Origin of the sequence: Exiguobacterium acetylicum (assembly GCF_019890935.1) — a bacterium.
Taxonomy (GTDB): domain Bacteria; phylum Bacillota; class Bacilli; order Exiguobacteriales; family Exiguobacteriaceae; genus Exiguobacterium_A; species Exiguobacterium_A abrahamii.
Window position 1 is genome coordinate 1,303,432 of the sequence record NZ_CP082333.1, and the last position, 56,153, is coordinate 1,359,584.

The following is a 56,153-nucleotide window of genomic DNA, read 5'->3' on the forward strand; positions in this document are numbered from 1 at the left end:
TGGATTGAACGTCGGGGATGAGTACGACGGTAAGAGTAAGAAGTTCGGTTTTTGGCGTGATACGCATTTGCGGCTTGAAGGACGCGCCGTCAAGGAATTACAAGCGACGTTCCTCGACGACTGGATCTATGCCCAAATTGAATCGAGTGACACATGGGAGACGTTTGCAGGGGATGAGTCGATCCACCAGTACTTCCCGAAACATGATGTGACGTCAGACGGGGCGATTCAAATCGTCACGAGCGGACCGACGTCAAAGGATCCCGCGATTCGCAATGCCTTGATTGCCGCAATCATCGCGGCACAACGTTCGATCTGGATTGCGACACCGTACTTGATTCCGGACAATGAGACGATGACGTTGCTCCGGCTCGCAGCACGTGCCGGACTCGACGTCCGTATCTTGACGCCGGGTAAAGGCGACAGCTTTACGTCTTATTACGGGACCCGGTCTTACTTCGGACCACTCTTGAAGGACGGCGTCAAGATTTATACGTATAACCGTCACTTCATCCATGCGAAACTGTTTCTCGTCGACGGGAAGATCGGTGCCGTCGGAACGGCAAACATGGATATTCGCAGTTTTGTCCTCAACTATGAACTGATGGCGTTCTTGTACGACACAGAAAGTACGGAACAGCTCGAGCGTGACTTCATCGCTGATTTCGATGTCTCGATTCAGTTATCATCGAACGATTACGTCAAACGTCCGCTTCGCTTCCGCATTTTTGAGTCGCTCTCGCGCTTGATTTCACCCTTATTATGACGCAACGTCCCGCATCGTTTTTCAGGTGCGGGACGTTTTTTTGATTGATTCTTCCTTGAAGTGGGAACATGAACTCTTATACACTAGATGTGTAATCGGTTGCACACTACTTAGCCTGGAAGGAAGTGAAAGGGGCGTTAGTCCCGAACCCGTATGCGAACAATTGATGAATCCCATTTCTACACGCGCGACATGAAACCACAAGCACGACCAGACGCCATCATCCAAGGAGATGTCTACCGTTTCACGGTCTTGACGAGTCGGATGATCCGACTTGAGTACGCGGCGGATGGACAGTTCGAGGATCGACCGACCCAAACGGTCTTCAATCGTGATTTTCCGGTACCTGCTTACCGCATCGTCGAAAACGAGGAAGAATTGCAAATCATCACCGAGCACGTCCATCTGCATTATACGAAGGGACCGTTCGCTGCGAACACACTTTATATCGATGTCTTAGGGAACTTTAGTACCTACTACAGCCGCTATACGTTCGGCGGACCGCTCCGGACGTTAAAAGGTACGGCGCGGACGCTTGACCATGCGGACGGCGTCATCCCACTTGAAGAAGGGATTCTCTCCCGGCAAGGTTACGCGGCGATCGACGACTCGAACGCCTTCGTCCTGACGGAAGACCACTTCGTCGAACCGCGACGCTCCGGGACGCATGACATCTATTACTTCGGATACGGTCACGACTACAAACAGGCACTGCGTGACTTCTACCACCTGACAGGACCGACGCCGATGTTACCACGTCAGGTACTCGGCAACTGGTGGAGTCGCTACTGGCGTTATAGTGAGAAGGAATACAAGGATTTGATGACACGCTTCAAGACGGAAGACATTCCGTTCTCGGTCAGTGTCATCGACATGGACTGGCACGTCACTGATATTCCGGAACGGTACGGAAGTGGCTGGACGGGCTACACGTGGAACCGTGATCTATTCCCGGATCCACGCGGATTCTTGCAATGGTTGAAGGATGACGACCGGATGGTCACGCTCAACTTGCACCCGGCGGACGGTGTGCGTGGGTTTGAAGAAGCCTACGAGGCGATGGCGGTCGCGATGGGCGTCGATCCCGAATCGGATGTCCGGATCCCGTTTGATTTCTCAGACCGGACGTTCATCGAGAACTACTTTACGAAGCTGCATCATCCGCACGAGGCAGATGGCGTCGACTTCTGGTGGATCGATTGGCAGCAGGGCGCGAACTCGAAGATGAAGGGGCTTGATCCGCTCTGGATGCTCAATCATTATCACGCGCTTGATATTGCCCGCGACGGCAATCGACCGTTGATCTTCTCGCGTTACGCGGGACCCGGAAGTCATCGTTATCCGGTTGGTTTCTCAGGCGATACGATCATCTCTTGGGCATCGCTCCAATTCCAGCCGTATTTCACGGCGACGGCGTCGAACATCGGTTATGGATGGTGGAGCCATGACATCGGGGGGCACCAACGCGGGGAGAAGGATGACGAGTTATCGACACGTTGGCTCCAGTACGGTGTCTTTAGTCCGATCATGCGCCTGCACAGTACGATGAGCATCTTCAACGGGAAAGAACCATGGCGTTATTCGACCGATGCGGCGAACGTCATGAAGAACTATTTACGACTTCGGCACCAGCTCGTGCCGTACATCTACACGATGAATGCCCGCAATCACTTTGACGGCTTGCCACTCGTCTCACCGATGTATTATGAGCATCCGGAAGACGATCAGGCATACAACGTCCCGAACCAGTTCTACTTCGGAACAGAACTGATCGTCGCGCCGATGGTCACACCAATGCACCGGAAACTGCATATGACGGCAACGACCGCTTGGTTGCCGGAAGGCGAATGGTTTGATTTCTTCAATGGTCACCGGTACCGTGGCGGCAAACAGATTCGTCTGTTCCGTTACCTCGAAGATCAAGGCGTACTCGCAAAAGCCGGTGCGATCGTTCCACTCGGTCGTCATCTCGAACAGTCGAATGCCCTGCATAATCCAGAGGATCTCGAAGTCGTCGTCTTCCCGGGAGCATCGAACCGCTTTACGTTGTTTGAAGACGATAGCACGGGTGTCGCGCACCGCGACGGTGTCAATGTCGAGACGACGTTTGCGCTCGACTGGGGCGCACGTGAGTTGACGATCGCGGCACCAACCGGACACCGTGACTTACTACCAGAAAACCGGTCGATTACGTTGATCTTACGTGGAGTCCGTGAAGGATACGTGCAGCGCGACGGAGAGAGTGTCACCGGTGTCTATGATCATGCGACGCAGTCCCTTCGTGTCGAACTCGGTGAAGTGACCGATACGATCACGTTGTCACTCCAAGTCGAGATGTCGACGAACGAGAACAAGATGGACCGGTTGTATGCATTCCTCGATCAAGCGGAAATCAGCTATGACCTGAAAGATCGTTTGTACCGTCTATTGTCACAAAAACTCGATCCGGTTAACATGATGCACCAGTTGCAAGCACTCGAACTCGAGAAGGATCTCGTCGACTGTCTGCTTGAGTTGATGTTGTCTTAAACGATTGGATAGACATGCGAAAAAGCCAGTATTCGTCATCCGTATGGACGAGGAATACTGGCTTTTTGATTGAGGTCAGAACTCTTCGTCTACCTCTTCATCCATCCAAGATAGTAAGTCTTCTGCATCGAGATCGTCACCTTTACTGAGGATCAAGGCTGTGACGTCATCTCGTTTCTGTTCTAATAACTCCGGGTTGTTCGTCAAGACTTCCATGAGGTAATACGCATAGGAGCCAAGGAAATCAGGCTGATCGTTTCGTTCGATCAGTGTCATGAACGCTTCGATCAGTTCTTCCTGTTCTTCATCGAGAATCATCCAGTGGGAGTAGGCGAGGAGTTTTTCATTCTCGTCATCTCCACGGAGAATGTCCTTGATTTCAGGTAACGTCAGAAATACGACATCCGGCATGACGACTTCCGGAACATCGCTACTCAGCTTCGTTAACCATTCGTCATAGGTCGCCGCGACGAAATAGGTGGTCTCATCTGAAATATCGAGGCACCAGACAGTCGGCTCGGCGGCATCTGTGAAGTGGAAGTACCAAAAATAGCTACCTTCTCCTTCCGCGAACATCATAATGTTTCCCTCGACGTCCCATTCCCGGAGGATCGACAATTCGTCTAGATACCGTTCGAATGTCAATGACGACATGGAGCGGAGTGGGAGGTGCAATCCAGTTTCTTCGTCCGACCATGTATTCTCGAATTCGACCATCACGGCCATGGCTTCCGGAGCACCGCCGTTTTGTTCCTGGATTTGTTCGAGGTAACGGACGGGGAGTCGACCGTTGACGGCTTGCTCGATTCGTCGAATGTCTGTTTCTTTGACTGAAATCATCGTTTCTTCTTGTAATTCTTCATCCCAAAATGGCATCGTATGACCTTCCTTGCTATGTAATATGTAGACTTTGATTATACGCGAAGTTGATGGAAAATGTTTCAAAAAAAGGACCCTTGCCGTTATGGAAGGGTCCATTGCGTCATTTACGACGCAATTTTTTCGCTTTTTGTTTCATGTCGTTATACGTGATCATCGGGCTATCGTCCATCGTCAAGCGTAGATGATTCGGTTCGCCTTTGTTCGTGATGCCGGAGCAATAGAGGATGTCGGCATACTGCTCAAACAGTTCCTCATATGCCGGCAGGTGGTGCATCAGGCGACCAGGCGATCCCCAGCCACAGAGGACGACGCCATTTTTCGCTTTGACCTCAGCAAGTGTCTTCGCGACGAACTCATAGTTCGTCTCATCGAAGCTCGCTTGCGCGAACGGCAGATCCTCGCTGACGAGCAGGTCCGGCATCAAACTGATGATGTCATATTGTTTGACGGGGTCACTGACATACTTCTTCATCAAATTGTACGCACGTTGTGTCGTCGTTCCAGAGAGAAAGGCGTCTGTCGTCCGTGGTGTGTAGATTAAAGCGGCGACGTGCGTCCCTTCTGCGATGTCGTCAAAGATGTAGCTGCGTAAATAGCGTTTCGTCTTGTCTCGATCAAACGTCGTCTGGACGCGGATCGACGATTCCTCAATCAAGAGTTCGGAAGAATCGGCTGGTGTCATGGGTGGTGCCTCCTTTTAATTGGTCAAACGTGAGCTGATGCGAAGGAAGAATGCGAGTGTCTTCTTCTTGAGGTCGAGGTCGTTCGCATCGATAGCCTCGACGTGTTGCTGGTAACGATCATATTGGGCGAGCACGTCAGAAACATATTGTTCACTGCGATTGTATTCAAACAGTGCTGTCGCGAGCGTGTCTCGGTCTGATGTCGTTGTGACATCGTGTTGGTTCAGGTATTTCGCTGCCGTGTGGGCGCTGTCGACGAGACTCGTCGGATCGGCTTTCCCGTCGCCGTCCGCGTCCACTCCGAGACCACCATATTTCTCGATGGCTTCCGGATCCGTCACGTCGATGCCGTCATGCTCGATGTCACCGAGCGACGTGCCGCCTTCGTATCCCCAACCGACCCATGTTTTCGGCATGAATTGGAACGGACCGATGGCGCCAACGGACGATTGCATCGCTGACGAGTTTGAGAAGATCGTCTCGACGCGATGGATGGAGGCGAGTAGCTTCCAGTCGATGCCGTAACGTGCCGCGGCTTGTTCGTAGATGTCGATGTTCTCGGCAGGTACGCCATGCTGTCCATAATACGTACGATACATTTCATTTTGAACACGTTCCCGATTTTGCCAATAGATGAAGCTACTGACGATGAGGGCGAACAGTACGAACAAGATGCTGATTCGAAAAACTTTTCGCATATTGTTCTCTCCTCTGTATAGGATTCCACTGAATGGTATCATATTTTAGTAGGGTCTAATAGCACTTTCTGTGACGGGAGTGTGGAATCAAAAAAGGAGTCGAAGTCATGTATCTCTTCGTAAATGGTTTTTTACTCGGATTGCTCGTCGTCCTCTCAATCATCGCAGCCGTCCGACCGGTCGATTTGACGATCGTCCCACGCAAGGAATTCTACCCCTCGATGGTCCAGTCGAGCGGCATCTTATGTCTGTTGCTCGTCGGTGGCACGCTGATTAGCGGTACACGGTTGCCGGAAATCGGCTTGACGTTTTTTGTCCCAAGTGGTCCGGTCTGGTACGCGACGATCGGACTGATCGTCTTGCTTTGTATCGTCTTGCTTTTGACAGCGACCGTTCCAGCGTTTCGCAAACGTTTATTGCCGCTCTATCAAAGTGAGGCGGAACGACTGATTCTGCCGCGAACGAAAGAGGAGCGGACCGGGTTCCAAATGGTCGCGTTGATGGCAGGGGTGACGGAAGAGTTGATCTATCGCGGGTTTCTCTTCCATACGCTCGGATTATTTTTACCGTTCTCTGAAGTCAGCTTCGTCTGGATCGGTGCCATCCTGTTCGGGATTGCCCATCGTTATCAAGGGTGGTTCGCGATCCTCGTGACGGGGCTGATCGGAGCTGGGTTCGGCTACTTATACCTAGCACTTGAGACACTCTGGCCGCTGATTATCATCCATGTTTTGATTGATCTCGTTGCCGTCTACATCTACAAGGACGATGTTAATTCCTGACATCGTCAAAAAGCGTTGAATTTGGTAGACTGAATGTCAAGCGAAGTCATCGTTTAGATTGGTCAAGTTGACGGTTGCAGAACAGGTCAAATGACAGGTAGAATGAGAAGGTAAACGCTTACACATCAAAAGGAGATGGATGAAACCATGCGAACGATCACTTCCACTGGCGAGCGAAAGAAGACGAGTTGGACATTGAATATCGGCAATCAGCCACATTTGATGATGGATGGTGTGACAGAACAAACGCTTGATGCCGAACAACGTGTCATCTACGACGAATTTTTGATTCCGACGACGGACACTTTGATTCATCGGTTCAAAGCCCGATTCCCGAACCATCTCTGCGAGAACGGGTATGATGTGTATGGCGCTGCCGCTTTTGACGAACAGGTCGTCGAACTGATCTCGAATTGGTTCATCGAGCTGGTCACCGTCTTAACAGCGATGCAGCGGACGAAAGGCATTCAGCATGTCCAGATTGAAGGCGGTGTCGCAAAACGGACCGACTTCTTACCGACCGTGCGTCGGACATGCCGGGCACTGGAGTCAACGATTGATATTTATTGAAACACCAGTCACGTGTTCAGAGGGGGCGTCCATTAGGGCGTCCTCTCTTTTTTTGATCAACAAATCGAAAGAATCAGACGTCGTGAAGATAACGTGCACTTTTTTTGTTCATCTTGAATCGTTTTCCTGGGACAAGCATCGCGCCGCTTCACTTCGTTGCAGGGTCGCTCCTGCTTGTTTTTCCCTATGAAGCGATTTCGAGTGAACAAAACGTCTCTCTTCTTTTATAAATTAAAAAGTAAAAACGAAGTCGAAATACTCGTGGAGTCGGACATAATTGTCCGGCTCTTTTTCATTTTCTGGATGATAGCAGGAAAAAACAGGTTGACGCTAGACTGTATGGCATGTACCATACAGTTAACAGATGTACTATTGTCTTAATACAATGGTAGGAATTGAGGAGGGGAATTCTAGTGCTTGAAGTGAAGGGGTTACAAAAGCGATACGGACGAAAAAAACAGGTCTTACGCGACGTGACGTTCTCTGTCGGTTTAAACGAAGTGACATGTCTGATCGGCTTGAACGGGGAAGGAAAGTCGACGATTTTAAAAGCAATTCTCGGTCTGATTCCGGTAGATGCCGGGACGGTGACGGTCGACGGTAAAACGTCGCGCGACCAGATCGCGTTCGTGCCTGATCTCCAGACGATGCCGAGCTACATGACGATCGGACAAGCGCTCGCGTATATGGCGGATCATTATGCGGATTGGAATCAAGAGACAGCGGAACGGTTGCTGCAGACGTTCCAGCTGTTTACGACGGATAAAATGGCGAACTTATCAAAAGGGAACAAGGCGAAGTTCAATCTTGTCTTAGGATTCGCCCTCGATCGACCGTACATATTACTCGACGAACCGCTCGCAGGAATCGATCTCTTCATGAAGGAACAGATTGCCTGGATTTTCTCAAGTGAGTTCATGGAAGGACGGAGCATCCTGATGACGACTCACGAAATTGCCGAGGTCGAACAGGTGATTGACCGAGTGTTGTTCTTACGGGACGGGAAAATCGTCGAAGTCAAAGAGACGGATGAGTTACGTGGCCGTCATCATCAATCGGTCCAAGACCGGATGCGGGAGGTATATCAAGGATGAAACGCTGGTTGTTATTAACGAATGAAGAACTGAAACGAAGTACGAAATTACTGGTGTTGTTGATTTCAGGATTGATTGTCGCGGAAATCGTATCACTGCTTTATCAGATTTACGATTATCAGCACTCAATCGAGGCAACGATGCGGAGTGAGCAAATATCAGAACTGGACGCCATCGAGCAAGGAGGTGGTGCGTTGACCTTCGCACAAGCGATTGATTTTTACGATTCAATCATTGTATTAGCGATGGGGATGATCGTCTTGTTCGCGTTCTGGATTTGGTATCGCGACTGGGTGGGCGAGACGAAGTACATCTACCGGCTACTATTGTTACCGGGATCACGTCGTGCGATTATTGCATCGAAAATGACGGCGCTCTTACTTGTCGTTACGAGTTTGATCGGCATTCAGTGGGTGTTGCTGTTACTTAGTCGCAATCTTTACTTATGGCTGTTACCTGAACCGCAACAAATCGCAGCAAGTATCGACCAATATACGAGATTCCTGAGTGCCTTCTATACGATGTATCCAAGTGATGTTTTGTTCATTTTACTACTTGCTTTCATCGTCATCTCATTCGTCTTTTTAACGGTACTACTGGAGCGGTCGCTCGGAAGAGGAAAAGCGATGCTACAGATTGGACTGTATGCTGTCATATTGATTGGCGGTTGGTTCGTCATCGGATTACTCTCAGCAGTATTTCCATACGATTTTGGGCAACTCCATGTTCAACTATACTTTGGATACGTCGTACTCCTGACGCTTTACATATCCTACAAAAATCTACGATTAGTCCAGACGCGACTGTCAGTATAAGGAGAGAAATTCATGAAACGATATCGACAACTCCTCGTCTTCGGGCTGATCAGTCTCGTAACGGTTGGCAGCTACATCGGTTATACGTGGACGATCAAAGACGCAGCCTTTTCCATCCAGACGGTTAGTGGGCAAACAACAAACAAAGAGTCGTTTACAGTGGGCTTGCATACAGAGGGCAAACGTTCTCAGATTTATGAAATTACGAATAACGGTTCAGTAGATGGGCAGTCGAATAGCTACTTCAATCAGTTTTTTGGAACGAACAATCTTCCAGAAATACCGGACCGTTACTACAAATTCATTACGCAACAAGAAACGAATACGAGTGAAAATCAAACGCTGAATTATGCGATTCAGATCAAAAATAATCATTTGAAGTTCAAGATGTTCAACTATCAAACAAAAGAACTGTTCGAGAAGACGTTCGACTATCCTTCGAAGCTCGAGACGGGGGTCGAGTTGCAAGCGAATGTCGTCGATAAGCAAGCGATGAAAGTCTATGTCCAGTTGGATCATATCGATCAACCGAAAGATACGAAGCTCGTCGTGTTGGATTTAGCGAGTGGTACGGTGCAGGACATCGTTCTTCAAAAACCTGCTCCAGCGGATCAAGTACGTCAGTTTGTAGCTATCCATCAAAATGAAGTCGTTTATTCGGAGAGTACATTCGAAAGTGATGGAAGTGAAGAACCCGAAGCATTCCATTTTCTTGATGACGGAAAAAGCGTTCGACCGATCAAAGCGTTGAATCAGCGGAACGTTAGTTATACGACGCATGAAAATGGACGATATCTCGTCGGGTTCCGTTTTCCAGAAGGAGACACGAAACGACTCGAGTGGTCGACATTCGACATGAAGACAAAACAACGATCCGAGCACAGCGTGGCGAGTCCACTTGTATTGAGAAATGTCGAGTGGATGAACATGACGAATGACATGAAACTTTATCTGACGTCAGAGACCAAAGGTGGGTTTCAAGTATCCATCGTCGATTTGAAACAGGATCGACTTCTCTATCAAGGAAAAATCAAGGACGCGAACCACCAGAAGAAAACGAGTATTTCTAATTTTGTAGTGCAATGAAATGGAGGCGTCATACCGAAACCGGATGACGTCTTTTTGAAAGGACAGAATGATATGAAACTAGAAATCGAACAGTTATCGAAAATCTATCCGAATCGAAAACAAGCGTTGCAGGAGATCACGTTGACACTGGAAGCCGGAGTGTATGCCTTGTTTGGTGAAAATGGAGCAGGGAAGACGACGTTGATGAAGATTCTTGCTGGACTGTTACGTCCATCGCAAGGGGTGATTCGAGTCGATGGTCACGTCGTCTCACCGCTAGAAGAGACGTATCGCGAACGAATCGGGTATTTGCCGCAAGAGACACCGCTTTACGGTGATTTCACGGCAACACAGTTTTTAACGTACTTGGCAACGGTCAAGGGCGTTCCTCAATCCGTCATCACCTCCCGCGTCGAGCAAGCCTTGATCGATGTGAATTTGCTAGAACAAAAAAATCAGAAACTACGTCGCTTCTCAGGTGGAATGAAGCGACGGATCGGGATCGCGCAACTACTGTTGAACGACCCGGACTTTTTGATCATCGATGAACCGACGGCAGGGCTTGATCCAAAAGAACGGATTCATTTTCGGAACGTCATCGCGACGATTGCTCGAAAACGAATCGTCTTACTGTCGACACATATCGTCTCGGACGTTGGGTCGATCGCAAAGGATATCATCCTGATGCAGCAAGGAAAGATCATCCGCCAAGCTAATCCTTATACCTTACTCGATGAAATCGCGACTTCGATCTGGTCCGTCGATGTATCGGACGAGACATTACTCATCTTGCAAGAGACGTACCAAATGGGTGCGATTCACCAAACGCGCTCTGGTAAAAATCGCGTCCGGATCATCTCATCCGATCGACCGCATCCAGATGCGATTCAGGAAGAGCCGCAACTAGAAGATTTATACCTTTATCACTTAGATGAACGGATGCGTGGTGCTTGATGTCGATGTTACGATTCGAATCATATAAATTATATAAATCGTTAATCGTCTGGTTGCTGTTAATTGGAATGGGAATCTTCTTCTTTCCGACATTAGTGGAACCGATTGATCATGTCATCAAGTCTCGCTATTCTTCGTTCGAAGGACCAGCTACGAAAGACGTCTTTCAGATGATTGAGGCGGATAGCAACATCATCAATGATCCAGATACACGAATGGGAGAAGACGACATCTTATACAAGAATGAAATTTATGCTCAAATCTTACATATGAAAGAAGCGCAAATTCAGCGGCAACAACACCTCGACGCTTTAAAAAGCGATGCGTTCGAGCAAAAGCTCGTCAATCGTATCAACGTCGCATCGATTCGCTATCACGATCCGGCGGAAATCGTAGCGACGTTCGTCAATCAATCGGGGCTCCTATTCCCGTTGATCGGACTCCTGCTCGTGACGATCAGTTATATACGGGAACGCATGACCGGAGTCGAACAGTACCAGTTGACGTCGCGGAATGGACGACACGTCTTATTGCGTGCGAAATGGATGGCTGCCGCTACGTACGTGACAATCATCCACGTGTTGACGTATCTTGCGACGATCTTAGTCGTCCGATTTCAACTTGGACCGATCGATTGGTCGGCGCCGATGCAAGCGATGGACGGACTTGCTGCAGCACCGTATCCATTATCGATTGGTGGATATGTACTGTGTACGTTCATTTATCAGGAACTTGCCATTGTGACGCTAGCGACAGCTATTTTATGTGCCTCGTTATTCGCGAAACAGTATAGTCACGCCTTCATTTACGTAATGATTTTGATCGGCTTACCATTGACGTATGGTTACGTCATTCCGGATGTCTTTTTCCCAGAGTTCGTACAGGTGCTGATCTTCTTTTTCCCAAGTCGCGGCGTGCTGACGCGTGAACTGTTCCAGACAGACATACCGTTCGCCTTACCGATTCTTGTGATGCTCGTTTGGATGGTACTGATCGTCACCCTTTACGTATTCATGATGCGATCTGTCAAAAGGAGGGAGCTGACATGAGACGCGAGTTATTGAAGGTCGAATGGCAAAAGGTAAAGCAACAAAAGATGGTGTGGGTTCTCCTGTGCCTCGTGTTCAGCGTCGGGCTGATTTTTTCGTTCGGTCGGATGGGGTTGCCTGGAACGGAACGGACGAATGCACCGTTCGAAGGGAAGCTGACAAGGGATTTCGTAAAGCAGGCAACAGAGGGGAAAAAGCGTTTGATGAAGAACGATATCACGAAAGCAGAACAGGACGAATACGGGATATATTTGCAGGTTCTCGAGGCTGAGCGATCGCATCGATTGCAATCGCAATATATCGACGAATTGCGGCAAGAAGCGCGCTCTACTACATCTGACGTTAAAAAACGAAAACTCGAACAAGAAGCGTCATTGCTTGCGAAGATCGATTATCAACGGGTTGGTAACTTCCAGACACTTGATCAATTCATCGTATTTCTCGGTGTCGGAGGATTTGCGTTGCTGGCGATCGTCTTGACGTTAGTGACCGCGACGAGTTATTCGCGCGAAGCGCAGACCGGGATGTTGCAGTTGCTCTATAGCGCAAAGCATGGTCGCAAAGACGTCCTGACGGCAAAATTAACACTCTCGATCCTGCTCGTCACTGGTGTCATCCTCGTTTACAATATCGTGCAGTGGCTCTTATTTTTCCGTCAGTCGAGCGGCTGGGAGTTACCGATTCAGTTTAACTATCATGATTCTCCATACCCGTTGACATTCGGGCAACTGTATCTGCTCGCTATCTTGATGCAGTGGCTGGTCGGCATCTCGTTAGTCATGACGTTCACGTTTTTCTCGTTACTCGTCCGGCATGTCCTTGCTATTCTGATACTCGCATCGATCTGGTTGATTGGTCCGTTCGTGCTTGAAAAGTTCTTTGGAGGCATCATGGCGAGCGAAACGATCAGCTCACTTCTCCTCCTGACACAAGGGCAGTCATTGATGGTGTTCGTATTGTTTAGGGATTACCTCGCTGTACCGCTATTTGGGCAACCCATTGTCTTACCAGTAGTCGTCATCGCGAGTAGTATCGCGACGATCCTTTTGTTCGGCTGGGGGTGTTACAAGCTGGTCTCGCGTCAGTCTGCCTAAAAAAACGCTTCGATCCGGAAAAAGTTATCCGGTCCGAAGCGTTCTTTTTTTTCGTTTTGACTAGGAATCGATACATCGTGAGGCGAAAGCATCAAGACGTGAAGTTTTTCTCTGCCGCTTTACAGGCACGCAATAAGGCATCCTTGAAGAAACGATCTTCCTGCGAAGCGAGTTGTTGGGTTGCTTCCTCGTCTCCGCGCAGGGAGCGGGCGAGCATCTGGATGACCTTGACCCAGCGCCGGACGTGATCGAGTTGCGGGCGACCCATCGCGACGTATACTGTGAACCAATCGTTTTGATCGCGGCGGATCATCCGTTGGAACAGTGATTTTGCGAGATCGACTTCTTCGGTCGTCGGGAGCTCGTTCGTCTCGAAATAGCGACGTAACGCAGCGACGGCAGTCGCATACGCTGCCTTGACGTCTTCTGACGGCTGATGTTTGCCGTAGTCGGATGTCGACAGATGAAGTAAGGCAGGTTTCTTCTCGACACCCGTGATCCAGGCGGAGATTGTTTTATTGCCCTTATAAGCTTGACGGTTCGCGACCGGGAGCTTCGCCGTGACGTTACCGACTTTTCCGATCAAGGTCACTTTGTTGTTGCGATCCTGGATTTCGGTCACTTTCATCTCGACCGTATCCCCCATTTCATGAGGAATGGCTTTCGGCTGGAGCTTTTCTCCTGCCGAGAGCGGCGAACGCTTGCGGATCATCCGCAGTGCCTCTTGTTCAATCCGGTCGTCAAGCGACCACAGATGTTCCGGTGGGACGTTGCGGAACCGGCGACGTCGGACCTTGATGTACTGGTCAAGCGCGTCAGCAGCTTGCTCCCGCGTCGATTCACCACGTGCGACGGGGCCGATGATGTCTCGGAGCGTAATGGATTCGAGACGTTCCATGATGCCTTCGAACGGGATGAGTTCCATTACGTAGAGACTACAGACGACGAGTTCGCATTCGCGAGGAGTGAGTGGGCGTTTGGCCATAAATTGACTTCCTTTCAGCTGGTTGATGTTTCTAGTATACCAAAAAAAAAGCCATCGTCACGTAATCCCGTGACGATGGACTGAAAAAGCTTACAAGACGAATGCCGATTCCGAACTATTTTGCAATTCGGCGGACGCGAGACGTGTGACGCCGTTCATGAACGGGTCATGAGCGACGAACAAGTCACCGATTGCTTTGATCTCAGCCACGGTCGCATTCTCCTTCGCACCAGCGATGCGTAAGCGATACGGCTTTTTCGTCACCGTATCGAACGTCAGGACGATCGTATGTTCCATCAATGGTCACTCCTTTCATGAAATGTAGAGGATGGGTTATGCCTTCAGTAAAGCGTAGTCACGGCTGATTTCCGTCAGCGCGTAGCGTCCGTCGAGTAAGCTGCCAATCGATTGCCCGATCGAAGCGACGACGTCTGCTGGAAGATTCGAACGTAAGCCGTTGTAGCGGCGGCGTGCGACGACGGCATCACCGTTTGCTGTCACCTTGTCCTTACGCTCAAAGACGATGACGAGACTTGTCTTGATCTCTTCTGCTTGTGTCATGTGTATCACCTCCTTCGCCCTTATTGACAGGGGAAGAGACCGGATTGTTCGAAAGGAATGAAAAAAACATGGTCTGGTTACGTTTTTTACGAAAAGTCTCGTTTCTACGGATGCGGACGCTCGGATATGCATCGTTGATCTTCGTCTTCGGTGTCGCGGGTATCATGTATGCGCTTGAGCCGGAGACGTTCGGGTCCTACTTCCGCGCTGTCTACTGGACGATGACGACCGTTGTCACGGTTGGATACGGTGACTTCTTCCCGAACTCGGATACCGGTCGGATTCTGACGATCTTCGTGTTCATCTTCGGGATTGGGATCGTCGGTGGATTGATCTCAAAACTGGTCGACGGTGTCCAGTTGATTCGTAATCAAAAGGAAAGAGGGTTGTTACAAGTGAAGGAAACAGGACATACGGTCGTCTTCGGTTACAGTCGACGTTCGAAGCACGTCATCGAGTCATTGCTCGAACATACGGATGTCGTCCTCGTCGACGATCTAGAGAGAGAGCCATTCAGTCATCCCCGGTTCCATTACGTCTGTGGTGATCCGGCGCTGACGTCGACGCTCGAGCGAGCGCACATCGAGAAGGCGGTCCGCGCGATCGTCCTCGCGGATCATTCGATTCCGCCGGTCCATGCTGACGGACGAACACTGTTGATCGCTTCAAGCATCGAACGGGCGAACCCGAACATCTATACGATCGTCGAGATGATGCTTGAAGAACACCTTGACAGCTTCGAACAGGTCAAGGTCGATGAAGTGTTGCTTGGTGACGAGACGATTGCCCGGATGGCGATCCTCGCATCCCATCATCCCGGCGTGACGAAGGTCGTGACGAATTTGTTGACGAAGGATGGTGAAGGGATGTTCTCGATTCCGACACGACCGGAATGGGCGACATACCGCGATGCGTTTCATGCCTTGCTAGAAGAAGGCGTCACGATTCTATCCGACGGGAAGCGGCTTGATTTGAACCAACGTCTCGACGAAACGATTCCGAAAAACGGAACGCTGATCGTCTTATGTTCGGAGGAAACCGCCCAACGAATCGGAGCAATTTAAGGTGGGCATGATTCAACTAATCTTTTTTCGGGTATAGTAAACAAATTTACTAAACGGAGGAAAAGGATTATGACACAACCACAACCAGAATGGATCCAAGAATTATTCGAGACGGTCGATCAAGGTGAAATTAAAAATGCACCGAAATTACTCTATATGGCATTGACGCTTGAACCAAGTTATTTTACAAAAGCAGTTAGTCGTTTTAATCAACGATTGGAAGTCGAACCATTAACGGACGTTTCGGAACTACTGACGGTTTATCGTCAATTCTTCCTCTCAGCTAATCCGTCAGAGGAATACTGGTCACTTGCCTGGAACGAACTCATCCAGACCCTACAACATATGATTGATCGACCAGAAACGCAGCAATTACTTAAGGAACATGTCGATTTACTCGACTGGTGGTCAAGCGAATCGTTGCTGTCACTCCCGAGTTGGTTAACGATTCTCGACGTTGCAGAACGCATCGACGCGCTTGATCAATTTAGCAGTTATCTTCCAGATATCTTCGAGAGCTACGCGCTCGAGACAGCAAAGGATGAACCGTTCGCCCGTCTTGCCTGGTACGCACTCGCAAGCAATCAACAAGAGTTGCTTGCCCCGTACAGAGACCGGATCGAAGCCGGTTCGTCGAAGGAAATCCAGTCTCTTCGTCAAGCGGATCTCATCGATCAAATTGAAACGACACGGGTCGTTATGTTAAAGTCGAAAGATAACGAGCCGATTGAATTAACATTTGATCGAAAATGGACATTATAAATTATCGAAGAAAAAATGACACCTAGAAGCCGCACGAATCCAATCCAAGGGGTGTAGGGATGATTCACGTCAATTTACCGAGTGGTGACTATGTCGTGTTAGTAGAAATAAATCGTGAAATGCTGCTGTGTCATTCGATTGAAGAAGCGGAACAAGCACAACGCGACCGATATGAACTGGTCGGACGGATGAGCGAACGCTTGCCGGCAGAAGTGATTGGACCCTCGATTGCGGACTTTGTCCGCTTTTCGACCGGGTTCATCGGCGAAGAAGTAACGTGGCATGAAGAAGAAGAAGCATTCTTTTGCCAACAGTTCGAGACGTTCGACGGTTCCCCGTTAGGTGAAGACCTGACGGGTATCGATGCAACGCGTTGGCGTGCGGTCCTTGCACGCTATTATGCTTACGTGACGATCGGAAAGATCATTCCTTTTGAAGTCAGCGAAGAACCGGACGGTACGGTTCCGCTTTAGTCCAAACGATTCTTCGGTCGGCGCGTAAACAGAGAAGGGCAGGGTTCCCATGAAAAAGCAACTTGCACTACTCACGCTAGCGACAATCGTCGCCATGCCAACGTCTGCTTTCGCGCAGTCTCAATATGTACAATACGACCCAACTTTTACAGAACAACAAAAACAAGAATGGTTGGCGAATCAGGGGTTGACCGAAATTCGTGCCTTGAAACAAAAAGGATTCTCTCTCGTCGAGCCACTTGCACATCTCGAGGAAGAGGATATCGACGCTGATTTGATTCCAATCACGGACGTCAAAAAAGCGACGGATTCTGCCCAGTTCCAGCAAACGTACCTCGATCAGTCACGGATTCCGGCTTACTGGAAGTACAGCCGTGGGAAATCGGATGTTCGTGTTGCGATCATCGATGACGCGATCGATACGAAACACCGTGAGTTCAAGGATGTCATCTATAAAACGACGACGATTTCCGGGATTCGCAAACCAGATGATCACGGGACACATGTCGCGGGGATTGTCGGGGCGCGTGAAGACGGTCAAGGAATCGTCGGTGTCGCTTCGGGTGTCAAACTGATAGGGGCGGACGTCTTTGACGGAGAATATGCCGGGTCGATCGATATCGGCGACGGTATTTTGTATGCCATCGAGCAAGGGGCAGATGTCATCAATCTGTCGCTCGGACAATATGAATACGATCCCTATATGGAGTCCGCGATCAAAAAAGCAGAGGCGAAAAATATCCTCGTTGTCGGCGCAGCCGGGAACGACGGGAAGGGGAAAGTCCTTTTCCCGGGCTCGATGAGTCAAGTCGTTGCCGTCGGATCAGTCGGGACGCTCGGTCGTGCCTCGACGTTCTCGAACTACGGCAAAGGACTCAACATCATGGCGCCGGGTGAAGGGGTTTACTCGACGATCGTCGGGAATAAATACGGCTACTTGGACGGAACGTCGATGGCGACACCAGTCGTCAGCGGTGTACTGGCACTCGCAAAATCGAAGAATCCGTTCGTCTCGAACACGACGATGCGCAGTAAGTTATATGCGGCAGCGACGAAAAAATCAGGCGATACGAAGTCGCATTACGGAACGGGTCGCTTGAACGCCGGAATCTTGGCGACGTTACCAGCACCGATCTCGAAGATCTCGTTGCCGTCAACGGTCAAGCCGAATCAGCTGTTTTCATTCTATTTCGATGAGTACGCGAGTGCGAAGACGACGACACGTCTCTATAAGGACGGGAAGGTCGTCAAGACGTTCACGCAATCGAACTTAACGAACGGAACGCATAAGTTTACGTATAAGTTGAAAGAGAAGGGGGCGTATAAGCTCGTCTTTACGACGACCGGCGGACGCCATACGCGGACCGTTGAACGACTCCTGACAGTGAAATAAAAAAAGCGCCTCTCACCGAGTGAGAAGCGCCGTACGAGACCTGAAGGTTACTTCGGGTCTTTTCCTTTTTTATAGACGGGCGTCGGAGGTGTTAATGCCTCTCCAGTCCACGTAATCATCGCTTCCATCTTGTATCCTGTGTCATCCTCATGGACGAACGACAGGCGACTGGAATCGATCAATTGGTATAAACCATAAGCGACCTGGTCGGCCCAAGAGCGTAACGTCATCGCATTATCATACAACGGGATTTGCTCAGGGAAACGTTCATTCATAAGCAAGATATCGTGTTGATCGAAATGATAGCTACGTTTTGAGAGTGCATCGGGCGCCTTGACGTTGAACGGCTCGAACGCGTGGATGAGCTCTCCTTGACGATAGAAGGCGAAGATGCCGTTTCGCAGATGAAGTGCCTTGATCTCATCGATCTCGATCAGGAATGTCAACTTGCGAACCGTTCGCCGGTTCGTACCAGAGCGTCGTTTTTTCATGCTACATGCCCCCTTCTGAACTCTTGTACTATACCGTGAAATGAGGCAGGGACGCAACTTTTTCGTTTATAAAACGAGAATTGCCTCTTGCAGGAAAGCGGCATCTACGCTACACTCATAAGCAGTGACTATGTTGGTTCGGACAATCGCGGGGCATTTCGGTGCTTTGAGGAAAGTCCATGCTCGCACAGCCTGCGATGGCTGTAGTGATCGTGCTACACAAAAAGATAAGTGTAGGCAGCGTCAAGCTGACGGCAGAAGGAACGCCTAAGTCTTCGGATATGGCCGAAACTTCTTGAAGGTGCCACAGTGACGGAGCTTCATGGGAAACCATGAAGGTGGAACGAGGTAAACCCCACGAGCGAGAAACCCAAATTTGGTAGGGGAATTTCCGGAGCGGAATTGAACGCGAAGGAGAGCGTATGCAAATACGGAGATAGATGATTGTCGCCTGCGTGTGAGGGTCAAACCGTTTGAAACACTAAGGAACAGAACATGGCTTACAGGACCACATAGGCTGTTATTTTTAAGTTGAACGAGAGTCCAGGTCCACCCTGGGCTCTTTTTTTATTGCAATGAAACGATTCAGTGGAAGAAACGATAAAGGAGTGAACGCGATATGGCAAAACGCTTAGTCATCGCGACAGCGGCGATGGGAATCGAAGCGCTCGTCGCAAAAGAAGTCCGTGCGTTAGGATATGAATGTACGGTCGAGGACGGAAAGGTCTACATCGATTGTGAGATGGAGGACATTCCCCGTTTGAACATGTGGCTCCGGACAGCGGACCGGATCAAACTCGTCGTCGCTGAGTTCCGCGCGACGACATTCGAAAAACTGTTCGATCAAGTCAAGGCACTGCCGTGGCACGAATTGATGCCGTGGGATGCGAATTTCATCGTCAACGGTCGTTCGGTCAAGTCGAAGCTGTTCTCGATCCGTGACTGTCAGAAGATCACCGAGAAAGCGATCGTCTCGCACATGCAAGAACAGTACAACAAAGGAACGGAATGGTTGCCGAAGACAGGCGCGAGCTATCCGGTCGAAGTTGCTTTGTTAAAAGACATCGCGACATTAACGATCGATACGTCAGGCGACGCATTGCACAAACGTGGCTACCGTGAGTTCCATTCAGCAGCCCCACTGAAAGAAACGATGGCAGCAGCGATGTTGATGCTGACGAACTGGAAGCCGGATATGCCGCTCTACGACGTCTTCACCGGTTCAGGTACACTGGCGATCGAAGCAGCGATGATCGGGCGTAATATCGCACCAGGGATCAACCGCGAGTTCGTCTCACAGGAATGGAAATGCATTCCGAAGAAGGCATGGTTCGATGCGATCAACGAAGCGAACGAAAAAGCAGAGTGGGACAAACCATTGAAGATTTACGCAAGCGATGTCGATCCAGAGATGGTCAAGCTCGCGAAAACAAACGCAGAACTCGCAGACGTCCGCGATGCAATCAACGTCATGCAACGCGACGCAGCAGACTTCAAACCGAAGGAAGACTTCGGTGTCATCATCGGGAACCCGCCGTATGGGGAACGTTTGGAGGACGCACGTGAAGTCCATCAGCTGTATCGCAAGATTGGAACGGCGTACAAAGAATTCCCATACTACAGCGTCTACATGATCACGTCGTATGTTGAGTTTGAAAAAGCGTACGGTCGCCCAGCGACGAAACGCCGGAAGCTCTATAACGGGAATATTGAAGTTCAATTTTATCAGTACTATGGTTTGCGTCGGAAACGTCCGCAGGCTTAAGCCATTTCTAGTATTCGCGAGACTGTCATTGCACGTTTATTGCACAGTTGGTCTGAAAATACGTTTTTATCAAGAACCGCTCGATTGAGCGGTTCTTTTTCTTTCCAGTAAGTGTTCGAACTGAATTGCTATCCCCGATCATATTTCTTCGATCAATTAAATACAAATATTTAAATTAAGTGAATAATAAAAGGCAACTAAGTATCTTTAATTATTTTTTCAAGATCCTTCTTCGTCTGCATACTTCATCATAAAGGTAGTATAAGCGGAGATATCTTCTTGGGTCAGTTGCTTCATTAAGTTAAAATTTTCTTTAATCTCTTTAGAAAGTTTTGCGGCATTTGAATAATCTTGTTTATCGATACTGTAAAATTGTGTTTGGAGCTGTTCATAAATCCGGTTCATCTCATCTTGATTTCTGGCTAACTGTTGAGTCGTAGTCATCACATCATTAGGTGTAGTCGCCTGTTGAAGTGTGGCAATTTCCTCACTAATTGGGTCAATCATTTCTTTAAGCGAGAACAGTAGTGAAGAGATTGGGGCAGTCACTTTATCATCTTTCGTTCCTACCATTTGATTTAAATCATCAATTTTGAAACCAAGTTGGTCATACATTTGGGATATATTATATATACTAGGTAGAATTATGTCTTTATCGTATATGACTTCCTTTTGGACTTCTGTGCTTCCTTCCTCCGTCACGGGCTCTGCGACGATTGGTTCTTCTTTTTCGACCGACTCCGGTTTTTCTACGACATCATTCGTCATGTCCGGGTGCATGTCGTAACGGGACTCGTCCATGTTTTCGAAGTTGATTGGTGCATTAATCTTGCCACTTAAGCTTTCTTTTAGGCTTCTGAAGATACCGAGGTGAATCCAGTACCCGTCCGCCTTCTGGAAATAACGCTCACGATCGACTAGCACCATGTCCGAGAAGTTATCGAGATTCATTTGATCAAGCGTCTTTCGTGTGTAGTACGACTTCAGGACCGGTTCGAGTTCTTCATTCCCGTTGTCATCCGTCATGACCGTCGACCGTTCGAAAGCAAATAAATCAAAGTTCTTGTTTTTATAGAGGTCCTCTATCAAACGAATCGAATCCAGTGCGTAACTTTCGACCATCGTGTTCTCGCTCCAAAAGGCAGAGTCTTTGTACTGGACGATCAACGTTTTGCCTTTCACCTTCGCACCAGTGATGCCCTCGCTATATTTCTTCAGTTCGCTACTGATCGTCTCCGACGTTGCGTGTTCGAGATCTGCTGTGACTTCCGGTTTCTTCTTCTCTTTCATGTCTTCTGCCTTTACTTCTTTCTTCACTTCCGTCGGTTTGTCATTCTGCGCGCTGTAGATACTGCCGAACATGCCGACGATGAGTACACCGAATATAGCGAACAGCGTACCTTTTCCGCCCATTCCAGATGGTTTCCGGTTCGAACGCCTTCTTTCTTCCAATGTAGACCCTCCTTTATCAGTTCTTTTAATACCTATATTGTCATTTATGTTTTTAATTTCCATATTAATTCTAACTCAAAATGGTTTATTATACGATATGGATTTAGGCGATGGGATAACTATCTTCGCATCGAACAATCATATACCTAACGTATATGAATATTGAAATACAGTTAATGCATTGATTTCCAAGTGTTATAGTTTCTGTCGTGAAAGGACGCAGGTAAAAGTTACATTTAGTATATGCATGATTGATGTTGCACAATCATTACATAGTTTTTAAGAAACTCTCTAGATTAAATTAGGACAATATCAAAAATCCCTTTGAAATGACATACTTAAAAAAGTACAAACTTTGAAAGAGTTTTTGATTAGCACAAAGTATATTTTTAAGCAGGATGATGAGAATAGTAGTCAAAAGGTAAACATAAATGATGTACTTATACATACTGAGGGAGAAAACATGACAAGGATCTGGATAGAAGAGTATGAAGTAATGGGTGATTTAGGGCGTCTATTTGGTCACTTTTTAGATATGGATGATTCAATTAAAACGGCATATTTAATTAGCCCGTCAGAAGGAGACGAATCTGTTTCACCATCGAAGAAAATTTTGTTTGAGTTTTTAGAGCATCGAAACGATTTTCCGTTGTATCTGTATTTTTCAGATGAATATGTATTAAGAGAACGACATCAGCAGTTCTTTCAGCAACAGGATATTGACTATACCATTCAAACGGTGTATCCAAGTCGAAAATATCATTTAAATCCGCTTGTCTATTTTACAGTCGAGTTAAAGGACAAGGAAGCGCTCAGACGCGTCGTTCGCAAAACGTACTGGTTAGCAGAAGAGAATGTCTTCTACGTGATTTCGAATTACGATAATTTAAAATTTACGTTTGAGGAAAGGCAACATTGGGGTTTCCAGCAATATCTACCGATTGCTTCATTTGATCGAACTCCTCCATCGGTGCTTATCAAGCCTGGTCATGACGGATGTGGTTTTTTCATATGTTCAAGCGATCGATCGGTGAATTCGTTAGAAAACGTCATTCGGAGTATGCCGGAAGAAATCATCACATATCAAGTCAATGATGAACTATATGAACTTGAGTAATGAAGAGTAAATTCACTCTTCAGCTATCGGAGGTGCTGCATGAAACCAGCCATCAAACAGATCAATCCATCGTCTAAACGCCCGGGTGTATCACTAATCGATCTAAAGCGTGCAGAAAAAATCCTCGGTGTAAAATTCCCGAAGGATTATATTTCACTCATGCAGGAATCAAATGGTGCAGCCTTTCATGACTGGCAACTCTATTCGATACCTACTGAATCGAGTCATTCTGAAGTCGAAGATATCATCCACTGTTACGCAAATCGTCCAGATGGTTTACCGGAGGATATGATTTGCTTTGGTGAACATTTAGATGGGAGACGGTTGTGCTACCGAATTCGACGTCGTTTTTTACAAGAGCTCGTTTTCACGTGGCATCCTAAAAAGGGACTTGAAAAATACTGTGCCTCTTCACTCAACGAATGGGTAGAATCCGAAATGTTACGTGACCGGGCTAATAAAAAGATTACCCTGGGTACTTTTAGTGTTAGTAGTCATCGACTGCTCGTGACGGATTCGAATGAAAAAGATGTAGCATCGATTGTCTTGGAGCAAGTGAAGTCTGGCGCATGGACGGCTTCCGTCACATATGATTCAGATGGAACGGTTCGTTTACTCACAGTAAACGAAGGTGTCGATCAGCCGACGGGCAGATGGACGCGATCGCATAAGATTGCGATTGATTCGGGATTTGTACTGATTGGTGATGATGTTGCGTTTCGTGAAGAGGAACTAGCCGAGGAACTCTTTTTCGGTCAACAGGACGTCCATTTGTTTCAAGCGGGTATCATGACCGAGTCTGGACATGGAGACGGCATCTATCATCTGAAAGTAAAGAAAAATCGAGATAAACAAATCATCGGAGTACGAATCAATTTCATGGAGTAGCAATTGAAAGACCGGTAAAAGGAATGCTCCTTCGACCGGTCTTTTTGCAATATGTAGTTATTTGATATTGTCGATGGCGTTGCCGTCCTGATCGACTTGAGTAGAAAGTCCTGTCCAGCCACGACCTTTTGTCTCTAGCCAGCTGGTGAATTCGACGAGAAATTCCTCGTGCGGTACATGGCCACCATCTTTTTTGACAATGACGTACCCGTCAAGCTTTACATATGATTCCTTCAGTGATTCCATGCGTAATCTCCTCCTAAGTAGCGGATGCGAAAGTAAGAGTATAGCGCTCGAAACATTCATTTACAAATGATATCCATTTATCTTTCTAGTTCAACAAATGGTCCGCTCGACATAAAACCGTCACCTTCACACCATCAGCGACAGAAAAGCCATTCATTCGCGTGCCATCATTCATGCGAAGTGATGTCGTTTGGACGATGTCCTGGAAGAAAAATAGGTCACTTCGTAAACGACGCAGTAGCTGGCGAACATGATCGTATGTTATTGATTGACCACTCAATTCCGTCAATCGCTCGGCTAGCGCAGGATACGTTGACGTCGTATTCGTCAGGATCACGAAAAGTGCCAAAAACCCGTTCGGATTCAGTAAGATGGTTTGATTTCTCCACTCGACAAAGGTTCCCTCTGAACTGCTCTGTAAGACGATTTCTTGATCGTCAGCTTGATATTCTTGAAACGAACGTTCATTGATTAACGTCTCCGTTCCGTCTTGAATTTTTCGATAATAAAGACGATCAAACAGGTGCTCATCTTCAACGAGTAATTCGTTTCGATATTTGTTGAGTCGTGCCGCTTCGTCCGGGTGCTCCTCGTGTTCTCGGTATTCGAGTTCAGCAAGTGATTCGCGTGCTAGGTAGATGCTGCAGTTGACGACAAACATATGCGTCAGTGTCGTCTGGATGTCGCTCAGAGCAGCGTCGACCGTACCGTCGAGCGATCGGCTGAAGTGACGTATCGCTTCCGCGTACTGGCGTTTGACATAAAGAATATAGCCGAGACGATAATTCGCAAGCGGGTGGTTCGGGCGAAATTTAAGTGCCATAGTCAATGCGCGACGCGCTGCGTCATAATCCGGCGTCTCCGAAAATTTCGAGTACTCCGCTTGGCGGACATACAGATTCGTCAGTTCGTCTTCTAATTGTCTTCTTTTATCTCGATCTGTCGTTTCCCGAATGGTGCGGAGTAGTTCTTGCGAACGCGTATAACTCGTTATCATCCCGTTCATCCTTTCCTGTCTCTTTTCTTTCATCATAGGGCGGACCAACGTGTGTGACAAGCTGTCACAGCGGTGTTGCTACTCTATAGGTACCAACATTAAAGGAGTCGATGTGAGATGAGAAACGAAAGCAAATGGATCCGATATGGCATTTTAAGCGGGGAAGTCATCGAGGAACCGACATGGTCAGCTTGCGTACAAGATGTCATGCAACGAGCGGGTCAACAAGAAGTGACGGATGAAGAGATTCTCGATTGGATCGAAGAAGCAAAACAGCGTCATGCACCACTTGACGATCATGGGATGGAAGCATTGTTTGATCCAAGAAGACAAGCGTTACCCTATCACCTGTTTGACGGGTATGTCCGAGGTATCGTTCGTATGATGAATGAACTTGGGATTTTGACAAGTTCCTGTTGTGACGGTCACGGTAAACGAGCTGCTCGGGTTTATACGCAGGATTTGCTGACGAACCAGCAACGGTATTTGCTTCGTTTAGCGGCAGACGCAGTTCCAGGGTTGACCGTGTCCTTACAAAGTCGGTGGATTCAACTTGAAGTGAGAGAGCAACGTTCGCTGTTGCTGGATTTAGCGGAAGTCTTATACCGCATCAAACAAGACGCATCAACGATACAAGGGCTGGAGTTGCAACGCTTCAGAAAGCGTCTGCTAAGATGGCTCGCTATTCCTGGACAAAGCAGAAGGGAACAGATGGTTCGTAGTCGCGTACAACAGGCAGTTCGCCGGTTTGCTGACGATTCTTTTGTCGATGAAAAAGGGAACCTGCTCGTGACCTACCATCAAGGGGAAGGACCGGTCATTTTATTATCGGCACATCTCGATACCGTCGAACGTATCGATTCGTACCGGACGCTTTTTCAGGAAGGAACAATCTTAACGAGCTCAAACGGGATTCTTGGGGCAGATGATCGAGCGGGCATCGCTGCGATTCTTGAACTCATGGAACGCGTCCCAGCGACTGACTTCCGCGGAACGATCAAGCTCGCTTTTTCAGTCGAAGAAGAAATCGGTTGTCGTGGTGCAGAAGCAATGGATGCGTCGTTTTTAGAGGACGTCCACGCAGCAATCGTCTTTGATCGCCGCGGTACACGCGACATTATAACAGGTTGTTATGGCGAGTTTGATTTTTGTGAGGAGGCTTTTGGCGCATGTTTTGAGCAAGCCGGTCTGTTGAGTAGTATGCCGGATTGGCGAACGACACGGTACGGAGGAAGCAGTGATGCGAAACTATTCGCGCTGCGAGCTATTCCAGCTGTCAACTTGTCCGTCGGCTATCTGCATGAGCATACGGATTTTGAACAGGTTGATTTTGCAGCGACGCTCGAAACCGTCCGTTTGGTCGAAACGTTACTCCATCATCGGCTGCTCGAGCGTTATTTCGCTGAGCGGACAGAAAATCCAACTCTAGGCGGATATACCGATTAATGGATTCCAAATATAGTAAAAAGGAGAGGTGAGAGGAGACGATTTGATGTGGATCATACTGGGTTTACTGGCGATTGGATTTACGGCACTGAATATCATCTTTTATTTGATCGGTAAGGACTATCGTTTTCTGATGGTGCTCGGACTGAGTTTTACGGCACTGACGCTGTGCGCGGAATACCGACTCGTCGCAGAATTCGTGGCGCGGGAGGACTGGGCAGCGTTACAAGACGTCGTACCGGGCATGGAGCGGGCACTGTGGGTATTGACGTTCATCTCGATCGGATTAAATGGATTGCCGCTACTGTTAGACTACCGAAAGAATCGATCTCATTGACGAACCGAAGAGGAGCTGAATCCTGATGAGCTATACATTTTCACCGCTGACGCAACGACAGGCGGAACAGATTGCCTACGAGTGGCAATATGACGGGGCGTTTGCATTTTATGATATGCCGAATGACGAAGAAGATTTAGCAGAATTTCTCGATCCAGCAAAGCGGACGGAACATTATTTTGCTGTGTTGGATCGGGAAGAATTGATTGGTTATTATGTATTTGAACCAAACGCAGACGTCGTTGACGTCGGGCTTGGCATGCGACCAGACTTGACGGGCCGAGGAAATGGAGTGGCATTTTTAGAAGCCGGTCTTGCGTTCATCATGGACCGATATGCACCTAAACAAATTGAATTAGCTGTCGCGACATTCAACGAGCGGGCGATTCGCCTGTATACGAAAAGTGGCTTCCTTCCCGTCGAACGGTTCCAACAGGCGACGAATGGTGGAAGCTATGAATTTTTGAAGATGCGTTTACAACCCATCCACTCGACGGAACCTTTTCCAAACTCTATAAGTAGATAACAGAAAAGGAGATGATGTCATGGCACGCTGTACGAATTGTCAGTATAAGTTCAGCACAAAAGAAGTGCTCGCTGTCAGTGTTGCGATACATGGGAAAGGCAAGACGTGTCCGAACTGTGGCGTGAAACAATACATGTCCCGGAAGTCACGATTCTATCTATCACTCGGGAACATCAGTCTCTTGTTCGTCCTGTTCTTGCCGTTTCTGATTCGGTTGAGCGATCGGGAAGAATCGATGAGGTAAGATGTCGGTTACCTTCGATTTCATGAAACTTTTCCTGAATCCACCAGTAGATAAGGAAGAAGGAGATGGTCAGATGGTACGTTGTACGAATTGTCAGTATAAGTTCAAAATGAAAGAAGTGCTTGCTGTCGGATTTGCGAAACACGGTAAATCCTGTCCGAACTGCGGTGTGAAGCAATACATTTCAAAAGACTCGCAACATTACTTATCGCTCGGATACGTCAGCCTCTTGTTCATCTTGATTCTACCGTTCGTCATCAAACTGAGCGATAAAGAAGAAGCGATTTGGTAAAGCATTACGCGCATGCCTGAAAACGACAGGTTGCGCGTTTTGTCTTATACTCGGGGCAAAGGAGCTGGGAAACATGCAAACCGTATATGATGCAACCGTACAAAACGCAGCGGGAGAAACTGTTTCATTAGGTGACTATGCGGGGCGTGTCCTCGTGATCGTCAACACAGCAAGTAAGTGTGGGCTCGTCAAACAACTTGGCGAACTACAGGCATTGTACGATAAATATGATGAGCAAGGAGTCACGGTGCTTGGCTTTCCGTGCGATCAATTCAATCAGCAGGAATTCGCGAGTCAGGAAGAGACGATGCAGTTCTGTCAGCTGAACTATGGTGTGACGTTTCCGATGTTTCAGAAGATCGACGTCAATGGACCAAATGAGCATCCGCTTTATACATTTCTAAAACGCGAACGCTCCGGTTTACTGTCGTCGAAGATCAAATGGAATTATACGAAGTTTTTAATCGATCGCCAAGGACGTGTCGTGCAGCGGTTCAGTCCGGTCGATTCCGTCCAGTCGGTTGAAAAAACCTTATCTTTGTATCTATAATCCAAGTAACCGTCCGACGCGAGCCGTTGGGCGGGACGAACGAATACCCTACCTTTGGCGAGGTAGGGCTTTTTTTATGTCATTCAACGCTAAACGAATCAAATGAATACGTGACAATCGCATCGCTGCGCTTATGCCCGAGATCGGTCAGAACCGGTGGACGGGGGGACAAGACATGAAAATCCTGCTCGAACGCCCGAAGCCAGTAATGGACCCAGTCTTTTGTAGGATCGAGATTCATCATTTCACGTGCGAACGTCAGCAGCTTTGAATCGGTCAGCGTCAGAAGTGGAATCGAGTTGATCTCGACATCTTCTTTTAGTTCATAGAGGTCCGGTGAACGAAGCAGAATCGCATCCGCCTCGAAGGTCAATCGGAAGTAATTACAGCTGTAGTCGCCGACGATGACCATCGTCTCCTCCGTATGCCCACGAAAATGAAAGATCAATCGGTTACCATTTGCGACATCGATCAAGAACTGATTGAGTCCGATGTGATAATCTTCGCGAAATTGTAGTTTCTCAAGCGTGATTTCTTGCATGATTTAGCCTCCAGTCCGAGTTTGTCGTTCTTCTGTCAAAACGGTTTGCCGCGCTGCTAGGCGAGACGAACCAATCAATAAGGCGATTCCGAGTAATAATAACGAGATTCCGAACCAAGCCGTACCACTTAATTCTTCACCAAGGACGAACACACCAAGCAAGGCGGCAGTCAGCGGCTCACCGAGCGAGAGCGTGACGGCAGTCGACGATGGTACGTTCGACAGTCCTTTCGCGAATAACCAGTAAGCGAGTCCGGTCGCGACGACGCCAAGATGGAGGCTGATTCCGGCACCACGTGACGTGAACAACCAGGAGAGGTCGAATAAAAACAGCAGAGGCGATAACAGCAAAGCGCTTGTCGTGAAAATGACGGCAACGACTGACAGCGGTGCGTGTGTCTTGACGAGGTCTCGACTGACGAACGTGTACCCGGCAAACGACAGTCCGGCACCGAGTGCAAGGATGATTCCGATTGGATCAATCGCAACCGTTCCTTGATTGTTCAAAAGCAACAGACAACCGGTGATCGATAGTCCGGTCGATGCCCACCACAGCAGCGCTGGACGTTTCTTGAGGAACAGCCACTCGATACAGCCGGAAAAGATCGGCGCGCTACCGATCGCGACGACGGTACCTACGGCGACACCGGTCATCAAAACAGCCGAGAAGAACAGCGGCTGGTAAGCCGCCATGCTGACGGCAGCGAGTAAAATCGTCCGCAACGGCCAGTCTCGTAACGTCAGCTTTCCTTTGAAGAGAACGAGACAGAGTAAGAACAGTCCACCGACAGCCAGACGAACGGCACCAATCGCGATCGGATGTGCATCATTCGGCGCAAAGGCTTGTGAGGTCCCCGTCGTGCCCCAAAAGATCGCAGCGAGTAATATGAGTAACATCGATGATGATTTAGACATGGGTCACCTCTTCGAATACAATTTTCCGAACGATATTAGAACGAGAATACCACAGAATGAGTATGGGAGAATACACCAAATAATCGAAAAAATGGTATGGTGTATAGGGTGAAGTCATAACATTCACGAATGCGAAGATGAAAAGGATGGGACGCATGAAAGAAATGAACCAAATCGAAGCGGTACTTGAAGTCTTATCACAAAAAATCAATCACGGGTCGACCTTTATTCAGCGACGATACGACACTGGAGTCGCTCAGTTCAATTTGAATGACCCGGTGACGGAACAGGCGATTCAGTCATTTGAAACACAGTTCAACCTAACGTTACCAAGTGAATACAAAACATTCCTCCGTTTACATGACGGAGCGGAGTTGTTCATGATTCAAGGTCTCGGCATCGAGCTCTATCCGCTTGAAAAAGTCATTGAAATGACGATCCAGGCTAAAGAGGACGACCTGATCGATGAAGACTATGATCACTTCTTGATGATTGGCGAAATGAACGAAGGATATGTCTTGATCCAGACGGAAGATGCGAAGACGGATGAGACACCGTATATGCACTGGATGTTTCATGAGTTATCGACAGAGGAGACTGACCCGATTGGACAGAACTTCGGCACGTTCCTCGAGTATGCGATCATTTCGCAAGGCGATATGTTCTGGGAGTTTAAGGACTTCTCGATTGCAACGAATGATTATTATGTAGAGGACTACAATTCCGAAGAAGAAGTGAGCAAACCTCGACCAATCCGCTTCGTCGACTCGGTTCGCGTTGAAATCGAGTATCCGATGGCGAAAAGGGATGCGTATTTCTCGGTTAAGATTTTCGAAGGGAAACAAGAAAAAGAACGTCTTGGCAGTAGCTACGACTCGGATTCGCGCTTTGAACAAGTGATGCAATCGGTTCGAGAATATCTAATGGCAGAGCGATTCCAGTATTCGTCGATCATGGTCTTTCAAACGGAACATCGTTTTTGGCAGAACGAGGACGAGACAGGTGATCCGTTGATTCGTAACCATAATCCGCAACGTCAAGGACTGAGCTTCGATGGATATCGTGCCTTCGTTGAAGAGCAACCACGACCACTTCCAGGGTGGGAATGATACAATCACTGTTTGAATTCGATGATTTTCACCATCGAAACTCAAAATAAAGTTTTATCTTGTATCCCCTTATCTTTCAAAAAAGAATTGACAATGAACTGGATGAATCTGTATGCTAATCAAAATTACATAATCAAGGCAATGACGAGAAGAGTAGGAAGAAATTGACGGTGCCAAGCGAGTCCGAGATGGTGAGAGCGGATGACCGGGTTTCTCTCTGAAAAAAGCCTCCGAGCTTCGTACGGATTCCGATATGGATGATGCTACGATGGGTTCTCCCATTATCGAGAGCATGTATGATTGTACATGTGAAGGTTCGTCTGGTGACAGGCGGACGAACAAAGGTGGTACCACGGGAAGCTGATTCTCGTCCTTTAGGCAACTAACGGGCGAAAATCAGCTTTTTGTCTACTACTGGAGGAATCATCATGCACTGGGCAGAACACACTGCAAGAACCATCATCGAGCGTCAGCCAGGTAAAGAGACATACGTCTGTGCTGCCGGGATCAGTCCATCAGGTCCCGTTCATATCGGCAATTTTCGAGAAGTCGTCACGACGTACTTCGTTGCGCGTGCGCTGCGAGACCTCGGTAAAGATGTCCGCTTTTTGTTTTCATGGGACGATTACGATCGCTTCCGCAAAGTACCCGCGGATGTCGATCAAGCATTTACTCGATACATCGGGATGCCTTATAACGCCGTTCCGGCACCGGATCGATCCGACATGAGTTACGCGACGTACTTTGAACAGCAATTCGAAACGATGCTGACAGCATTCGAGATCACACCAGACTACCGTTATCAACACGAAGCCTATACGTCTGGCATTTATGCTGAACAAATCATCCACGCGTTTCGCCATCGTCACGCGATTTATAACATCTTGATCGACCATAAGACAGCGGCAGGATCCGATGATGAGCGAGCAGCGTTTTACCCGGCGACCGTCTATTGTGCTGCTTGTGGAACCGACGCCACTACCATCGATGCGTTCGATGAAGCTGAAGCCACGTACCATTACAGCTGTCGATGTGGTCATATGGCAACGGTCGATATGTGGACGGAACATCGGATGAAATTGAACTGGAAAGTCGACTGGGCGATGCGATGGGCACATGAAGGAGTCGATTTCGAGCCGGGTGGAAAGGATCATTCGGCAGCAAACGGAAGTTACACGGTTTCGTCCCGGATTGCGCAAGAAATATTTCAACAGCCGGCACCGCTCTATCTCCCTTATGAATTCATTCGTCTAAAAGGGGAGTCGAAAAAAATGTCGAGTTCAAGCGGTGGTGTCTTGACTCCGCAAGATCTACTCGCCGTCTATCCACCGAGCATTCTTCTGTTCTTATTTGCGAAACATCGTCCGAATCACGCCTTTCATATCGGGATCGATGAAGATGTGTTACGCAATTACAGTGAGTTCGAGCGTTTTGTCGCACACTCATCGCGTCAATCCGAAGACATTCAGCAAAGTCTGCGTTGGAGTCATCGTGGAACTGCTCATCTTGTTTCGTTTACGCAGTTGACGATGATTGGTCCGATGGTTGGTTTTGACCCTGATTTGATTGAAAATGTGTTTTGCGCGAGCGTTCCGCCTCAACAGATTGACCGTGCTCGTACTTTCGTTACGCAATGGTGTCCGGAGCGGGAACTTCATATCAGTTCTGTTCCGAATTATGAACTACATGCGCAACTGACGGGAACGGAACAGGACTGGATCCAACAATTCGTCGTTGCTCTCCGATCGGATGAAGACATCCTCTCTGCCTTTTACCGTTTGACACGGCAAGCTGAAAAAAAGGAGACGCTTCGCCTGCAGAAACACTATGCGACGCTGCTCTATCAACTAACGATCAATCAATCTTACGGACCACGCATCCCATTACTCGTCGCGACGATTGGTCGGGAGCGAATGTCTGCGTTACTGGACTTTGCGAATGAGGAAATTACGACAAGCAGGAAATCAAGAGACCGAGTCTGAAAAAGAAGGACAAAACCTTATTTTTATATATCGAAATTTAATTTCAAAATTGAATAAATAATATTGAATTAAAATTTCTTAATTGTATAATAAAGGGAGGGAAGAGAAAGGGTGAAGCAGATGTTAGATCAATTAGCAACGGAACGTCGAAATGAACAGACGATGCAACTCGATGAGATGACAGTCGAAGATGTCTTACGGGTGATGAACGCTGAGGATCAAACGGTCGCGACGGTCATTCGGGAACAAATTCCTGTCATCGCGGAAGTCGTCAAACATGTCATTGCATCATTCAAAAACGGAGGACGCTTGATTTACATCGGTGCCGGTACGAGCGGACGGCTCGGGATTCTTGATGCGGCAGAATGTGTGCCGACGTTCGGGGTCTCACCAGACATGGTCGTTGGTTTGATTGCTGGCGGCGAACGCGCGTTAATCAAGGCGGTCGAGGGAGCAGAGGATAGTCGGACGCTTGCCGTCGACGATTTGAAAGCGCTCCAGCTAGAAGCACGTGATACAGTCATCGGGATCGCAGCAAGCGGTCGGACGCCGTATGTCATCGGCGGGCTTGATTACGCGAAGGAAGTCGGAGCGGTGACGGCAGCGATTTCTTGCAACACGGATGCGGTCATCAGTGGGCACGCGCGTTATGCGATCGAAGTCGAAACAGGTCCGGAAGTCTTGACGGGGTCAACAAGACTAAAGGCTGGAACGGCACAAAAGCTCGTCTTGAACATGATTTCGACAGCAGCGATGATCGGTGTCGGTAAGGTCTATCAAAACCTGATGGTCGACGTCCAGTCAACGAACGAAAAATTGGAGATTCGGGCGAAGCGGATGATTTGTGAGGCAACAGGAGTCGATGCCGTAACGGCGGAGCGTGTCTTTAGTGAAGCGCACGGGCACGTCAAGACGGCGATCGTCATGATTCTCGCGAATGTTCCGCATGCGGAAGCCGTCGAACGATTACAGCAAGCGAACGGATTTGTCCGAGACGCACTCTAAGGGGGAAACACGATGAAGAAGGAAGAAGTGCTGGCACACGCGATTCTTGAGCACGTCGGTGGAAAAGATAATCTCCGGCAGCTTGCGCACTGTATGACGCGGGTTCGTTTATCGTTAAAGGATCCGACGCAAGCAAATATCGATGCGTTAAAACGGATTGATGGGGTCATGGGGGTCATCGATGACGAGACGTTACAAATCGTCGTCGGTCCGGGAACGGTCAATCGGGTAGCCGACCACTTAAGTCGCGAAACAGGACTCGCAATCGGGGAAGAGTCCGTTGATCCGAACTTGACGCCAGAAGAACGGGCAGCCGTCGAACGGCAAAAAGTAAAAGCAAAACAACAGTCTCCGTTCAAACGCTTCTTGCGCCGAATCGGGAACATCTTCATTCCGCTCATTCCGGGTCTTGTTGCTTCCGGTATCATTAACGGTGGTGCGAACTTCGCAAAAAATGCGGGTGTTGATGAAACACAGACATGGATGCAGATTTTACTACTGATCGGTGGGACGGTCTTTTTATATCTCGCAATCCTCGTCGGGTGGAACACGGCGAAGGAGTTCGGCGGTACGCCGGTGCTCGGGGCAATCGCTGGTGGGATTCTATTCAACCCCGTGCTTGCGGATATCACGATTTACGGGGAACCGCTCGTTGCGGGCAGGGGCGGATTGTTTGGTGTCATCTTCGCCGCTTGGCTGATGACCTATCTTGAGAAACACATCCGTCGCTTCATGCTCGCATCGATCGATATCATCTTTACGCCATTGTTGACGGTGCTGATTGTCGGATTTGCCTCGCTCTATGCGATCATGCCGGTTGCTGGACTGCTGTCAGACGGTATCATGAAAGCAATCAATGCCGTACTTGAGGTCGGTGGACCACTCGCCGGGGCAGTACTGGCCGGCTTCTTCCTACCACTCGTCATGGTCGGTCTCCACCATGGACTGACACCAATCCATCTCGAGTTCTTGAACACGATTGGCAACACGCCACTCTTACCGATTCTTGCGATGGCAGGAGCGGGTCAAGTCGGGGCGGCAATGGCGATTTTCGTCAAGACGCGCAATCCGCGCCTGCGTAACATCATTAAAGGTGCGATTCCGGTCGGTTTCCTTGGAATCGGTGAACCGCTGTTATACGGTGTTACGTTGCCGCTCGGTCGTCCGTTCGTAACGGCATGTCTCGGCGCAGCAGTCGGTGGTGCCTTCCAAGCAACGATGAAGACGACGGCGCTTGGAGTGGGCGTATCCGGTTTGTCATTGACACCGTTGATCGACAACGGAATGTACTTGACGTACATCGGTGGTCTCGTCATCTCGTACGCGGCAGGATTCCTGTTCACGTATTGGTTCGGTTTCAAAGAAGAGATGGCAGACGGTATTTAAGGTGTTGACCAGCAGTTGAATCCTTCTCAAAAGAAGGAATCAGCTGCTTTTTCTCTAAGTAGAGAAGAGAAGGAGTGAGTCGATGAAAGGATTATCAATCTATTTAAGTGAACCGATCACAGACGAGACGAGCGAGTGGCTACAGCGGATGCGCGCTGTTGGCTTTACGTCGCTCTTTACATCGCTACATATTCCCGAGGACGATTCTTCACTGTACGTCGAACGCTTGCAAGCGCTCGGTCGCTTAGCACGTGAGCTCGGATTCGAACTCGTAGCGGACATCGCACCAGCGTCGCTCGCGACACTTGGGAAGACATGGGAGACGGCAGCGACGCTAACGGACTGGGGTGTGACTGGACTGCGTCTTGATTACGGCATCAGTCCGCAGCAAATCGCAACGTTATCGAACCAAATGATGGTTGCGCTGAACGCCAGTACGTTAACAGCAGACGAATTGACCGAGATGAAGGCACATGGTCTGCGAATCGATCGAACGGAAGCGTGGCATAATTTTTATCCACGACCGGAAACGGGACTCGACCGGACATGGTTTGACAAAAAGAATGCCTGGTTGCAGACGCAAGGATTACGGGTTCAAGCGTTCATACCGGGTGACGAGACACTCCGTGGACCGTTGTTTGAGACGTTACCAACACTTGAAGAACACCGAAATGCGGCACCGTTCGCCAGTTACATCGACTTACAATCGACCGTTGATCGAATTCTTGTTGGGGATCCACGATTGACGGAGGCGACGATTCGGCAATTCGAAGCAGAGCAAGACGGAATTATCGTACTGCGGGCACTCGCGAACGGACAGCAAGCACAACGGGAGACGGAAACGAATCGGTTTGATCCGGCGCGGGATGTCATTCGATCCGTCGAGTCGCGGATGAAGCCGTCGACGATCGATCTAACACCGCAAGATCCGTCTGCCCGTCCGCTTGGAACGATCACGATCGATAATGAAAAATACGGGCGATACGCGGGCGAGGTTCAAATCACGAAACGTAATTTGTCGGCAGATGAGCGGGTCAACGTTCTCGGACGCGTGATCGAGATCGATCAACCATTGATTGCACAGCTTGGTCCAGGAAGTAAGTTTCGAATCGAATGGGTGACGCCATGAAGCAGCTCGTTGCGGAACGACTCGCCTATCTGTACCGAGGGGAGTTGTTCACGGTCGTCACGATTTTACCGCTGAGTTGGTTTGGTAATCGTGTCTTTCCACGACTGCAGTTATTTGAACTCAGTGCCTTTTGGATGTCACTGTTTTTGTTTGAGCTGTTGTTGATTCAAGGAGCTTGGTATTGGTACAGCAAGTCAAGGCGTCTGAAGAAGGAAGGAACGTCAGTCACCCCGGTACCCGTCGTCCGACGATTACGTCACTGTCGTGTCATCAATCTGGCGTTGATCGTCCTGACAGCGTGTGCGTTCGGAATCGATTGGATGCGTTTCCGATCTGAGCTTCCCGTCTCCGGAACACAACTTGCCTTGTTATTATATGTATTCGCAATTCTTGAATATATCAATTATTTCCATATCCAACTTATGTACGATAACCGGTCAGATGTGCAATACTTAATACGGAACAGACGTTTGAAACGATCAGCATTGAATAAGGATATGCAACGACTTCGCCAAGTAGTCTAAGGGTTCATAGAAAATAGGAGGGATTGTATGCTCGATATGCTCATTCGTGGCTATCGAAAGTTACGGAAGTTAAGAGGACGTTAAGAGGGAGGATATTATCAATGAAGTGGATCAATCGACCGACACGTATCGAACAGGAAACACCATTACGCTTCATGACGGATCCGGATACGGATTTTTGGCGCAATACTCATTATCAGTTTAACCGTCTGACGGGGCATGCACTGTTGCAGGATGCACCGGAAGGAGAGTTCAAGTGCCGAATCGAAGTAAAATTAAATCCGAATGCGACATATGATCAAGCAGGGATTTTGCTTTATGTGAACGACGATCACTGGGTGAAGGTCTCGGCTGAGTTCATTCCGGATGGTCCATCACATCTCGGTGCCGTCGTGACGAGCTTCGGGTACTCGGACTGGTCGTGTCGGGATGTCGACAATACGCTGTTTGACGCACCGCTTGTCTTTGAACTCCACTACCTCAATCAAGACGTCACGTTGTATCACGTAACAGGAGAGCACAAAGAGCAACTCCGAATCGCACACTTACATGACGTGACCAATTTGAAGATTGGACCGTATGCGTGTAGCCCGGATGTAGAAGCGGCAGGGTGTGAAGTGGAAGTGTTAGATTTCTCATTAGAAACAATTGTTAATTAAAACGCCATAGCAAATGGACCGATGTCAGGCATCGGTCCATTTTTTGATCGTAACTAGAGACTAATTAAAACTTAGCTGCTTGTTCCGGCATCTGCCCTGTATAGGACGATTGTGGTCTGAAGATCCGGTTGTCTTGCGATTGTTCGAGGATGTGTGCCGTCCAGCCAATGATACGGCTAGAGGTGAACGTCGGTGTGAACAGTTCTTTCGGAATGTCGAGTCCTTTTAAGACGGCTGCCGCGAAGAATTCAACATTCGTATACAGTTTTCTACCCGGTTTGTATTCCTCGAGTAAATCGATTGCTGTTTGCTCCATTTGTGTAATCAGGTTGAACCAATCGCTCTCTTGTGCGAGATCCTTTGAGACGACTTTTAAGGCTTCTGAACGCGGATCGCGTGTTTTGTAGACGCGGTGACCAAAGCCCATCAGTTTTTCACCTTTCTCTAACTTGTTCCGGATCCACGGTTCGATGTTGTCGATCGTTCCGATTTCATCAATCATCTCAATGACTTCTGACGGAGCACCACCATGAAGCGGTCCTTTCATTGATCCGATCGCGGCACAGACGCCAGAAATCATTTCCGATTCCGTCGAGACGACGACACGGGAAGCAAACGTCGAAGCATTCATACCGTGTTCAATCGTTAGGATCAGATACGCCGTCAGCGCTTTGATCTCAACTTCACTCGGCAATTGTCCTTTGATCATATAGATATAATTCGCGACGTGATCAAGTTCCGGATTCGGTTCGATGAAGTCAGCACCTTGATTTTTTTGATATTTATAGGCGATGATCGTTGGTAAGAGTGCTGTTATGTGCATCGCTTGATCGATTGTCGGTGGCCAAGCGAAAGCGGGTGTACCGAGTGCCGAGATTGCTGTTCGCATCGTACTCATGACATCCATCTCGTTCGGCAATGTATCGAGAATCGTCTTAATATAAGAAGGAAGTTCACGGTAGCTCGTCATCTGCTCTTTGAACGTGACCAATTCCGCTTCAGTCGGGAATTCACCATTCCAGATGAAATACGCTACTTCTTCGAATGAATAGGATAATGCGAGTTCCTTTGCCCAGTGTCCGCGATAGATAAGGTGACCTAACGTTCCATCGACTAAACCGATTTGTGTTTCAGCGGCAATGACGCCTTCGAGTCCCTTTTTGTATTCCATCTTCAACACTCCTTTTCTAATATCTACTGTCAGTATGACTTACAACGATACCAAATCACCAGTTATTTGAATGCGTTTCCAAAATTATTCTGTGGAGCACTATAATTAGAGGGCATTCTGTTTCATGAAACAAATCAAATATATAGTAGCCATGAAGGAGTACATATGAATAAAGCCATGATCATTCGCTTATTGGGATTTTTCTTTGTATTACATGTCTTTTTAATGATCGATATTTTCTTTTCAGTGAGCCGAACGATTCTTGAGCCAATGGCATTAGTCGTTGCTTCATTGACCATGCTCATTCCCGTAAAACGATTTAAGCCACTAGAAGAACAAACGCTGTCGGTTTTCAAATCGAGTCTCGTTGTCGTATTAGGAATGCTCCTGATGGGCGGATTGTTCTTACCCATCGTATTCCTCTTTGGATGAGTAACTATTGATCCGAAAATTTCACCAGGCGTTATTTAGGAATACGACGTGGAATAGACGTATTTTTGGCTTAGATGCCTGATTTGTTCGACTATGTGAGATTCTAAATGACTGGTGGAGTCAATGGTGTGATCTGCGTAAAAACGGAGTGATTTATGGCTTCCGATCATGACCGCATATTGTGCTCCTTTGAATAGCTCGATATCATTCGCGTCATTCCCAAAAGCAATGTACCCCTCGCTCTCGATACCGAGTGATTGTAAAGCAGTCCGTTTATTGATGCTGGTCGGACTGATATCCAATACTTGTTCCGATCCATGATAATGAACAACGACATCCATTCGAAGTAGCTCGTTTTCTAAGGATTTCAGATTGTTGGCACTCAAAATGAGAATTTTTATGATTCGATCATGGTGAGCTAGCGGAACATTTTGTGCCGTCTTAGCCGGATCTAGATTGTTCAGGATGGGATGGTCTTGTGGTCCGTTATATGTATAATCCCAATCACTATCGATTAAATATGTGGCTTTATGCTTGTCGAGTAATTCTGTGATAGAAGAAAGCTCACGATCGTCGAACGATTTGGACTGAACGATTGTTTGTTCCGATGCGACCAACGATCCGTTTCCGCCGATTAAGATATGGTCGTGGAATGAAGGATGAATGACGGGTAGCATGTCACGGATAGGACGTGCTGAAGCAAAAATCACACGGTGTCCGTCGTCCTCGACTGCATGAAGCGCCTGTACGATGTCTTGAGACATCGGTTCGCCTTTAAAACAAATTGTGCCGTCGAGATCAAATACAAAATTCATAAGCAACCCTCCAAAAGTCAGTTGATGCACTTATCATAACAAATATTTACAGATAACATACCAATTCTTTATTTTGAGAAAACAAAAAGACTCCAGTCAATCCTGAAGTCTAATCATTGGTACCTTATGCTAAAAACGTATCTCGCTGGTCCTGACGTTTATCAATCATGATCTGTGCTGCCGGAATGTTAGCAGCCTGCAACACATTAATCGTGTCACGGAGAAATTCATCACTACCAACGATGTAAAATAACCCTTCCTTGTCCTCTGTCATCGCTTTGACAGCATCGTAGTAGGCAGCGCGACTCTCAACATAAGCCGGGCTAAACTGCTCATGCGAAGGAAGCTGAGTTTTGAATAGTTCAGTTTGCGCAGAATCGACGTTCAACGAGTGCATGTGCGGAATGCCACTTCTATCAGCCTGATGTTGCAAGATGATCGGACGAAACGTTGCCAGACCAACGCCGGCTGACAGTAAGTACACCGTACGATTTTCCCGGCGTAGCGGAATATTCGAGTGCGTCTTAAACAAAGCAATCTTCTCACCCATTTTCAGCTGCCGAAGTGTCTCCTTAAAGACGGAACATTCCGGTTTGATCCGCGTCGTGATGCCGATCGTTTCTTCATGAGGGAGCGTCGAGATCGACATGTGCCGAATCAGACTGCGGTTCGGCTTTTCGCCTGCATTAAACCCTTCTAGCGCCATATGCGTATGGGCGCCCTCTTCCCAAACGAAACCATCTGGACGTTTCAAGTGAAACGTGTAAGTGTGTTCTCCTTCTTGCGTTACCTGTTCTAGGGGTAGCCAATCGATCTGCATCATTCATTCCTCATTTCTATATAAAGTATCAATAGACAGCAATCGGACCGTATGGACCTTCGATGATCTCAAGATGGGTCTCGAAGATCTCGGATAATAGCGCTTCATCCATGACTTCGGCGACCGTTCCGAAGGCGGCGATTTGTCCGTCCTTCATCGCACAAATGTGGTCTGCGTATTTCGCAGCAAAATTGATATCGTGCAAGACGGTAATGATCGTCCGTCCGAACGTATCAGCGACGTGTCGCAGATAACCCATCATCTGGACCGAGCGGGCGATATCAAGATTATTGAGGGGTTCGTCGAGTAGAATGTATTCCGTTTCCTGACAGAGTACCATCGCGACATATGCCCGTTGCCGCTGCCCGCCCGATAATTCGTCGAGGTAGCGGTTCTCAAGCGATGTCAACTCGAGAAAATCGATGTATTTCGAGATGATCGTCTCATCGTCAGCCGTCAAGCGACCTTTTGAGTAGGGGAAACGTCCGAAGCCGACGAGCTGCCGGACTGTCAGCCGGGTCACGAAATGATTTTCCTGCCGCAGGATGGTGATGATCTTCGCTAAGTCTTTCGATTTGCTACTCGTCACATCCATACCAGCGACTTCGATCTGTCCGTCATCGAGATCAAGCAAACGACCGATCATCATCAACGTCGTCGACTTACCGGCACCGTTTGGACCGATCAACGCCGTGAATCCGCCTTTAGGAATCGTTAAGTCGATTGGACCGATTCGGACCTCATCCGTATACGATTTTTTAACTTGTTCAAGTGATATCATAGGGACCTCTTTCTAAGCAACACGATAAGGAATATCAGTCCGCCGAACAGTTCGATGATGACGGAGACGACGCTTGGCGTGTTGAAAATGTGATACATGAAGAAATAGGCAGTCGTCAAAACGAAGAAACCAATCGCGAATGCCATCGGGAAGACGTATTTATGATCGTACGTCGCAGCGACCTGATAACTGAGTGTCGCCACTAAAAAGCCGAAGAACGTCAACGGTCCAATCAATGCCGTCGACATCGACATCAGGAGTGAAATCAGAATTAAGAAGTAGATGACACTGCCACGATGGTTGACGCCGAACGATGTCGCGACCTCTTTACCGAGTGCGACGACGTTGAGTCGTCTTGACGAGAAGAAGAGCAACAGACCGACGATGAGGACGACTGGAATGACAATCGGGAAGTAGGACGCGTCGGCATTCGTGACCGAACCGAATAATCGTGCTTGTAAGATATCGAATTCGGACGGTGCAAGCATCTTTCGCATGAATGACGACAGCGAGTTCAGACCCGTGCCGAGAATGATTCCGACGAGCAACATCAGCTGCAGGTTCGCGTATTTTCCGGACAACAACCATCCGTATAATAAGAGGCTCATCGCGAGCATGATTGCGACCTGTGTCAAAAAGGCGCTCGTGCCGGTAAAGCCGACGAGTGCTCCCGCACCGAAGAAAAAGATCATCGATGTTTGGATCGTCGAGTAGAGAGCATCAAAACCAAGCAGGGACGGTGTGATGATCCGGTTACTCGTGACCGAATGAAAGGCGACGGTCGCGAGACTTTGGCAAATTGCTGCGATCGCCATCGTGATGACGGCGGTGATCCGGCGTTCGACGACCGGCCAAAAGGACGGAGAATCAAACGGAACCGGATTGTTGTAGAGCAAGAGACCGATCGTACTGAGCACTCCGCCGCTGAGGAACAGGATTAGGAGAATCCAGTAGCGGCGCTCGAGTCTTTTCGACTGAAACGCAGACGCCTGGCGATTGGTTTCACGTGTAACGCTCGGTTGAATTCGTGTATGTTCCTGTTGTCTAATCGCGGTACTCATCTGACACCTCCAGTCTTCCGTCGACGTAACAGAATGATGATGAAGACGGCTGCCCCGACCGTTCCGAGAATCAAGGAGACCGGTAGCTCAAACGGACGGATGATCGTGCGTGAAATCAAATCACTGATTAAAATCGTCGCCATCCCAATCAGACAGACCCACGGCAGATTACTACGGAGATCGTCACCGCGAAACATCGAGACGATGTTCGGAACGATCAAGCCGAGGAAGGGCAGATTGCCGATGACGGTCGCGACGACACCGACGGATAGGGCAATCAGCCCGGTCGCGATCAGCATCAGCCGATTGTAGTTGACGCCAAGACTCGTCGCAATGTCTTCGCCGAGTCCGACGAGCGTCAAGCGACTCGCGAGAAAGAAGATACAGACCGTGACACCGATGATGATCCAGAGATATTCGTAGCGACCGATTTGGACGGACGCGAACGAGCCGACGAACCAGCCTTCGATCGCTTGGCTGGCACGGAAGAACAACCCGAGGAACGTCGAAATCGCGGAGATGACGGCTCCGAGCATCAGACCGATGATCGGAACGATCAACGATGACCGCAATCGGACTGAACGGAGAAACCAGAAGAAGACCATCGTCCCGATGAACGCAAACACGATGGCTCCGCTCATCCGCATCATCAATGACGGTGCCGGAACGAGTAAGTAAACGGCTAACAATCCGAGTCCAGCCCATTCGATCGTTCCTGTCGTCGTCGGTTCAACGAGGCGGTTTTGCGTGATCAGTTGCATGACGAGTCCAGCCATCGCCATCGCAGCACCGGTCAGCATCAAGGCGAGTGTCCGTGGAACACGTGTGATCCAGAACATATCGAAATCGTTCGCGGCACTCCGCAGTTCGTAGACGCCTGTGAAGAGGGACGCGGTTGCGAGCGCTAAGACGAGACATAAGGTCAAGACGAACGGCTTCGTCCAAACGACAGAAAAGGAAGGTCGAGCGGGTGGCTCAACTCTTCCATTCATTTGTTGCTGTGCGTGTGCCATTACTTCTCGAGCGCTTTCGCGATGTCAGTGAAGAATTCCGAGTACGTCTGAATCGATTCATTCAAGTACGTATCTTTCGGTGCGTAGACGATGTTGTCGTCTTTGATTGCTTTTGTTTTCTGCAGGGCAGGCGCACGGTCGATGACGTCTTGCGCCGGTACGGCACCTTCTGCGTTTCCAAGTGGTGCGTCACGATCAAGGACGAGTAACCAGTCCGGGTTACTTTGAGCGATCGCTTCGACCGAAACTTCGTCCCCTTGGTCGTTACCTGATTTTTGTTTGACTTCGAGGGCTGGTTTCCAGTCGAACAAATCATACATCGGTCCGAAGACACGTCCACTCATCGGAGCCGAGAAACCGATATCGCCACCTGAGACGATGACCGACATGATGCTGTCCTGTCCGTTATATGATTTTTTAACGTCTTTGATCGATTGCTCGAGCGTCGTCACGAGCTGATCCGCTTCTTGTTTTTTATCAAAGATCTGTCCGAGTGTTTCAGTCGTATCTTCAAGTCCTTTGACGAGTAACTCACCTGGTGTACCGGAGTCTTCCGGTAAAGTGATGTCAAGGTCGATGACAGCGGCGTTCGGAACGAGTTTTTTGATGTCTTCATAATGATCAGCGAAACGTTGTCCGACGATGACGACGTCCGGATTAACACCAGCGATCGCTTCGAGATTCGGTTCGAAGTGCATGCCGACATCGACTATATCCTTGTCTTTCGCATACGGTGACTCAGCCGGGAGCAGTCCGACTGGTGCTGCTGCAAGTTCGACGTCCCATGCGGCAAGCGTCTCGAATGTCCGGTTGTCGAGTGCGACGACCTTCTTCGGATCAATCGGGACGTTGACCGTTCCGTGTGCGTCCTTGATTTTGACCGTCTTCGGTGCTTCCGCGTCCTTCTTCGTGTCTGCTTCTCCTGCGTTCCCGCATGCCGCCAGTAAGACAGCAAGCGAACTCACGACGAGTGGTGTTTTCCATTTCCCCATGATGATTCAGCTCCTCTTGTTAATTTGATAACGCATGGATCACGGATTAAGTAGCAGATGGATTATGTAGTTCTATCTGAGTCATCTGTTCTTAATAAGTGATAATGATTATCATTGTCATGTTCACCGAGAATGATAGCAGACGATTTTAGAAGACGCAACGCTCATTTCCAGCCAAATGGCTGTCCGAATTTTTACCTTCTATAAACTATACGAAAATAAAAAAATGATAATCTTTCTCATTTAGGACTAGAATTAGGACCATCGAACGTTTTTTACAAAAACAGGTTTAAACGATAGTCAAAAGAGAAAGTGGTAATAAATGTAACCTTTTCGTTTTTCAAATCAGAGACGCTGCAGAAGATGACTTCGAAATGAGGTGCTGTATGAATCAACCATTTGAAGACTTGAAGATGTATCAAAATTTTGATGAATTGGCAGATGATGTCCTCGATTTTGCGAAAGAAATTCTACCCGAGCAGATGCTTTATTTATCAGCGATCGAAGCAGGACAACAACGGATGTTGAAGATTGCGAACGACAAAGCAGATATCCCGATGGTGGAAGGCATGCAGATTGAATTGAACCAATCGTTATGTAAGCTGATTGATTTCGAAGCGAGACAGCCGGTCGTGCTCGAAGATATTCCGAACGCGGAACAACTCGGCGACTGGCGAAAGGGTTTGGAGGACGCTCACGTCCGGTCCTACTTGGGTATTCCAATCGTCTTGACGAGCGGGGAGACGTTCGGCACATTATGTGCGATCAATAATCGGGTCAGCTTGTATGAACAGAAGAATGTTCAGCTGTTGCAACGGATCGTCCGACTCTTCTTGTACTATTTGGAGCTTGAGCGTCATGCTTGGAAGGATGCGTTGACAGGACTGCATAATCGACGGTACTTAACGAAGCAGTTCGAGGAGCATCCCGGGCAGACAGGGGCCGTCTTCTTCCTTGATCTCGATGGCTTTAAGCAGGTCAATGACGTCTATGGACACGAGACGGGGGACATCGTCCTGCAAGAGGTCGCACAACGCTTGCGACAGTTCGTCCGCGAACAAGACGACGCGATGGCCGTCCGACTAGGCGGTGATGAATTCATCCTCCATTTCGGTCATTCGGATTCAAAGGCAGGGTGGGAACGACTCGCAGAGCGGATCGTCACTGCGTTAAGTGAGTGGGAAACGGACTACCGCGTGTCGACGAGTATCGGAATCGTGATGTATGACACTGCGTTCCGTCCAGAGTTGCAGGCCTTATTACAACAGGCGGATGTTGCGCTATATGCCGCTAAGTCGTCTGGGAAGAATACGTATCAATTTTATGAGTTAGTAAAAGAGTGAAGACTATCAATCTGAAGAATATTTATTCGGTATAGAACAGGGTATTTGGCTTATTATAGTAAAATATAAATAAAAATTAAATCGCTTGTAAAACACTCATGTGACGAATGAGTGTTTTTTTGTTCTCAAGAATTAGAGACAGTTTTTTGTTAATAGCAAGAACAAACATCAATCGTAAACGCTTACAAAAAGATGGTGTTTTCGTTTTATACTGAATGCGTAGGAGGCCTCCACTTATGTTGCTGAACGAAAAAAGTAAACGAATCCTTCATGTGATGCTTCATGAAGAAATCGTACAAATTCCATTTTTATTAACAATCTTACCGTATTCTAAACGAACTTTAGAGTATGAAATCGAACGTATTCAAGAATGGCTTGGATATCATCAATTACCGTTGATTGATGTGAATGGACCGATTTTGACGATTCCATCTGATAAGGGAATTGGAGAGAAATTAGAGAAAGCTGAATTAATCTTTTCGGAAGAAGAACGTGAGTTGTTGATCACATTCTATACGATGGTGGAAAAAGATTTTGTATCTTCCGTTCATTATCAGCAGTTGTTAAATGTATCGAAGTTTACAGTGCAAGAAAGCTTAAACGCCGTGAAAAAAGACGCGGTTCAATTTGGGATTACACTCAATTATTCTCGAAAAGATGGATATCACTTCTATGGGCATCTACAAACGATTTATTTGTATATGTACCGAGCGATTGAGCGATTAATTCGACTTTCTACGAAAAACGATTTGATGTCTATGATCATTGATGATTGGTCAGAGCGTTTAATTAAAGCGAAACAACACATTGAATCATATGAAGCAGAACAACAATTTCAATTTGTAGAAGAGCATCGAGAGAAACTATCTTATTTTTTGATGTTAGGTCGATCAATAGCTATCAAGGAAGTTGTACCCAGTGAAGAACCGCTGTTCGTGAAGAACATTGATTCAACTCTCATTTCTTATTTCGAAGAACGGACATTATTTGTTGATACGTTAGATCTCCTTATCCAAAGTGGTCCGAAGGTGGAAGAGGAAATTCAAAAAGATCTTCATGCTCGTCTTTTCAAAATCATGCATGAGGTGATTACTCATTTTGAGACGATTTCTTGCACTTTCATTATCGAAAAAGAGGCTCTTTGTGAAAAGTTAGTACTTCACTCCAAAGCTACGATGCAGCGCCTCTATTCAGGCTTGGAATCATCATCAGAATTAAAGCGGTATGTCATGGAAGAACACCAAGTATTACATGTTCTTGTATCGAAAGCGTTAGAACCATTCCGCAAGTTGATGAATCAAGACATACCAGATGTCGAAATTATGTATTATACGCTTCACTTTGCCACACATCTAAATCAGCAAGGAGAGCAATTGGATAAAAAGCTAAAAGCAATTGTTGTCTGTCCAAGTGGGATTAGTGTATCGCATATGCTCGATTACATTCTAAAAAATCAATTTCCTGAGATTGTATTTTTACCACCGGTGTCACAACGTGAAGTGGGTCAATTCGTGGAAATTATCGATGTGATTTTTACGACAGTTCCGTTAGAAGAGAGTATTCATTTGCAGGCAGATGTCATGCTTGTACCTACCTTGCCGACACGTTTTGAGCAAATTACATTAAGACGGTCGGTGGAGCAGCGTTTTCTAAAACGAAACCAATCAGATGAAATTCAATTGGAGGATTTGATTGCTGTCATCAAACAACATGCAACAATCCAAAGTGAATCAGCGTTACGACAGGAATTAAATCAGCTGTTATATCCAAGACAACCAAAACTGCTACAAGGAGGGCAACCGGTGCTAAATGATTTAATCACAACAAACCAAATACAGATACACCAACGAGTGGAATCATGGATGGATGCCATTCGAGTGGCAGCAAGTCCTTTACTACTTGAAAAGAAAATTCAACCAGCGTATATCGAAACGATGATTCAAAACGTTGAGTCTCATGGTCCATATATTGTCTTAATGCCAGATGTGGCGATTCCACACGCACGACCGGAAGACGGTGTACTTCAACTAGGAATGAGTATTTTGAAATTAGAAGAACCTGTTTTATTTCCACAAGATAAAGAAGTACGTCTGTTTTTTGTTCTTGCAGCCATTGATCAAATAACGCATCTAAAAGCGCTAAGCCAACTGACGAATCTTTTAGGAAATCAAGCAGATGTCACACGTTTGCTAGAGGCAAGCTCTGTAACAGAAATCGAAACAATCATTGAACCATATTCTGAGGAGGACTAAATCATGAAGAAAATTTTAGTAGTATGTGGAAACGGACTTGGATCAAGTTTTATCATGGAACTTAACGTTAAAAAGGCACTTGAACAAATGGGGAAAGAAGCAGATGTTTCTCATACAGATCTTTCGACTGCACAAACGGAAGCGGCTGATATTTATTTAGGTGCAAAAGATATCATTATTTCGCTCGACAACGGTACTCGTGACATTGTTGCTCTTGAAAATGTCATGAATATCGAAGACATTAAGGCACAACTAAGTACGAGACTTTAAGTAACAACACATAACAGAAGGGGGGACTGACATTGCTTGATTTACTTATGCGAGATATTTTAGGAACGCCAGCAATCTTGCTCGGTATATTTGCTCTTGTTGGATTACTGTTGCAAAAGAAGGATATTGCAACAGTTGTTTCGGGGACACTGAAGACAATCATGGGCTTTATCATTATCGGAGCAGGAGCCGGTGTCATCATCGCAGCACTTGAAATCTTTAGTAAAATGTTCGATCACGCATTCAGCATTCGGGGAATCATTCCAAATAACGAAGCAATCGTAGCAGTTGCTCAAGATGCATTTGGTGTAGAGACTGCAATGATCATGGTGTTCGGAATGGTCATGAATATTGTTTTGGCACGGTTTACACCATTCAAGTACATCTTCTTGACTGGACATCATACGTTATTCATGGCGAGTTTACTTGCAGCAATTCTTTCGGTGTCCGGATTGAGTGGTGTTCTATTAGTTGTTGTAGGATCAGTTCTTCTAGGATTATGTATGGTTCTTTTCCCAGCCCTCTTACAACCATTTGTTCGACAAATCACTGGTTCTGATGACTTTGCAGTCGGACATTTTGGTTCTCTTGGATACTTCATCTCTGGAACAATCGGAAAATATGCAGGAAATAAAGAACACTCAACGGAGCAAATCAAAGTTCCAAAACAACTAGGATTCTTAAGGGATACATCCGTTGCTGTTTCTTTGACGATGACGCTATTGTTTGTTGTCGTTGCAGTATTTGCTGGACCAGGATTCATTGAAAAAGAATTATCGAGTGGGTCGAACTACATCGTTTTCTCTATCATTCAAGCTATTACGTTCGCAGCAGGAGTATACATCGTACTTGCCGGTGTTCGGATGTTAATTTCAGAAATCGTACCAGCGTTCAAAGGAATCGCGGATAAACTCGTACCGAATGCAAAACCGGCACTAGATTGCCCGACAGTATTCCCATTCGCACCAAACGCGGTCATCATCGGTTTCCTATCCAGTTTTGTCGCTGGATTGATTTCAATGTTCTTCTTACCTTTACTCGGATTATCAATCATCGTACCTGGATTAGTACCACACTTCTTCACGGGTGCTGCTGCTGGCGTATTCGGTAATGCGACGGGTGGAAGACGAGGTGCAATACTTGGCTCATTTGCAAATGGTATTCTGATTAGCTTTTTACCGGCATTCCTCTTACCACTGCTCGGCAATCTCGGATTCGAAGGGACGACATTCGGGGATTCTGACTTTGCGTTCGTCGGTATTTTGATCAGTTGGATTGTTTCTCTATTCAGCTAAACGGGTTCCATTGCATCTTATTTCGTTATAAAAAGTTGTGCGTTTCATTTCTAGTTACACTAAAAAGACCTGACGCTTCTGAATCTCTTCAGAAACGATCAGGTCTTTTTAGTTGCCATGAAGTCGATAGACGATCCGAATGATATCCTTTTTCGGAAGATCAGGGTACTTGAGACATAACGTCTCGACGCATGTCACGGGATCGACATCTTCTAACAAGCGGGTGGCTTCCTTTACGACTGGATCATGTGGTTCGGTGACTTCGGAAGCTTTAACAGTGGAGTCGCTCGATTGATGAATCAGGTAAAACAATAGCGTATGTACAGATACGAGCACGACTTTTGTCGCAAGCGAGATTGTAATGGACTCCACGTAGAGATCCATCCAAAGTAAGACGCTCAAACTGACGGAACCGTTCACGACAGCAATCAGTATGTTCGAGAAACGACGCTTAAACAGTCCGTTAAGCGCACGCATCATCCCGTCGAAGACGACGCTGACGAACAGGCTAGCGAGATAGAAGCATAAAAGAAACACTAGACAACCAACGAACGAATCGTAGGACACATCTCCGACGTAGAAAATCAGTCCATCGATCATCAGTAAAGGGAGCACTAAGAGCAGACTGAGCAACACAAGCGAGACGGAGGAAACCAGTCGTGACATCCTATCATCCTTTCCGTGCAAATGATTTCGTTAGACAAGAAACGCAGCATACAAACTAGGATACCGCTTAACACAGTTGATTACAATTATTGACATAAAAGAGGCGTACACAGATCGTTGCTCAGTTAAGCGTGGAAATCCTGTCAAAAAGCGTCTTTACGACCAGTTAAAAGCTGGATTATCCATTGACAATCCTTACCTTCCCCTCTTACAATTGAAAATGATTATCAATACAAGTTGGGAGTTCTGCCTACCATGAACGTTAACCGTAAAAAATTACTGATTTCTACCGTCTCGATCCTGTCTTTGACATCATTATTGATCGGCTGCTCGAACCCGGGCGAGTCGACAGGAGAGCGAAAAGATAAAGATACATTGACGCTCGCGTGGCCACGCGACGTCGGAACGATGAACCCGCACGTCTACAACCCATCACAACTGTTCGCGCAGTCGATGATCTACGAACCACTCGTCCACTACGGGGAAGGTGGAAAGCTCGAGCCATACTTAGCCTCGTCTTGGAAGATTTCTGAAGACGGAAAAACGTATACGTTTACGCTTCGTGACGGCGTCAAGTTCTCGGACGGTTCGACGTTCGACGCAGCGATCGTCAAAAAGAACTTTGATGCGATCCTCAAACAAAAAGCCTTACATAGCTGGCTTGGCTTCATCACGAAAATCGAGAAGACAGAAGCTGTCGATGCGAAGACGTTCCGCCTGACATTATCCGAAGCCTATTACCCGACGATTCAAGAGCTCGCGGTCGTCCGCCCGGTCCGTTTCCTCGGAGAAGCGGGATTCCCGGAAAACGGCGATACGTCGAAGGGTGTCAAAAAAGAAGTCGGAACAGGTCCATGGATGCTCGACGAATACAAACCGGATCAGTATGCGACGTTTAAGGTCAACAAGAACTATTGGGGTCCGAAGCCGAACGTCGATCACATCAAGGTTGACATCATCCCGGATGCGGAGACACGTGTCTTAGCACTCGAAAAAGGACAAGTTGATCTGATTTACGGTGAAGGGGCGATCAGCATCGATGCCTTCAATCAGTTAAAGACGGATAAATCCTACAAGACAGAGATGTCCGAACCAGTCGCGACGCGTCTCCTCGTCTTGAATACGAAAAATAAACGTCTGTCTGACGAACGCGTCCGCCAGGCGCTCCAGCACGGGTTTGATAAAGCCGCTCTCGTCGAAGGGATCACGTCGGGAATAGAAGCACCAGCTGACTATCTGTTGCCACCGAACATGCCGTACACGTCGAACCTGAAAGTGAAGCAACGGGATTATGACGTCACGGAAGCGAATCGTCTTCTTGACGAAGCAGGTTGGAAACTGCCGAAGGGTGAAACGATCCGCGTCAAGGATGGTCAACCGCTGCAAATCGGGATGATGTATGATGCGGCCGAGCAGGTCCAAAAGGCGATGGCCGAAACACTCCAGTCGGAATGGTCGAAAATCGGCGTCGAGCTGAAGACGGAAGCCGTCGAACTGCCGGATCAAGTCCAGCGCTTCAAAGACAATCGATTTGACATCAACTTCTATAGTAACTTCGGTGCACCGTATGATCCGCATACGTTCGTGAACCTGATTGATACGGATGGCTTCGGCTTCAAGGAAGCGATTTCGGCTTATCCGAATAAAGAACAACTGTTGCAAGATATCAAAGATGTTTTGAAGACAACGGACGAGACGAAACGTCAGAAGATGTACGCCGATATTCTGCCATCACTCCAAGATCAAGGAGCATTGATTCCGATTTCGTACTTGAAGAAGATGGCAATTTATCAGTCGGATGTGACGAACTTCCAGTTCCCGGCGAACCGGGATGAGAGTCCATTTGCTCGGATCGGCATTAAGTAAAGGAGGGATGACATGGGGGTCTTCCTCGTCAAACGCATATTATCCGTCATCCCGATCTTGTTACTGGCTGTCTTGATTCTGACAGGGTTGATTCATTTGTCACCAGTTGATCCGGCACAGGCCTATCTATCCGCTGCCCATATCCAACCGACGGATGAACTGCTCGCTGCCAAACGAGCAGAATTCGGACTCGATCAACCGTTCTACAAACAATACTTCGATGCCGTCATCCGCTTGGCGCAGCTCGATTTCGGCACATCGTATCTTTCCGGCAAACCGGTCCTAGAAGATGTCTTGCTTCGCTTACCACCGACGGTCGAGCTAGCAGTGACGAGTCTGCTGCTAGCACTCGTCGTCAGTATCCCGCTCGGGTTCCTTGCTGGGATCAAGAAGAATGGCTTCTTTGACCATCTCAGTCGGGCAATCGCCTTCATCGGTGCTTCAATCCCGTCGTTTTGGCTCGGGTATCTATTTATCTTCTTCTTTGCTGTCCAGCTGGATTGGTTTCCGGTCGGGGGGACGGGAAGTGTGATGCACTTGATCTTACCGGCATTGACGCTCGCCTTCCCGTTGATCGCCCTGTATACACGATTGCTCCGTGGCAGTGTGATTGAAGCATTGAACGAACCGTATGTCTTGTTTGCCCGGACACGTGGATTAAAGGAAGGACGGATTCTTGGGAAACACGTCCTTCGGATGGCGATTCCGCCGATGATCACGGGTCTTGGAATGAACCTTGGGAAGTTGCTGACGGGAACGATCATCGTCGAGACCGTCTTCTCGTGGCCAGGCTTCGGTCGCTACTTCATTGAAGCAATCTTTGATCGGGATATGCCGGTCATCCAAGGCTACGTCTTTCTCGCGGCACTCGTCTTCATCGGGAGCAGTTTGCTCGTCGACATCATTCAAGCTGTGCTCGATCCACGCCTAGCGAAAAAAGGAGGGACGGTATGAATACTCCACTTCCAGCAACGATGATCCGGTCGCGGTATACGCCGCTTCTTTATCTCTGTGCCCTCGTCTTAATCGGGATGGCAGGCATTGCGTTGTTCGCGCCATGGATCGCGCCGCATGATCCGAACCTCGTCGACTTGACGCAAAAGCTCCATGGTCCGTCGTCAGCCTATCCGCTCGGAACCGACCAGCTCGGACGCTGTCTCTTATCGCGCTTGATTTATGGCGCACGGATTTCACTCGGCTGTGCCGTGTTGATTTTCGTCGCCTCACTTGCGATCGGACTGTTCGTCGGAACACTTGCCGGTTACCGTGGAGGCTGGGTCGACCAACTCTTGATGCGCCTGTGTGACGGTGTGATGGCATTTCCGAGTCTGATTCTCGTCCTCGGTCTCGTCGGTATTTTCGGTCCAGGTCTCAAGCAGGTCATCATCGCCTTGATGCTCGTCCAGTGGGTCTACTACGCGCGAATGTTCCGCGGAATGGTCATGACGCTGAAGACGGAAGCGTTCATCGCTGCTGCTCGCGTCAATGGTTCGTCTTCGTGGAAGATCATTCGGACGCACATCCTGCCGAACATCTTACCACCGCTGCTCGTCATCGGAACGCTTGAGATGGGATGGGCGATCATGGATATCTCGGCGATGTCGTTCCTCGGGCTTGGTGTTCAGTCACCAACTGCCGAGTGGGGAGCGATGATTCACGAAGGAAAATCGTACATCCGGACGAATCCGGAATTGATGATTTATCCGGGACTTGCGATCATGCTTGTCATCATCAGCTTTAACCTAGTAGGAGAACAGTTAGCAGAACGATTCGGTGTGTCAAAAACGATGAAATGAGAGGAGGTGCCCGTATCGAACCGATCTTAGCTGTCGACGGTCTGACCGTCCATACGAAACAACAAGTAACATTGATCGAAGGTGTGATGTTCTCAATGCAAGCTGGACAGATTCTTGGTCTTGTCGGAGAGAGTGGCTGCGGAAAGACGGTGACGAGTCTCGCCTTGATGCGTCTGCTTAATCCACAGACAACAGACGTCACTGGCGATATTCGACTGAACGGAACATCAATTCAATCCTTATCAGAACGCGCTGTGCGAACGATTCGGGGCGGTGAGATTGCGTTCATCATGCAAAATCCGATGAGTGCCTTCACACCGGTCTACTCGATCGGGCACCAGATGATCGAGACGATTCAGACCCATACACGTTGTTCAAAACGTGAAGCGAAACAACAAGCGATGACGGCACTCGAAGAAGTCAATCTGACGGACGTTGCCCGGTTGCTCAAAGCTTATCCGTTCGAACTGAGTGGGGGAATGTTACAACGGATCATGATCGCCTTAGCTGTTGCCCTGCGCCCAAGCGTCTTGATTGCCGATGAACCGACGACGGCACTCGATGTCTTTAATCAAAAGACGGTTCTTGAATTACTCGAACGGATGCGGGCGACTTACGGAACGGCAATCTTGCTCATCTCACATGATCTCGGTGTGATCGCTGAACTTGCAGACGATGTCCTCGTCATGCAGCAAGGACGGATCGTTGAGCAAGCAGATGTCTTTGATTTGTTCGATCGACCGCAACATCCGTATACACAGTCCCTTCTTGCCCAGCATCTAGGAAGGGAGGCGTTCGGATGAGTTTACTACAGATCGATCAAGTCTCACACGTCTATAAACGCCGGTTTCGACCAGCTCAGACCGTCTTGCATGATGTCTCGTTGACGCTTGAAGCGGGACGCTGTCTCGGACTACTTGGGTCGAGTGGTGCCGGGAAAAGTACGCTCGGACGATTGTTACTCGGACTCGAACGTCCGTCAAGCGGTACGATCTGGTTCAACGGTGTCGATCGCCACGCGACAAAACGACCGTTTCAAGGAGATGTCCAAGTCGTCTTCCAGGACTCGTTTGCTGCTGTCAATCCGAAGCTGACGGCGGCTGATATCATCGCCGAACCGCTTGATAACTTCATTCGTTTAAAGGGTGAAGCACGGCAACAGCGTCTCGTCACGCTTATTGAACAAGTCGGACTTAAGGCAACGGATTTAACGAAATATCCGGCGCAGTTCAGTGGCGGGCAACTCCAGCGGATCGCGATTGCGCGAGCGATTGCTGCTGAACCACGTCTGATTGTTTTAGACGAAGCAGTCAGTAGCCTCGATATGGTCAACAAACGATTGATTCTTGCGTTGTTAGCTGACTTGAAGCGGCTACACGGTCTAACATATGTCTTCATCACCCATGACATTAAAGCTGCCGAGCAACTCTGTGACAGCTTCGCGATTTTGGAGCAGGGACGTCTCGTCGGGCATTATCCGAGTTTAGTTGCATTTGATGCTGCGACGGATCCTGCCGTCGAACGGATGCGCCAAGCAAAACTTGCCGTGCATCCAAGGCAACGAACGATTCGAAAGACACAAGCAAACAAAGGATAACGGACGGCTGAACGGCTCCGTTATCCTTTTTTGTTGTAAAAGAGGATCAATAAGCCGTTTTTCGGAACCGAAGAGCTGACCAGCCGAGTATGAGAAGAATCCAAACGAGACAAGAAGCGACACCAATCAGATGAAACGAAGAAAAAAACGACGTGTGTGA

The 56,153-nt window shown here is 48.0% G+C and carries 61 protein-coding genes and 1 other RNA gene (2 of these 62 only partly in view); 41 read left to right on the plus strand and 21 right to left on the minus strand.

What is annotated here, in order from left to right:
• Together K7G97_RS06650 and K7G97_RS06655 are read left to right on the plus strand one after the other, a co-directional pair.
• On the plus strand, nucleotides 1–766 hold the 3' portion of the coding sequence (locus tag K7G97_RS06650; protein ID WP_223041692.1) for a cardiolipin synthase. It extends 758 nt beyond the left edge of the window; only the last 766 of its 1,524 coding nucleotides appear in the window; the start codon falls outside the window, past its left edge; the stop codon is at nucleotides 764–766.
• A 153-nt stretch (nucleotides 767–919) separates the two neighbouring features.
• A complete protein-coding gene (locus K7G97_RS06655) occupies nucleotides 920–3,295 on the plus strand; it encodes a glycoside hydrolase family 31 protein (protein ID WP_223041693.1) in 2,376 nt (791 codons plus the stop codon).
• 75 nt (nucleotides 3,296–3,370) lie between these two features.
• Here the strand turns inward: K7G97_RS06655 and K7G97_RS06660 are convergent, their stop codons facing one another.
• The 3 genes from K7G97_RS06660 to K7G97_RS06670 form a co-directional block, all read right to left on the minus strand.
• Complete coding sequence (locus K7G97_RS06660; protein WP_223041694.1) at nucleotides 3,371–4,171, minus strand: SMI1/KNR4 family protein; 801 nt, start codon at nucleotides 4,169–4,171, stop codon at nucleotides 3,371–3,373.
• A 106-nt stretch (nucleotides 4,172–4,277) separates the two neighbouring features.
• Nucleotides 4,278–4,859, minus strand: coding sequence for a DUF1643 domain-containing protein (locus K7G97_RS06665; RefSeq protein WP_023467910.1), 582 nt, complete (start codon nucleotides 4,857–4,859; stop codon nucleotides 4,278–4,280).
• Between the two features lie 15 nt (nucleotides 4,860–4,874).
• Complete coding sequence (locus K7G97_RS06670; RefSeq protein WP_223041695.1) at nucleotides 4,875–5,558, minus strand: lytic transglycosylase domain-containing protein; 684 nt, start codon at nucleotides 5,556–5,558, stop codon at nucleotides 4,875–4,877.
• Nucleotides 5,559–5,665: 107 nt separating this feature from the next.
• Here K7G97_RS06670 and K7G97_RS06675 point away from each other — a divergent pair, with 107 nt between their 5' ends.
• The 8 genes from K7G97_RS06675 (at nucleotide 5,666) to K7G97_RS06710 (ending at nucleotide 12,984) form a co-directional block, all read left to right on the plus strand.
• The gene (locus K7G97_RS06675; protein WP_223041696.1) at nucleotides 5,666–6,340 is read left to right on the plus strand and encodes a CPBP family intramembrane glutamic endopeptidase; all 675 of its coding nucleotides are present in this window, start codon (nucleotides 5,666–5,668) and stop codon (nucleotides 6,338–6,340) included.
• 135 nt (nucleotides 6,341–6,475) lie between these two features.
• On the plus strand, nucleotides 6,476–6,910 hold the full coding sequence (locus K7G97_RS06680; protein WP_230088650.1) for a hypothetical protein: 435 nt from the start codon (nucleotides 6,476–6,478) through the stop codon (nucleotides 6,908–6,910).
• A gap of 413 nt (nucleotides 6,911–7,323) precedes the next feature.
• On the plus strand, nucleotides 7,324–8,004 hold the full coding sequence (locus K7G97_RS06685) for an ABC transporter ATP-binding protein (protein ID WP_223041697.1): 681 nt from the start codon (nucleotides 7,324–7,326) through the stop codon (nucleotides 8,002–8,004).
• Nucleotides 8,001–8,819 (plus strand): hypothetical protein, encoded by an 819-nt coding sequence (locus K7G97_RS06690; RefSeq protein ID WP_223041698.1) that lies wholly within the window; start codon nucleotides 8,001–8,003, stop codon nucleotides 8,817–8,819. Before K7G97_RS06685 ends, K7G97_RS06690 begins: the two co-directional genes overlap by 4 nt.
• Nucleotides 8,820–8,831: 12 nt before the next feature.
• The gene (locus tag K7G97_RS06695) at nucleotides 8,832–9,905 is read left to right on the plus strand and encodes a hypothetical protein (protein ID WP_223041699.1); all 1,074 of its coding nucleotides are present in this window, start codon (nucleotides 8,832–8,834) and stop codon (nucleotides 9,903–9,905) included.
• 54 nt (nucleotides 9,906–9,959) lie between these two features.
• A complete protein-coding gene (locus K7G97_RS06700) occupies nucleotides 9,960–10,841 on the plus strand; it encodes an ATP-binding cassette domain-containing protein (protein ID WP_223041700.1) in 882 nt (293 codons plus the stop codon).
• Nucleotides 10,841–11,890 carry a hypothetical protein gene (locus K7G97_RS06705; protein ID WP_223041701.1) on the plus strand — a complete coding sequence of 350 codons (1,050 nt, stop codon included), beginning with the start codon at nucleotides 10,841–10,843 and terminating at the stop codon, nucleotides 11,888–11,890. The genes K7G97_RS06700 and K7G97_RS06705 overlap by 1 nt, the downstream gene beginning before the upstream one ends.
• Nucleotides 11,887–12,984: an ABC transporter permease gene (locus K7G97_RS06710; protein ID WP_223041702.1), complete on the plus strand. Its 1,098-nt coding sequence runs from the start codon at nucleotides 11,887–11,889 to the stop codon at nucleotides 12,982–12,984. Before K7G97_RS06705 ends, K7G97_RS06710 begins: the two co-directional genes overlap by 4 nt.
• Nucleotides 12,985–13,075: 91 nt before the next feature.
• Here K7G97_RS06710 and K7G97_RS06715 read toward each other — a convergent pair whose 3' ends face one another.
• The 3 genes from K7G97_RS06715 to K7G97_RS06725 all read right to left on the minus strand — a co-directional run bounded on the left by K7G97_RS06715 (nucleotide 13,076) and on the right by K7G97_RS06725 (nucleotide 14,530).
• A complete protein-coding gene (locus K7G97_RS06715) occupies nucleotides 13,076–13,969 on the minus strand; it encodes a hypothetical protein (RefSeq protein WP_023467917.1) in 894 nt (297 codons plus the stop codon).
• Nucleotides 13,970–14,059: 90 nt separating this feature from the next.
• On the minus strand, nucleotides 14,060–14,266 hold the full coding sequence (locus K7G97_RS06720) for a DUF2922 family protein (RefSeq protein WP_029341392.1): 207 nt from the start codon (nucleotides 14,264–14,266) through the stop codon (nucleotides 14,060–14,062).
• A gap of 36 nt (nucleotides 14,267–14,302) precedes the next feature.
• Nucleotides 14,303–14,530, minus strand: coding sequence for a DUF1659 domain-containing protein (locus K7G97_RS06725; RefSeq protein ID WP_023467919.1), 228 nt, complete (start codon nucleotides 14,528–14,530; stop codon nucleotides 14,303–14,305).
• 68 nt (nucleotides 14,531–14,598) lie between these two features.
• Between K7G97_RS06725 and K7G97_RS06730 the strand changes: the two genes are divergently transcribed.
• The 4 genes from K7G97_RS06730 to K7G97_RS06745 all read left to right on the plus strand — a co-directional run bounded on the left by K7G97_RS06730 (nucleotide 14,599) and on the right by K7G97_RS06745 (nucleotide 18,222).
• Nucleotides 14,599–15,594 carry a potassium channel family protein gene (locus K7G97_RS06730; RefSeq protein WP_231884689.1) on the plus strand — a complete coding sequence of 332 codons (996 nt, stop codon included), beginning with the start codon at nucleotides 14,599–14,601 and terminating at the stop codon, nucleotides 15,592–15,594.
• A 69-nt stretch (nucleotides 15,595–15,663) separates the two neighbouring features.
• Entirely contained in the window at nucleotides 15,664–16,356 is a 693-nt protein-coding gene (locus K7G97_RS06735; protein WP_223041703.1) for a hypothetical protein, read from the plus strand.
• A 59-nt stretch (nucleotides 16,357–16,415) separates the two neighbouring features.
• Nucleotides 16,416–16,829, plus strand: coding sequence for a hypothetical protein (locus tag K7G97_RS06740; protein ID WP_223041704.1), 414 nt, complete (start codon nucleotides 16,416–16,418; stop codon nucleotides 16,827–16,829).
• 49 nt (nucleotides 16,830–16,878) lie between these two features.
• Complete coding sequence (locus K7G97_RS06745) at nucleotides 16,879–18,222, plus strand: S8 family peptidase (RefSeq protein WP_069940435.1); 1,344 nt, start codon at nucleotides 16,879–16,881, stop codon at nucleotides 18,220–18,222.
• Between the two features lie 47 nt (nucleotides 18,223–18,269).
• Here the strand turns inward: K7G97_RS06745 and K7G97_RS06750 are convergent, their stop codons facing one another.
• A complete protein-coding gene (locus K7G97_RS06750; RefSeq protein ID WP_041255063.1) occupies nucleotides 18,270–18,713 on the minus strand; it encodes a hypothetical protein in 444 nt (147 codons plus the stop codon).
• A 134-nt stretch (nucleotides 18,714–18,847) separates the two neighbouring features.
• Here K7G97_RS06750 and rnpB point away from each other — a divergent pair.
• Both rnpB and K7G97_RS06760 read left to right on the plus strand, forming a co-directional pair.
• Nucleotides 18,848–19,221, plus strand: an RNA gene (gene rnpB / locus K7G97_RS06755) — RNase P RNA component class B.
• A 111-nt stretch (nucleotides 19,222–19,332) separates the two neighbouring features.
• Nucleotides 19,333–20,478 (plus strand): THUMP domain-containing class I SAM-dependent RNA methyltransferase, encoded by a 1,146-nt coding sequence (locus K7G97_RS06760; protein ID WP_223041705.1) that lies wholly within the window; start codon nucleotides 19,333–19,335, stop codon nucleotides 20,476–20,478.
• Between the two features lie 219 nt (nucleotides 20,479–20,697).
• Here the strand turns inward: K7G97_RS06760 and K7G97_RS06765 are convergent, their stop codons facing one another.
• Nucleotides 20,698–21,930 (minus strand): hypothetical protein, encoded by a 1,233-nt coding sequence (locus K7G97_RS06765; protein ID WP_223041706.1) that lies wholly within the window; start codon nucleotides 21,928–21,930, stop codon nucleotides 20,698–20,700.
• A 355-nt stretch (nucleotides 21,931–22,285) separates the two neighbouring features.
• Between K7G97_RS06765 and K7G97_RS06770 the strand changes: the two genes are divergently transcribed.
• Both K7G97_RS06770 and K7G97_RS06775 read left to right on the plus strand, forming a co-directional pair.
• Nucleotides 22,286–23,047, plus strand: coding sequence for a hypothetical protein (locus tag K7G97_RS06770; RefSeq protein WP_223041707.1), 762 nt, complete (start codon nucleotides 22,286–22,288; stop codon nucleotides 23,045–23,047).
• 39 nt (nucleotides 23,048–23,086) lie between these two features.
• A complete protein-coding gene (locus K7G97_RS06775) occupies nucleotides 23,087–23,935 on the plus strand; it encodes an SMI1/KNR4 family protein (protein ID WP_223041708.1) in 849 nt (282 codons plus the stop codon).
• Between the two features lie 57 nt (nucleotides 23,936–23,992).
• On the opposite strand, the gene K7G97_RS06780 is transcribed toward K7G97_RS06775, so the two are convergent.
• Both K7G97_RS06780 and K7G97_RS06785 read right to left on the minus strand, forming a co-directional pair.
• A complete protein-coding gene (locus K7G97_RS06780) occupies nucleotides 23,993–24,181 on the minus strand; it encodes a hypothetical protein (protein ID WP_133208139.1) in 189 nt (62 codons plus the stop codon).
• An 85-nt stretch (nucleotides 24,182–24,266) separates the two neighbouring features.
• Nucleotides 24,267–25,178 (minus strand): tetratricopeptide repeat protein, encoded by a 912-nt coding sequence (locus tag K7G97_RS06785; protein ID WP_223041709.1) that lies wholly within the window; start codon nucleotides 25,176–25,178, stop codon nucleotides 24,267–24,269.
• Between the two features lie 117 nt (nucleotides 25,179–25,295).
• On the opposite strand from K7G97_RS06785, the gene K7G97_RS06790 reads away from it, so the two are divergent.
• From K7G97_RS06790 to K7G97_RS06815, 6 genes are all read left to right on the plus strand, one after another.
• Nucleotides 25,296–26,624 (plus strand): M20/M25/M40 family metallo-hydrolase, encoded by a 1,329-nt coding sequence (locus K7G97_RS06790; protein ID WP_223041710.1) that lies wholly within the window; start codon nucleotides 25,296–25,298, stop codon nucleotides 26,622–26,624.
• A gap of 46 nt (nucleotides 26,625–26,670) precedes the next feature.
• On the plus strand, nucleotides 26,671–26,961 hold the full coding sequence (locus K7G97_RS06795; RefSeq protein ID WP_223041711.1) for a hypothetical protein: 291 nt from the start codon (nucleotides 26,671–26,673) through the stop codon (nucleotides 26,959–26,961).
• Between the two features lie 25 nt (nucleotides 26,962–26,986).
• Entirely contained in the window at nucleotides 26,987–27,487 is a 501-nt protein-coding gene (locus K7G97_RS06800) for a GNAT family N-acetyltransferase (RefSeq protein ID WP_223041712.1), read from the plus strand.
• Between the two features lie 19 nt (nucleotides 27,488–27,506).
• Complete coding sequence (locus K7G97_RS06805; RefSeq protein WP_223041713.1) at nucleotides 27,507–27,731, plus strand: hypothetical protein; 225 nt, start codon at nucleotides 27,507–27,509, stop codon at nucleotides 27,729–27,731.
• A gap of 1 nt (nucleotide 27,732) precedes the next feature.
• Nucleotides 27,733–28,023, plus strand: a complete 291-nt coding sequence (locus K7G97_RS06810) for a hypothetical protein (protein WP_262415810.1) — start codon at nucleotides 27,733–27,735, stop codon at nucleotides 28,021–28,023.
• A gap of 73 nt (nucleotides 28,024–28,096) precedes the next feature.
• Complete coding sequence (locus K7G97_RS06815; RefSeq protein ID WP_058265298.1) at nucleotides 28,097–28,573, plus strand: glutathione peroxidase; 477 nt, start codon at nucleotides 28,097–28,099, stop codon at nucleotides 28,571–28,573.
• Nucleotides 28,574–28,652: 79 nt separating this feature from the next.
• Here K7G97_RS06815 and K7G97_RS06820 read toward each other — a convergent pair whose 3' ends face one another.
• Nucleotides 28,653–29,114, minus strand: a complete 462-nt coding sequence (locus tag K7G97_RS06820; RefSeq protein WP_223041714.1) for a hypothetical protein — start codon at nucleotides 29,112–29,114, stop codon at nucleotides 28,653–28,655.
• Between the two features lie 3 nt (nucleotides 29,115–29,117).
• Nucleotides 29,118–30,029, minus strand: a complete 912-nt coding sequence (locus tag K7G97_RS06825; protein WP_223041715.1) for an EamA family transporter — start codon at nucleotides 30,027–30,029, stop codon at nucleotides 29,118–29,120.
• Between the two features lie 155 nt (nucleotides 30,030–30,184).
• Here K7G97_RS06825 and K7G97_RS06830 point away from each other — a divergent pair, with 155 nt between their 5' ends.
• The 7 genes from K7G97_RS06830 (at nucleotide 30,185) to K7G97_RS06860 (ending at nucleotide 37,823) form a co-directional block, all read left to right on the plus strand.
• Complete coding sequence (locus K7G97_RS06830) at nucleotides 30,185–31,138, plus strand: SMI1/KNR4 family protein (protein ID WP_262415811.1); 954 nt, start codon at nucleotides 30,185–30,187, stop codon at nucleotides 31,136–31,138.
• 428 nt (nucleotides 31,139–31,566) lie between these two features.
• Nucleotides 31,567–33,120 carry a lysine--tRNA ligase gene (gene lysS / locus K7G97_RS06835; RefSeq protein WP_223041716.1) on the plus strand — a complete coding sequence of 518 codons (1,554 nt, stop codon included), beginning with the start codon at nucleotides 31,567–31,569 and terminating at the stop codon, nucleotides 33,118–33,120.
• 120 nt (nucleotides 33,121–33,240) lie between these two features.
• The gene (gene murQ / locus K7G97_RS06840) at nucleotides 33,241–34,125 is read left to right on the plus strand and encodes an N-acetylmuramic acid 6-phosphate etherase (protein ID WP_223041717.1); all 885 of its coding nucleotides are present in this window, start codon (nucleotides 33,241–33,243) and stop codon (nucleotides 34,123–34,125) included.
• A 12-nt stretch (nucleotides 34,126–34,137) separates the two neighbouring features.
• The gene (locus K7G97_RS06845) at nucleotides 34,138–35,511 is read left to right on the plus strand and encodes a PTS transporter subunit EIIC (RefSeq protein ID WP_133208152.1); all 1,374 of its coding nucleotides are present in this window, start codon (nucleotides 34,138–34,140) and stop codon (nucleotides 35,509–35,511) included.
• 82 nt (nucleotides 35,512–35,593) lie between these two features.
• Complete coding sequence (locus tag K7G97_RS06850) at nucleotides 35,594–36,640, plus strand: DUF871 domain-containing protein (RefSeq protein WP_223041718.1); 1,047 nt, start codon at nucleotides 35,594–35,596, stop codon at nucleotides 36,638–36,640.
• On the plus strand, nucleotides 36,637–37,164 hold the full coding sequence (locus K7G97_RS06855) for a general stress protein (protein WP_214722850.1): 528 nt from the start codon (nucleotides 36,637–36,639) through the stop codon (nucleotides 37,162–37,164). The genes K7G97_RS06850 and K7G97_RS06855 overlap by 4 nt, the downstream gene beginning before the upstream one ends.
• Nucleotides 37,165–37,265: 101 nt before the next feature.
• Complete coding sequence (locus tag K7G97_RS06860) at nucleotides 37,266–37,823, plus strand: DUF1349 domain-containing protein (protein ID WP_223041719.1); 558 nt, start codon at nucleotides 37,266–37,268, stop codon at nucleotides 37,821–37,823.
• 64 nt (nucleotides 37,824–37,887) lie between these two features.
• Here the strand turns inward: K7G97_RS06860 and K7G97_RS06865 are convergent, their stop codons facing one another.
• On the minus strand, nucleotides 37,888–38,994 hold the full coding sequence (locus K7G97_RS06865) for a citrate synthase/methylcitrate synthase (protein ID WP_223041720.1): 1,107 nt from the start codon (nucleotides 38,992–38,994) through the stop codon (nucleotides 37,888–37,890).
• Nucleotides 38,995–39,171: 177 nt separating this feature from the next.
• Here K7G97_RS06865 and K7G97_RS06870 point away from each other — a divergent pair, with 177 nt between their 5' ends.
• Nucleotides 39,172–39,426: a hypothetical protein gene (locus tag K7G97_RS06870; RefSeq protein ID WP_223041721.1), complete on the plus strand. Its 255-nt coding sequence runs from the start codon at nucleotides 39,172–39,174 to the stop codon at nucleotides 39,424–39,426.
• Between the two features lie 35 nt (nucleotides 39,427–39,461).
• Here the strand turns inward: K7G97_RS06870 and K7G97_RS06875 are convergent, their stop codons facing one another.
• The 6 genes from K7G97_RS06875 to K7G97_RS06900 form a co-directional block, all read right to left on the minus strand.
• Nucleotides 39,462–40,241 (minus strand): HAD-IIB family hydrolase, encoded by a 780-nt coding sequence (locus tag K7G97_RS06875; protein WP_223041722.1) that lies wholly within the window; start codon nucleotides 40,239–40,241, stop codon nucleotides 39,462–39,464.
• A gap of 124 nt (nucleotides 40,242–40,365) precedes the next feature.
• On the minus strand, nucleotides 40,366–41,064 hold the full coding sequence (locus tag K7G97_RS06880; protein ID WP_316499797.1) for a dihydropteridine reductase: 699 nt from the start codon (nucleotides 41,062–41,064) through the stop codon (nucleotides 40,366–40,368).
• A gap of 25 nt (nucleotides 41,065–41,089) precedes the next feature.
• On the minus strand, nucleotides 41,090–41,842 hold the full coding sequence (locus K7G97_RS06885) for an iron ABC transporter ATP-binding protein (protein ID WP_223041723.1): 753 nt from the start codon (nucleotides 41,840–41,842) through the stop codon (nucleotides 41,090–41,092).
• Nucleotides 41,839–42,903: an iron chelate uptake ABC transporter family permease subunit gene (locus tag K7G97_RS06890; RefSeq protein WP_223041724.1), complete on the minus strand. Its 1,065-nt coding sequence runs from the start codon at nucleotides 42,901–42,903 to the stop codon at nucleotides 41,839–41,841. Before K7G97_RS06890 ends, K7G97_RS06885 begins: the two co-directional genes overlap by 4 nt.
• Nucleotides 42,900–43,895 (minus strand): ABC transporter permease, encoded by a 996-nt coding sequence (locus K7G97_RS06895; RefSeq protein ID WP_041255397.1) that lies wholly within the window; start codon nucleotides 43,893–43,895, stop codon nucleotides 42,900–42,902. The genes K7G97_RS06890 and K7G97_RS06895 overlap by 4 nt, the downstream gene beginning before the upstream one ends.
• Nucleotides 43,896–43,915: 20 nt before the next feature.
• Nucleotides 43,916–44,908 (minus strand): siderophore ABC transporter substrate-binding protein, encoded by a 993-nt coding sequence (locus K7G97_RS06900; protein ID WP_223041725.1) that lies wholly within the window; start codon nucleotides 44,906–44,908, stop codon nucleotides 43,916–43,918.
• A 386-nt stretch (nucleotides 44,909–45,294) separates the two neighbouring features.
• Here K7G97_RS06900 and K7G97_RS06905 point away from each other — a divergent pair, with 386 nt between their 5' ends.
• The 4 genes from K7G97_RS06905 (at nucleotide 45,295) to K7G97_RS06920 (ending at nucleotide 50,068) form a co-directional block, all read left to right on the plus strand.
• On the plus strand, nucleotides 45,295–46,251 hold the full coding sequence (locus tag K7G97_RS06905) for a sensor domain-containing diguanylate cyclase (RefSeq protein ID WP_223041726.1): 957 nt from the start codon (nucleotides 45,295–45,297) through the stop codon (nucleotides 46,249–46,251).
• Nucleotides 46,252–46,487: 236 nt separating this feature from the next.
• Complete coding sequence (locus K7G97_RS06910) at nucleotides 46,488–48,503, plus strand: BglG family transcription antiterminator (protein WP_223041727.1); 2,016 nt, start codon at nucleotides 46,488–46,490, stop codon at nucleotides 48,501–48,503.
• 3 nt (nucleotides 48,504–48,506) lie between these two features.
• On the plus strand, nucleotides 48,507–48,773 hold the full coding sequence (locus tag K7G97_RS06915) for a PTS sugar transporter subunit IIB (protein WP_223041728.1): 267 nt from the start codon (nucleotides 48,507–48,509) through the stop codon (nucleotides 48,771–48,773).
• A 32-nt stretch (nucleotides 48,774–48,805) separates the two neighbouring features.
• Nucleotides 48,806–50,068, plus strand: a complete 1,263-nt coding sequence (locus K7G97_RS06920) for a PTS ascorbate transporter subunit IIC (protein WP_223041729.1) — start codon at nucleotides 48,806–48,808, stop codon at nucleotides 50,066–50,068.
• Nucleotides 50,069–50,176: 108 nt separating this feature from the next.
• Here K7G97_RS06920 and K7G97_RS06925 read toward each other — a convergent pair whose 3' ends face one another.
• Nucleotides 50,177–50,734 carry a hypothetical protein gene (locus tag K7G97_RS06925; protein ID WP_223041730.1) on the minus strand — a complete coding sequence of 186 codons (558 nt, stop codon included), beginning with the start codon at nucleotides 50,732–50,734 and terminating at the stop codon, nucleotides 50,177–50,179.
• A 255-nt stretch (nucleotides 50,735–50,989) separates the two neighbouring features.
• Between K7G97_RS06925 and nikA the strand changes: the two genes are divergently transcribed.
• The 5 genes from nikA to K7G97_RS06950 are packed head-to-tail and all read left to right on the plus strand — an operon-like array spanning nucleotide 50,990 to nucleotide 55,993.
• A complete protein-coding gene (gene nikA / locus K7G97_RS06930; RefSeq protein WP_223041731.1) occupies nucleotides 50,990–52,600 on the plus strand; it encodes a nickel ABC transporter substrate-binding protein in 1,611 nt (536 codons plus the stop codon).
• A 12-nt stretch (nucleotides 52,601–52,612) separates the two neighbouring features.
• Entirely contained in the window at nucleotides 52,613–53,554 is a 942-nt protein-coding gene (gene nikB / locus K7G97_RS06935; protein ID WP_223041732.1) for a nickel ABC transporter permease, read from the plus strand.
• Complete coding sequence (gene nikC, locus K7G97_RS06940; protein ID WP_396133872.1) at nucleotides 53,551–54,396, plus strand: nickel ABC transporter permease subunit NikC; 846 nt, start codon at nucleotides 53,551–53,553, stop codon at nucleotides 54,394–54,396. Before nikB ends, nikC begins: the two co-directional genes overlap by 4 nt.
• The gene (locus K7G97_RS06945; RefSeq protein WP_223041733.1) at nucleotides 54,393–55,199 is read left to right on the plus strand and encodes an ABC transporter ATP-binding protein; all 807 of its coding nucleotides are present in this window, start codon (nucleotides 54,393–54,395) and stop codon (nucleotides 55,197–55,199) included. The genes nikC and K7G97_RS06945 overlap by 4 nt, the downstream gene beginning before the upstream one ends.
• Nucleotides 55,196–55,993, plus strand: coding sequence for an ATP-binding cassette domain-containing protein (locus K7G97_RS06950; RefSeq protein WP_223041734.1), 798 nt, complete (start codon nucleotides 55,196–55,198; stop codon nucleotides 55,991–55,993). Before K7G97_RS06945 ends, K7G97_RS06950 begins: the two co-directional genes overlap by 4 nt.
• Before the next feature lie 46 nt (nucleotides 55,994–56,039).
• On the opposite strand, the gene K7G97_RS06955 is transcribed toward K7G97_RS06950, so the two are convergent.
• A protein-coding gene (locus K7G97_RS06955; protein ID WP_223041735.1) for an ABC transporter permease crosses the window boundary here: on the minus strand, nucleotides 56,040–56,153 show its 3' portion. It continues 657 nt past the right edge of the window; 114 of the gene's 771 nt are visible here — the last part of the coding sequence; the start codon falls outside the window, past its right edge; its stop codon occupies nucleotides 56,040–56,042.

Excerpts from the sequence above, each read along its gene's own strand:
- K7G97_RS06655 (WP_223041693.1), top strand. The coding sequence starts at position 920 with ATGCGAACAATTGATGAATCCCATTTCTACACGCGCGACATGAAACCA.
- K7G97_RS06660 (WP_223041694.1), bottom strand. The coding sequence starts at position 4,171 with ATGCCATTTTGGGATGAAGAATTACAAGAAGAAACGATGATTTCAGTC.
- K7G97_RS06665 (WP_023467910.1), bottom strand. The coding sequence starts at position 4,859 with ATGACACCAGCCGATTCTTCCGAACTCTTGATTGAGGAATCGTCGATC.
- K7G97_RS06670 (WP_223041695.1), bottom strand. The coding sequence starts at position 5,558 with ATGCGAAAAGTTTTTCGAATCAGCATCTTGTTCGTACTGTTCGCCCTC.
- K7G97_RS06675 (WP_223041696.1), top strand. The coding sequence starts at position 5,666 with ATGTATCTCTTCGTAAATGGTTTTTTACTCGGATTGCTCGTCGTCCTC.
- K7G97_RS06680 (WP_230088650.1), top strand. The coding sequence starts at position 6,476 with ATGGATGAAACCATGCGAACGATCACTTCCACTGGCGAGCGAAAGAAG.
- K7G97_RS06690 (WP_223041698.1), top strand. The coding sequence starts at position 8,001 with ATGAAACGCTGGTTGTTATTAACGAATGAAGAACTGAAACGAAGTACG.
- K7G97_RS06695 (WP_223041699.1), top strand. The coding sequence starts at position 8,832 with ATGAAACGATATCGACAACTCCTCGTCTTCGGGCTGATCAGTCTCGTA.
- K7G97_RS06700 (WP_223041700.1), top strand. The coding sequence starts at position 9,960 with ATGAAACTAGAAATCGAACAGTTATCGAAAATCTATCCGAATCGAAAA.
- K7G97_RS06705 (WP_223041701.1), top strand. The coding sequence starts at position 10,841 with ATGTCGATGTTACGATTCGAATCATATAAATTATATAAATCGTTAATC.
- K7G97_RS06710 (WP_223041702.1), top strand. The coding sequence starts at position 11,887 with ATGAGACGCGAGTTATTGAAGGTCGAATGGCAAAAGGTAAAGCAACAA.
- K7G97_RS06715 (WP_023467917.1), bottom strand. The coding sequence starts at position 13,969 with ATGGCCAAACGCCCACTCACTCCTCGCGAATGCGAACTCGTCGTCTGT.
- K7G97_RS06720 (WP_029341392.1), bottom strand. The coding sequence starts at position 14,266 with ATGGAACATACGATCGTCCTGACGTTCGATACGGTGACGAAAAAGCCG.
- K7G97_RS06725 (WP_023467919.1), bottom strand. The coding sequence starts at position 14,530 with ATGACACAAGCAGAAGAGATCAAGACAAGTCTCGTCATCGTCTTTGAG.
- K7G97_RS06730 (WP_231884689.1), top strand. The coding sequence starts at position 14,599 with ATGGTCTGGTTACGTTTTTTACGAAAAGTCTCGTTTCTACGGATGCGG.
- K7G97_RS06735 (WP_223041703.1), top strand. The coding sequence starts at position 15,664 with ATGACACAACCACAACCAGAATGGATCCAAGAATTATTCGAGACGGTC.
- K7G97_RS06740 (WP_223041704.1), top strand. The coding sequence starts at position 16,416 with ATGATTCACGTCAATTTACCGAGTGGTGACTATGTCGTGTTAGTAGAA.
- K7G97_RS06745 (WP_069940435.1), top strand. The coding sequence starts at position 16,879 with ATGAAAAAGCAACTTGCACTACTCACGCTAGCGACAATCGTCGCCATG.
- K7G97_RS06750 (WP_041255063.1), bottom strand. The coding sequence starts at position 18,713 with ATGAAAAAACGACGCTCTGGTACGAACCGGCGAACGGTTCGCAAGTTG.
- K7G97_RS06760 (WP_223041705.1), top strand. The coding sequence starts at position 19,333 with ATGGCAAAACGCTTAGTCATCGCGACAGCGGCGATGGGAATCGAAGCG.
- K7G97_RS06775 (WP_223041708.1), top strand. The coding sequence starts at position 23,087 with ATGAAACCAGCCATCAAACAGATCAATCCATCGTCTAAACGCCCGGGT.
- K7G97_RS06780 (WP_133208139.1), bottom strand. The coding sequence starts at position 24,181 with ATGGAATCACTGAAGGAATCATATGTAAAGCTTGACGGGTACGTCATT.
- K7G97_RS06785 (WP_223041709.1), bottom strand. The coding sequence starts at position 25,178 with ATGATAACGAGTTATACGCGTTCGCAAGAACTACTCCGCACCATTCGG.
- K7G97_RS06790 (WP_223041710.1), top strand. The coding sequence starts at position 25,296 with ATGAGAAACGAAAGCAAATGGATCCGATATGGCATTTTAAGCGGGGAA.
- K7G97_RS06795 (WP_223041711.1), top strand. The coding sequence starts at position 26,671 with ATGTGGATCATACTGGGTTTACTGGCGATTGGATTTACGGCACTGAAT.
- K7G97_RS06800 (WP_223041712.1), top strand. The coding sequence starts at position 26,987 with ATGAGCTATACATTTTCACCGCTGACGCAACGACAGGCGGAACAGATT.
- K7G97_RS06805 (WP_223041713.1), top strand. The coding sequence starts at position 27,507 with ATGGCACGCTGTACGAATTGTCAGTATAAGTTCAGCACAAAAGAAGTG.
- K7G97_RS06810 (WP_262415810.1), top strand. The coding sequence starts at position 27,733 with ATGTCGGTTACCTTCGATTTCATGAAACTTTTCCTGAATCCACCAGTA.
- K7G97_RS06815 (WP_058265298.1), top strand. The coding sequence starts at position 28,097 with ATGCAAACCGTATATGATGCAACCGTACAAAACGCAGCGGGAGAAACT.
- K7G97_RS06820 (WP_223041714.1), bottom strand. The coding sequence starts at position 29,114 with ATGCAAGAAATCACGCTTGAGAAACTACAATTTCGCGAAGATTATCAC.
- K7G97_RS06825 (WP_223041715.1), bottom strand. The coding sequence starts at position 30,029 with ATGTCTAAATCATCATCGATGTTACTCATATTACTCGCTGCGATCTTT.
- K7G97_RS06830 (WP_262415811.1), top strand. The coding sequence starts at position 30,185 with ATGAAAGAAATGAACCAAATCGAAGCGGTACTTGAAGTCTTATCACAA.
- lysS (WP_223041716.1), top strand. The coding sequence starts at position 31,567 with ATGCACTGGGCAGAACACACTGCAAGAACCATCATCGAGCGTCAGCCA.
- murQ (WP_223041717.1), top strand. The coding sequence starts at position 33,241 with ATGTTAGATCAATTAGCAACGGAACGTCGAAATGAACAGACGATGCAA.
- K7G97_RS06845 (WP_133208152.1), top strand. The coding sequence starts at position 34,138 with ATGAAGAAGGAAGAAGTGCTGGCACACGCGATTCTTGAGCACGTCGGT.
- K7G97_RS06850 (WP_223041718.1), top strand. The coding sequence starts at position 35,594 with ATGAAAGGATTATCAATCTATTTAAGTGAACCGATCACAGACGAGACG.
- K7G97_RS06855 (WP_214722850.1), top strand. The coding sequence starts at position 36,637 with ATGAAGCAGCTCGTTGCGGAACGACTCGCCTATCTGTACCGAGGGGAG.
- K7G97_RS06860 (WP_223041719.1), top strand. The coding sequence starts at position 37,266 with ATGAAGTGGATCAATCGACCGACACGTATCGAACAGGAAACACCATTA.
- K7G97_RS06865 (WP_223041720.1), bottom strand. The coding sequence starts at position 38,994 with ATGGAATACAAAAAGGGACTCGAAGGCGTCATTGCCGCTGAAACACAA.
- K7G97_RS06870 (WP_223041721.1), top strand. The coding sequence starts at position 39,172 with ATGATCATTCGCTTATTGGGATTTTTCTTTGTATTACATGTCTTTTTA.
- K7G97_RS06875 (WP_223041722.1), bottom strand. The coding sequence starts at position 40,241 with ATGAATTTTGTATTTGATCTCGACGGCACAATTTGTTTTAAAGGCGAA.
- K7G97_RS06880 (WP_316499797.1), bottom strand. The coding sequence starts at position 41,064 with ATGATGCAGATCGATTGGCTACCCCTAGAACAGGTAACGCAAGAAGGA.
- K7G97_RS06885 (WP_223041723.1), bottom strand. The coding sequence starts at position 41,842 with ATGATATCACTTGAACAAGTTAAAAAATCGTATACGGATGAGGTCCGA.
- K7G97_RS06890 (WP_223041724.1), bottom strand. The coding sequence starts at position 42,903 with ATGAGTACCGCGATTAGACAACAGGAACATACACGAATTCAACCGAGC.
- K7G97_RS06895 (WP_041255397.1), bottom strand. The coding sequence starts at position 43,895 with ATGAATGGAAGAGTTGAGCCACCCGCTCGACCTTCCTTTTCTGTCGTT.
- K7G97_RS06900 (WP_223041725.1), bottom strand. The coding sequence starts at position 44,908 with ATGGGGAAATGGAAAACACCACTCGTCGTGAGTTCGCTTGCTGTCTTA.
- K7G97_RS06905 (WP_223041726.1), top strand. The coding sequence starts at position 45,295 with ATGAATCAACCATTTGAAGACTTGAAGATGTATCAAAATTTTGATGAA.
- K7G97_RS06910 (WP_223041727.1), top strand. The coding sequence starts at position 46,488 with ATGTTGCTGAACGAAAAAAGTAAACGAATCCTTCATGTGATGCTTCAT.
- K7G97_RS06915 (WP_223041728.1), top strand. The coding sequence starts at position 48,507 with ATGAAGAAAATTTTAGTAGTATGTGGAAACGGACTTGGATCAAGTTTT.
- K7G97_RS06925 (WP_223041730.1), bottom strand. The coding sequence starts at position 50,734 with ATGTCACGACTGGTTTCCTCCGTCTCGCTTGTGTTGCTCAGTCTGCTC.
- nikA (WP_223041731.1), top strand. The coding sequence starts at position 50,990 with ATGAACGTTAACCGTAAAAAATTACTGATTTCTACCGTCTCGATCCTG.
- nikB (WP_223041732.1), top strand. The coding sequence starts at position 52,613 with ATGGGGGTCTTCCTCGTCAAACGCATATTATCCGTCATCCCGATCTTG.
- nikC (WP_396133872.1), top strand. The coding sequence starts at position 53,551 with ATGAATACTCCACTTCCAGCAACGATGATCCGGTCGCGGTATACGCCG.
- K7G97_RS06945 (WP_223041733.1), top strand. The coding sequence starts at position 54,393 with ATGAGAGGAGGTGCCCGTATCGAACCGATCTTAGCTGTCGACGGTCTG.
- K7G97_RS06950 (WP_223041734.1), top strand. The coding sequence starts at position 55,196 with ATGAGTTTACTACAGATCGATCAAGTCTCACACGTCTATAAACGCCGG.